The sequence below is a fragment of the Amycolatopsis sp. NPDC051373 genome, from assembly GCF_040689465.1.
In the GTDB taxonomy this organism is placed as follows: Bacteria; Actinomycetota; Actinomycetes; order Mycobacteriales; family Pseudonocardiaceae; genus Amycolatopsis.
Map to the genome: position 1 here is coordinate 1 of NZ_JBFBAE010000012.1, position 57345 is coordinate 57345.

The following is a 57345-nucleotide window of genomic DNA, read 5'->3' on the forward strand; positions in this document are numbered from 1 at the left end:
GGAACGAACGCTGCCACCCCTTCATCTGGACCAAAACCGCCGACGAGATCCTCAAGAAGTCCAACCGTCAGACCACTTCAAACACAGACCACTAGGTTGCTTCGACCCCCTGATCAAACGATTACGGATGGAACATCTTCGAGTGGTTGTGCGCCGCTTGTCCATGTGGACATTCACAACGGTCTCTTTGATCATAATTCTCGCGATTCTTATCCGGTAAATTCGGGGAGTCGCGAGTGCAACCGCCTTGCGGAGTCGTTGATCGCAGTAGTCGCCGCGCGCCGTGCGGGATCCAGCGGTCTGCGGGCGAGTCGTCGGCATTGCACTACAGGCACTCGGCAGACGGAATGCGGTGTTGTGACTCAATCGAGCATAGGTGAGGAAACTTCATGTCGAGCGGATTCGAGCTCGTGCCGGATGAGCTTCGAGCGCACTCAGCCCACCTCGACGGACTGGTCGATCGGTTAAACCAAGCCATGTCCGCGGCGCGGAGCGTGAGTGTCGACAACTCCGCCTACGGCATCCTCTGCGCGTTCCTCCCGCCCGTCGTCAACGCCACGACCCAACAGCACGCGAACGACACCCTCGGCGCGGCGGTCAAGGGAATGAGCTCAACGGCGGACAACATCCGGACCGCCGCGGCGAGCTATGACCAGCAAGAGCACAGCGCCGCGACACCGTTCCGCAACGGCATCGATCTCAACGACGTCGGGCCAGGCTTGGTCCGCCCGACACCCCCGGAAGCCTCGTAGAAGCCCGCTGTTTCGCATCCGGCGCACAGGCATCCGGAACCGCAACCTCGATGATGTGAAGGACGACAAGGGTGAGCAATCCACTGATGGCCCAGCCGGTGAGTTCGACGACACCATTCACCGGCGCATCGTTGCTGGAAGACGCCGCCGGCGTGAAGGACAGCATCGAAAGCGGTGACTGGGCTTCGGGTGTCCTGGGGATCGCGGACACTGCACTGGATGTTCTGGGGTTCGTCGAGGATCCGTTCGGCACGATCCTGGCTCAGGGACTGGGCTGGCTGATGGAGCACGTCGGCCCACTGAAGCAGGCGCTGGACGCGCTGGCCGGGAACCCCGACGTGATCACCGCGCATTCGCAGACCTGGCAGAACGTCTCCCAGGAGCTGACCTCGATCAGTGTCGACCTCGCCGATTACGTCACGGCGGACGTCGCCGGCTGGGAGGGGCAGGGGGCAGACGCCTACCGGCAGCAGGCCGGCGACATCGCCAAACTGCTGAGCGCGGCGAGCCAAGCGAGCGCCGGCACCGGCAGCGGAGTGGCCACCGCCGGCCAGGTGGTGGCCGCCGTGCGCGCGCTGGTGCGGGACACGATCAGCGAAGTCGTGGCACGCATGGTGTCCTGGGCGTTGCAGGTGGTCGCGACGCTCGGCATCGGATTGACATGGGTGGTGCCGCAATGCGTTCAACTGATCGCCAAAACCGCCGAGAAGATCGCTCGGCTGGTCAAGAACCTGATCAACGCGATCAAGACGCTGATCGGTTTGCTCGACAAAGCTGGGGGGCTGTTCGACCACGCCACGTCGGCGCTCCAGGCCATCGAACAGGGCACCGCAGCCACGAGCGCTGCGCCTAGCCTTATGCCCGGTTTCTCGAATTATTCGATCAAGGCACGTCGTCCGTCAAGTGGCGGATCGGGTAGCTTGCCCCCCGTCGGCCCGCCCACCACACCCAGCAGCACGCCAGCGGCCAGATCGCCAGTCGGGTCGGGTTCCACGAGCGCCACCGGGCCCGATTCGAGGTCGCCGATGGCGCCTGAGGAGATCGACGCGCAAGGATACTTTCCCCAGCGACCGCAGCAGGGCCCCATCGGGGTGCATGGGGGTCCCCCGTACTCGTCCGCCCCCGAAGGCCCGTGGGCGACCCCCGTCCCAGAGGACGCCCACAACCACGTCATCTTCGGTGATCTGAAACCCGGCAGGAAACCGCCGGGGTTCACCGGCGGCCACGTTCCGGCGGTGAGCATTCCGCCCGACACCACGTTCCCCGCGGGACACGGCACCGGTATACGCCCGAATGGGAACCCTAATATTCCGCCACGGCCGCAACCGCTCCCGACTCCGCCGAACAGCGGTCTCATCGGCGGCCACGACCCCGCTGATCCCGGGGTGCCCGGCGTCTACAACCTTCCCAGGCCGCAGACCGTCGATACCGATGGAAAGACCTATACCAAGCCAGGCATTAGCACTACCTACCCGGACGGAATGCATCCCGGACTGGTGCAGAACAGCGGTAACCAGGCGTGGAACTTCGGCAACCCCAATGGCGGTTTCCAGCCGAACGGCCCGAAGACCAACAGCTTGGACCCAGCAGGAGGACGATGGCAGGGACAGGCCCAGATTCCGTTCACCCCGGTCTGGAACCCGGCCAGCGACCCCGGGCTGCCTCCGCACGGAGCAGCTGATCCCGACAACAAGTGGGCCGGGCGGATCATGAACGTTGACGGCTTCTACGGCGGCGACGGCGGCCCGAGGACCTACTGGCCCGACACGGACAGTCAACGCCCGCCCCAAACGTCTGGCTCGAGCAGCCCACGACCACCAAGGCGCTAGGAAGGTGACGTCTGTGCAACGGAAGTTTGGCCAGCGGTGAACCGTCTCTTCGGAATCAGCTCCTCGATCGAGATGTCGTTCGACTCACTGCGCAGACTCCGCATTGTCGCCCCCGAAACGCACTTGCCGCTGGCGGCGTGGCTGCACACCGATGTCCAGCCCAACATCGCCGGCCTCGACGAGCTAGGAGACTTACTGGATCGCTGCCGCGCGGAAGAACGGACCTTGATCGGGAACAGTTGCAGCGTTGACTTCGTGAACGAACTCGTCCTGCTGGAGAACCGGTACGAGACCTGGCCACGACACGTGGTTCCCCAGCGCGCGTTCTGGTCGGTACTCCGGGGCTTCCGTGCGTTTCTCGCCACTACGGTTCACACGCCCGCCCTCGCTCGCCCGGCCGACTATCCGGTGGTGCTGCGCATGACCACGGAGCGGCAGCCGGGGAGCGGTGGCAAACCGGTGTTCATCAACCACACCTATTTTCCGGCCGATTGGACGGTCGACGAGGTGAGACAGGCCGGCGACGGCGCGTGGCGATCGGAGGAGGCGCTACGCGACGAAAAGACGGGGGCGTGGTCCGGCGTGTGGCGGGGCCTCGAGCTGGCCGGGTACTACAACGTCGGCACCGGAGAAGTCCTCACCTACTTCCCGGTGATCTCACCTTGACGGTGAGCGTCTCCGAGAAAGATCGCGACCGGCCCTCGACGTCTGAAACCTTGGCCGGCCCTTTGCCCGGTGGCGCAACACCTTCGACCAGGCCGCGTTGCAATAGCGGATTCAGGTCAGCCGGTTCCACGGCGGCGCCACAGGCGGTTCGATGCGGCGAGCGGCGCCGCCACTTGATGCCTGCGTGTGTCGTCGCGTGGTCGAAAGCCTCTACTCAAACCAGATCGGCGTTCGAGGAGACCTCGAGCCGGGTCCCGTCCGAGGCTGGAGTAGCCGCCGCCAGGTCGGGGAGTTGGTTGCGTTGTCGGCGGCATCGACTACGAGCCACGCTTGCGCGGGAGCAGGTTCGCGTCGTTCTCGTGCGGGGCGGGGAGTAGGTCGCGGCGTCCCGGAGGCGCCGCGACCGCGGGAAGCCGAGGCGCGCCGCCTCGCTGTCCCGGCCTCCGCTCAGAGCACGATGTCCGCGAGTCGCTCGATGTCGGTGACGTCGTCGGTCGTCGGCATGACCAGGAGTTCATCGGTACCGAGCTCGGCGTACTCCTTCACTACCGTGCGCACCTCGTCTGCAGTGGTGCGCACACCGCTGCAGACGAAGTCGGCCAGCTCGTCACCGCCGGTGCTGTAGTAGTCGCGGACGTTGGCACGGCCGCGATCCGGGTCGCCGAGGGAGAAGTAGGCGAGGCCGACGAGGCGAGGATCACCATCACGGCCGTGCTCTTGCCAGGCCGTGCGCGCCTTCGCGAACGCTTCGCCGGCCATTTCCGCCGGCACCGTGCCGGCAACGTAGCCCTCACCCCATCGAGCCATGCGGGCCAGTGCCGCCGGCGCCGATCCACCGAACAACAGGGGAACCCGCCGGCTACCGCTCGGCACCGCCGCGTTCTCCCCTCCCCCGACCGGATCACCGTTCCACACGCTGCGGTAGGTCTCGAGGTCGCCGTCGATCCTCCGGCCGAGGCCCTTCGGGCCACGACCCTCGACCACGAAGTCGTCCGGGCGTCCGCCGATGCCGACGCCGAGCGTCAGCCGGCCTCCAGATACCCCGTCAATGCTCGCCACTTCCTTGGCCAGCAGCGTCGCGGGCCAGACGGTGGCCAGCAGGACGTTGGTCAGCAGGCCGATCCGGCGCGTCGCGCCGGCGGCCGCCGCGAGGGCGACGGTGTCCATCACCCCGGGGAAGGCGATGCGGCCAACGGTTCCCAGCGTCGAGAACCCTGCTTCTTCCGCGCGAGTCGCGATCGAGGGGATCACAGTCGGGTCGAGGTTGCGCACCTGATTCGGAAGGCCGGTGCCGATCTTCATTCGCGATTTCCCATCTTGATGCTCTGATCGTTTCACCTGAGCTGGCTCGCCGAACGACGATGTCGTGGCCCGGCGGGACCGCTAAATCCAGGTAGTTGGTGGTGCTTCGAACAAAATGGGGCCACAGTGATCAGCCCTGCACCTGCCCGCCATCGAGAACCAGGTCGAATCCGGTGTAGAAGCTGCCGTCCTCACTGGACAGGAAAAGGACCGACTTGGCGATCTCGGAGGGTTGCGAAATCCGCTTGACAGGCAGGGCCTCGGCAAGCATGATCCGCGCCGCGCCTGCGGCCTCTTTGGACGGGTGCTGTGCGTCCAGCATCGGCGTGTCCACTGGTCCTGGACTGATGGAGTTGACTCGGATTCTCGGTCCCAGCTCCTTCGCCCAGGTCCGTGCGAACGAGCGGACCGCCGCCTTGCTGGCCGGATAGGCGGTGTAGCCAGGCATGCCCAGCACGTGCCCGGTGGAGGCCACAAGGGTCATGCAACCGCCATCGCGCATGAGCGGCAGCGCCTTCTGCGCGCTGAAGAATGTCCCACGCGCGTTGATGTCGAAGTCTTGTCGTACTGCTCAGGAGTCGAGTCGGCGAGCAGCACCTGCTCGCCGATCGCCGCGCTGGTCACCAAGATGTCGAGGAACCCCTTTTCCTCCCGCACCGTGGTGAACACCCGGTCGAGATCGTCCAGGTTCGCCGAGTCCGCTTGCACGATCGAGACGTCGTGTCCGATCTGCGCACGAGCCTTCTCGACCTCGGCCAGTCGCCTACCAGCAATGAAGACATACGCATCTTCGGCGACGAACAACTCTGCCGTAGCCAGTCCGATGCCGCTGTTGCCTCCGGTGACGACCGCGACTTTTCCGTCCAGTTTTCCCATTTTTTTAGCCCCCTCGTTCAGGCATACCAGGTACCGCGAGCATGAAGGACGATGACCGAAACACCGATCCGGCATTGCGCAAAGCGATGCCGAACTATCTTTTCGATAAGAAGTGTGACGTAGCGCGAGTGAGTGCGCTGCTGCGACCCAGCACGAACAGGGCACGTCGTCCTCGCGATCGTTCACACAGGTCATTCAATCATGGGAAGAGATCGTATCTCATCGTGACCTCATGGATCATGAACGAAAAGCTCACAGTCATTGACCTCGCGGTCAATCCAGGTTCCGGGCTTCTGCTCCGTGAGCTGAATTTCCCCAACGGACGCAACCAGGCCACCGCCCCGAGCATCTTTCGGTACACAAGCAGTGGATGAATTCAATGGGGAATGAGGTCACAATGTTTTCACAGCGGATCACTGTTTCGTCCTTGGTACTGGCGGCCTGCGCGATGACGGTCGCGTTGACTGCTGCCTGTCAGGCGGCTCCCGACGTCGGGGGATCAACCTCACCTGGCGACCAGGCGGTCACCTCGGCGAGCCCCACGCCCGCACCGACGGTGGCCAGCAGCGCTGCCGACGCGACACACGACCGGAAGCCCGCAGGAGCCGCCGAACCGCCCCGGCCTGTCACGCCGGAATGCAAGGCTGGGCAGCTGAAGCTCAGCTTCGGCGAAGGTGAAGGGGCGGCCGCGGGGAGCAACAACTACGCGCTCCAGTTCACCAACACCGGGGAAAACCCATGCGTCATCGTCGGCTTTCCTGGTGTGTCGTTTGTGGCGGGAGATCAAGGCCGACAGGTCGGGAAGGCTGCCTCCAGGGTCGGCGCCAAAGGGCCGCAAATCAACCTTGCACCGGGTCGGATGGCCTCGGCGCCCGTCTCCGAAGCGGATGCGCTCGCGTTCCCGCAGAACACCTGCCGGCCTGTGCCGGTCCGCGGCTTGCGAGTTTATGCGCCTGACGACACCGCTGCCGAGTTCATCCCGTTCAGCGGACAGGAAGTCGCCTGCAGCGAACTCCCTACGAGCCAGCTGTCCGTGAAGACGATCGTCGCCGGTGACGGCAGCATCAACTGATGCGGATGCCGAGTCCGGTCTGTTCCTGACGGCGAAGACCGAGATGCCCGGCCGCTGCGCGTAGCGGCCGGGCATCCATGCGGTGTCATTCAGGGCGGTGACCCCAGTCGGACTGAGATTCCCTCAGAACAGGGGAACCCCAGGGTCCATACCGAACCGCACTCGGCCGACAGCTTCGAAGTAGCCGGCGGCGTGGTTGACGTGCTGGAGTGCCACCATGCCGTCGCGGAACTGGCGCTCGACAGGGTTGCCATCGTAGATCGACGACGAACTGCCGAGTTCGTACATGGCGACCAGCACCTCACGGCTCACCTGCGCGGCATGGCTCATCGCGGCGCGCAGGGTTGCCCGCTGGCCGAGCGTGACCGGGGTGGCGGTTTCGCCGGCGGCATCGATGCTTTCCGCCGCGTCGAGTAGGTAGTTTCTCGCGGCCTGGAGCGCTGCTTCCGAGCGGCCCATGACCGCGTGAGTGGTAGGCAGGTCCGCAAGCACCGCTGAGGACAGCACGCTCTTTTTCGTCTTGGCCAGGCGGACGGTCTCGTCGATGGCCGATTGCGCCACGCCGAGCGCAACAGCGGTGCACCCGGGGAACACGAGGGTCGGTGTGAATCCCCGGTACAAAGGCCGATCGATCCTCGCCGGAACGTCGAACCGCGCTGCCAGCTCCGCGGGAACGACGACGTTTTCGGCGGTGACGTCGTTGCTGCCACTCCCGCGCATGCCATTGACCTGCCACGTGTCGTGCACGGTGTACTGGCCCGGGCGGAGAAGGAACAGCCGGACATCCGGTGCGCCCTTGTCGGTCATCACAGGCTTGCCGTCGCAGGTGACCACTGCGATGACCGAGAGCCAGGTCGCGTGGCGGATTCCGCTGACGATCTTCCATGTCCCGGAAACGCGGTACCCACCCTCGACCGGCACGGCCACGCCAGGGCTGCCGGAATTCGCGAAGATCGGCTCGTCGCCGTTGCGCCAGACCTGGTCTGCACCCGTCTCGTCCAGTAACGCTGCGAGGAAGCCGAAATTGGCGTTCCACACGATCCAGCCGACAGATGCGTCGATCCGGCCGAGGCCCTCGTATACCCTCAGCGCGGCAGCCAGCGACACCTCGTAACCGCCGAACTCCTTGGGGGTCAGCAGGCGAAAAGCCCCGACCTCCCGCAATTCGTCGATCAGTTGCGCGGGAAGATCACTGTTCTTGTCAATCTCTGGTTGTGCCGCCCGGATAGTGGCCTTGAGTGCGGCGGGTATCTCAGATGGGTTGGTCGAGTTGCCTAAATTCATAACCCCTTCAACGAGTACTCACCTGATTTCGTTTGCATCACGGCAAAAACCGCCTTGTGATCTGCCGCTCAGAGGACTCCGGCACGCAGGGCGAACGCGACGGCGTGCACACGGTTGCGGAGGTTGTGCCGTGTCGTGAGGGAGTGCAGGACGAGTTTGATCGTGCTTTCCGAGTACGTGAGTTCCCGGGCGATTTCCGAAGTTTCCGCCCCGTCGGCGAGCAAGCGGAGAACCTCGACTTCGCGCTCGGTGAGGCCGATGCTGTTCACGCCCATCCGGTCCCGTGCGTCACGCTGCATCTGCCGCACCAAGCGGATCAGCTTGCGGAGGGTCTCCCTGGGCATGACACTGTGCTGCCGCGCCGCGCCCAAGACGGCGTCGGCGAGAGCAGCACCATCGGCCGATTTGCTGTCCACGATGGCGACGACACCGTATTCGATCATGGCGAGCAACGATGCCTCAGGGACTTCGCCGGTGAGAAGGACGACCGGCACCCCACAAGTCCTCCGAGTCCTCAACTCGTCCATCGTGCCGGGATTCACCTGCGTTGTTGCCAACACGAGGACGTCGGGACGCGTCCCCTCCCGGGCCCGGGCAATGCCAGCGTGGCTTTCGAGGACCATCGTGAGACCGGTGGTGGTCAGGGCATCCGGTCCCGCCACGTGGACACGGGCTTCCTCCGGTTGGTACCACGGCCTGGCCGCGATCTGGTCCATCGGCGTTGTTCCTGTCTGTCGTATGCACGCGATGACCTCAGGGTGCCGCCGCGGCATTGGTGGGGTGTCGACAGACTCTTTATTGCGGACCGTGAGCACTCGAACACGAGAAGCATGCCTGTCGGCAGCCAGGCCAGAGTGACGTATCGTTCTTAGCCGTTCGGTGAAACACGCCCCGTGATGGAGGCACAGCGCTGTCCAGCGGGGCTTGAACTTCCCATACTGCGGCAGCGAGAAAGGGCGGTATTGCGATGGCCGACTTGGACCCCGAAGTCAGGTACACGGTCCACCATCAGTGGCTGCGTCTCCTGCCGGACAACCTCGCTCGGATCGGAATCTCCGACTTCGCCCAGGACTCGCTGGGTGACGTCATCTCGGTATCCTTGCCATCGGTCGGAGACGCAGTCGTCGCGGGCGAACCATTCGGCGAGGTCGAGTCGACCAAGAGCGAATCCGAAGTCTACGCACCGGTTTCCGGAACGGTCACATCGGTGAACGACCTCCTCTCCGACAGTCCGGAGGTCATCAACGACGACCCGTACGGTGACGGCTGGTTGCTCGAGGTGAGAGTGGACCCGGCCCGCCGAGAGCCCACTTCCGGCGAGCTCAAATTGCTGACTTCCGATGAGTACCAATCCCTCACGGAGGGTTGAGCAAACGGGGCCTTGGCCTGAGGTCATGCCGGAGTCATCTGATCACGGTGGTGGCGTCGGAGAGGCAGGCGTAGGTCGCCTCGACCAGGACCATCTTGCGGGGATCGTCCCGCAGCGAGGTACCCATCCGGTTCATCACGTAGCTGAAGCCGACACCGCGTTCTACGTCGGCGAAGGCCGTCGAACCCCCCCAACCATCGTGGCCGAAGCTTCGGGAGTTGGGGCCGAAGCTTCGCTGGTGGCTGCCCAGAGTGAAGCCCAGGCCGAACTCGTTGTCCAGCGCCATGACCACATCGCGGCAGCGGCCCTGTCCGGTTCGGCCGAACTCGATCGTCTCGCGCCGGAGCAGCCGTTCCGAGTCGTCGACCAAGGCACCGTAGATCGTCGCCAGGCCGTAGGCGGTTCCATGGCCGTTGGCTGCGGGGATCTCGGCGACGCGCCAACGAGCTGAATTCACGTTCTTGGTCAAGGAGTGCGGATTGCCCAGCGCGGCGAGGGCCGCCCTCGTGGGTTCGGCCGCGAGGGCATCGGCCACTTGCTCCGCACCGGCGGCCGGCTCGACGATCGTGGAGCACCGCTGGAGGTCGCTGCGGTCCAGGCCGATGTGGACGTCGGCGTTGAGCGGTTGCGCCACGTTGGCACGGAAGAACTCGCCCACCGTCTGCCCGGTAATTCTCCGGATGACTTCGCCGACGAGATAGCCGTAGGACAACGCCTGGTAACCACTGACAGAACCTGGCTCGAACAAGGGCTCCTGTGCCGCGAGCACGAGCGTCATCTTGGGCCAGTCGAGCAGGTCGTCGACGCCGAGGGGGTGCTCCGGGGGCACTCCGGTCACGCCGGAGCGGTGGGACAGCAGCCAGCGGACGGGGATGTCGCCCTTACCTGCACTCGCGAACTCGGGCCAGTAACGAGCCACGGGCGCGTCCACGTCGAGGTCTCCACTCTCGACCAGCTGTAGCGCGGCGATGGCCACCAAGCCGTTCGTGGTCGACCAGATGTTGGTCAGGGTCTGCCGGCGCCACTCGACAGCGCACTGCGGATCCACCCAGCCACCCCACAGGTCGACCACCGCGCGCCCGCGCACCACGACGGAGACCGCGGCGCCCAGTTCACCTCGTTCGGCGAAGTTGCGCTCGAAAGCAAACGCGACCTTTTCGAAACCATCCGCGACTTCTCCGTGGACGGGCGCGGGCGAGGAGACGGGCATCTGGCTTCCTTCGGTCGAGGCGCGTCGCTTTGTGCCGTGGTTCGGGCTCTCGATCCTGCGCCACCACAGAGGCCGCCTGGTACGGTTTTGGCCGGAGAGCCGACGAACTTCGCACCCGCAGGCAGCTCCGCACCGCTTACGCACCACGAGATGCCGATGCTTCACGGCGATTCTGCCTGCCCGCTCAGGCCCGCCAGCGCGGCTTGCGCCAATCGTGCTTCCCGCCCCCGTTGTTGTTGCTGGAAGAGCTCCAAGGCTTGCCCGAAGTTCTTCTCCGCCAAGTCGTCGCGGCCGAGGGTCCGGTAGGTGCAGCCGAGGGTGTACAGCGTGTCGGACACGGAGAACAGTTCGTCGCCGAAGAGCGCGACCGCCTCCTCCAGCCGGTCGACGGCTTGTTCGAGGTTTCCGGTTTCCGCGAGGATCGTGCCCAGGGTGTCCAGGATCGTCGGGCGGAGCTTGTGCGCCTCCGCTTCCTCGGCCAAGGTTAGAGATCGTTCGGCCATCTCCCGGGCCTCCGGGTACCGGTGTTCCAGCTTCATGCACCAGGCGAAGTGGTTTGCGATTGTTGCTCGCAGCGCCGCAGACTGGCCGGTCACCAGCCGCCAGGCCGAGGAGATCGTGTCGAGTGCCTCGCGGGTGTGTTGCTGTCGCATGTGGATCTCGGACAGCACCTGCAAGCTGAGGACTTGCTGGACCACATCGGATGAACGCTCGGCGATGGCCAAGGCCCGGCAGATGTGGTCGAGTGCTTGTTCGTGGTTCCCGGTGCGGGTGAGGGATTGTGCGATGCAGCGGTGGGGCAGGCACTCGAGGTTCTCGTCGCCGACAGCGTGGGCCGCGGCCAGCGCGTCTTGCCAGATGCTCAGCGATTCGCCAGGGTTGCCCTGCGTGGCGTACAAGGAACTGCTGCCCCAAGCGAGTTGCCATACGGCTTCGTGCCAGCCGAGCATCTTTGCCGTCACGCGGACAGCCGCGATGTTGTCCGCTTCGGCGGTCACCCATCGCAGCGCCTCGCACCGATCGCGCAGGGGCACCGGCGTGCAGCCGACGGGCAGCGGAATGGGGCTAATGGGTGGACGGCCGGGGTCGGCGAGCTGCACAGTGCGAACCAGGGTGTGCAGGTAGAACGAGACGAGCCGACGCAGGCCGGCTTCACGCCGGTCCAGGCCCAGGTTTCGTTCCGCTTGCTCACGCGCATACGCGCGGACGAGGTCGTGCATGCGAAACCGTCCCGGCTGGTACTGGCGGACCAACGACGCTCGCTCGAGGGCGCGAAGGGCGGTGCGGATGGCGGCGTAGGTCTTCCCGGCCAGAGAAGCCGCGGTATCGAGAGCGATATCGGCGCCCGGGGTCAGACCCAGCAGCATGAGCAGATCCGCAGCTTCGTCGTCCAGCGCCGCGAACGATGTCAGCAGCACCGCCCGGATACCGAGATCCGCGTCCACGTCCAGCGCGTTCAGCGTCGAGCTCGCGTCCACGAGCTCGTCGGCGAGCGAAGTGAGCGAGAAGTCCGGATGTTCCTGTGCGCGGCCGACGACGATGCTCAGCGCCAGGGGGAGACCGGCACAGGCGTCGACGAGACGCCTGACGGCCGCGGGCTCTGCGGACGCGCGCGCGGGGCCCAGCCGGGTCACGAGGAGATCGTGAGCGTCGCTGTCGTCGAGGACGTCCAAGGTGATCAGATCGGCGCCGTGGCGCGAGACGAGTCCCGTCAGCCGGGTGCGGCTGGTGACCACGACCGAGCATTGTGGGTTGCCGGGCAACAGTGGCGTGATCTGGTCGACGTCGCGTGCGTTGTCGATGATCACGAGCAGACGCTTGTCCGCCGCGAGGCTGCGGAAGAGCCCGCTCATCGCGGCGCCGTCCCGAGGGATCGCAGCGGGTTTCACCCCCAGGGCGATGAGGAACGTGCGCATCGCGGCGTCAGGGCACACGCGTTCCCCGGACGGGTCGAACCCACGCAGATCCACGAAGAGCTGCGCGTCGGGGTACTCGCCGACGTGCTCGTGCGCCCAGTGCAAGGCGAGCGCGGTTTTGCCGACACCGCCGGGGCCGACGATGACCGAGACGGGCGCCGGCGTCTCAGACAAGACCTCCAGTTCCTTTTCACGTCCGGTGAACGAGCGGGGCGGGGCCGGTAGCTGGCGAGGGATCAACGGCGGTAGGACATCCTCGTCATCCAAGTCATGTGGCTGAGGGCTGATGACGCCGGGTGCAGACTGCCTCCGCGGTTCGCTCATCTCGGCATCGCCGGTGAGAATTTCCTGGTGAACGGCCCTCAGCGCAGGCCCCGGGTTGACGCCGAGTTCGCTCGCGAGCAGCTTCCTGACCTGCTGGAAGTGCAGCAGCGCTTCGGCCTGCCGGCCGGTCCGATGTAGCGCAACCATCAATTGGCCTGCGAGGCGCTCGTCGAAGGGATACTGCTCGACGCGGACGGTAAGTCCCGGCAACACCTGCGCGTGGCGGCCGAGTTCGAGCGCCAAATCGGCCCTGTCCAGCAGTACCCCTGCTCGTTCGGCGTGCAGCGCGGCCCGGAACTCGCGCAACCACGGACTGTCGAGCCCGGCGAACGGCTCGCCGCGCCACAGGCCGAGTGCGTCGTCGAACAGCGCCAGCGCGGCCTCGGCCGCGGCGGCGCGTCGGGAGCGCCGTACGAGCTCCCGGAACCGGTGGACGTCGACGTTCTCCGGAGGAGCGTCGAGTACGTAGCCGTGGCCACGGCGCACGATCTGGTGCTCATCCGCCAGTGCCGTGCGCAGGCGCGAGAAGTAGCTGTGCAGTATGCCGCGGGCGCTGTTCGGCGCACGATTTCCCCACACCCGCATGACCAGGTCGTGCAGCGAAACGGGCTGCCCGGCATCGAGGAGGAGCACAGCCATGACCGTGCGGGGACCCGTGGCGCCCACCGGGTGCAGCACGCCGTCGCGGAGGACTTCTACGTTGCCCAGGAGCTGGAAGTCAAGTGACATCACGCACCAGCCCTAGCCCGTTCTCCCCCGCCTTCGCCGCCTAGTGAGCGCACTCCTGAAATGCTGTGCCGCCCTGAGGAAGGGCGAGGGTGAGGTTGGAGTGCCTCGATCCACTTGCCGCACCTTACCTACCGGCGTGGCCAGAACCGGCCAGGGAAACCTTACAGTTCCATTAGGCAGTGAGAAGTTGTGTCTGCCAAGGCATCGCCCAGACGAGGTGCCTTGGACTCGCCGCGTCAGTTCAGTGCGGCAAGACCTGGACGAGCTGGCTGCGTGATGTGACGCCGAGTTTGGTGAACACCTTGTGCAGGTGATACTGCACAGTGCGCGCGCTGATGAACAGGCGGGTCGCGATTTCCGGGTTCGATAAGCCGTCGCGGGCCATCGCGGCGATCTGCGCTTCCTGTGCCGTCAGTTCGTCGAAACGCACGGCGTCGACCCGCTTCCTGACGGTGCTGCCCGCGGCGCGCAGTTCACGTCCGGCCCTGTCTGCGAACGCACGTACTCCCATGGACTCGAGCTGCATGTGGGCCGTACGCAGGTGTTCGCGAGCGTCGAGGTGCCGGCGTTCCCGCCGCAGCCATTCGCCGTAGAGCAGGTTGGTGCGGGCGAGCTGGACGCGCATCCGCGTGCGGCCGAGGTGCTCGAGCGATTCGCGGTAGAGGCCCCCGGCTGCGTTCGCTTGGGCCAGCAAGGCTTCGCTGCGCAGCTGCATGCCCAGAGCCCAGTCGCTGCCGGCGGCGTTCGTCATCGCGGTGAGGCGGACATGAGCGTCGAGCGCGAGGTCGTGGTGGTCGCTGCGCACGGCGGCCTCGATCAGTTCGGGTAGGACCCAGACCAGCTGCCCGGGATCGTGGTCGTATTCGGTGGCGCGCAGCGCGGCGTCGAGCGCCTCGTCGTAGCGGCCGAGGCCGTTGCACAGCACCGCCATCGCCCACTCGGCGAACGTGATCCCTACCCCCTCACCGCGGCTGGTCACGTCGCCGATGGCGTCGTGGATCACGGTTCGCGCCACGGTCTCGTCGCCGCGGAACGCGGCCAGGCCCAGCGCGCCGTAGGGGGCGATGTTGCTGCCCGTCAGTTCCTCGATGGCGCGGACCTCGTCGCTCAGCGATGCCGCGCCGGCGAGGTCGCCGGAGAACAGCAACAGGTACGAGCGCGACGTCAGCGCCAGGGGGAGTTCGCTCAGCGCGCCGGTGTCCCGGGCGAGGCGGAGATGACGGGCCGACAGCGCGTCCCACGTGCCGTCGTCCCAGATCCGTAAAGCGATGATGCTCGCCAGATACAGCCAGTGCAGCTCCTCCTCGGCCGGCATGCCGGCGCCGAAGACACTTAGGCCTTTACGCAATGCCGGCAACCCGGCCGCGTAGGTGTCGTTGACGGAGATAGCCAGGCCGTCCAGGAGGAGGTCTGGCGCGTTGGGTTCGCGCTGCGGCGGAGGAGCGCTGGCTGCCGCCTGCGCGACCTCCAGCAGATCCCCGCCCGGGCCTGCGAGGCGCCCGGCGAAGATCGCGGCGTGCAGCGCGTCCAGGTAGGTCGCCCGCGACAGTTCGGGATCGACGGTCTCCAGCCGCCGGGCCGCGTGCACCAGCAGAAGGGGCGCGTCGCTACCGCGGTTCGTGACGAAGGCCAGCTGCGCCCGGATGAGGCCGGCCTCCGCGTGCTGGAGGTCGGTCGATGGCCCAGCCTCGGCGAGGACAAGCAGGTCGACGGTCGCGTCGAGTGCGCCGGCCGCCAGCGCGGCCTGGGCCGCGGACAATGCGCGCCCCACCCGGCGTGCGGGGTCGGGCGTCAAGGCAGCCGCGTGCTGCAGGAACGCGGCTGCCGCGGCAAGGCCGGCGCGCGCCATGGCGCGATCCGCCGACAATTCGAGTTCGGCGGCAACGTCTTCGTCGGGCCCGGGTGCAGCCTGTGCGCGATGCCAGGCGCGGCGGTCGGGATCGGCCCGCGAGTCGGTGGCTTCAGCGAGCGCGCGGTGCACGCGAAGCCGCTCGGCCGGCGTGGCCGAACGGTAGACGGCGGAGCGCGCAAGGGGGTGCCGGAACCGGATGTGCGCACCCAGGACAGCCAGCCCCGATTCCTGCGCCGCCGTCGCGGCGTCGGCTTCTATTCCGAGTCCGGCGATCGCGCGGTAGACAAGGGCGGGATCACCGGATGGGTCGCTCGCCGCGGTGAGCAGCACGAGCCGGGCAGGCTCGTCGAGCACGCAATAGCGTCGGCCGAAGGTGCCCTCGATACTCCCCGGCAACGGCGTTGCGCCGAGGAGCCCGAACCCGCCGGCAAGTTCGGCCGGAGTCAGGCCGAGGGGGAGTTCCAGGAGCGCGAGCGGATTGCCGTCGGTCTCGGCCACGAGCTGGTCACGTACGCGGGCGTCGATCGGGCCCGGGAGCACCGCGTCGAGCAACGCCCGGGCGTCGGTCGGGCGCAGGCCTTCTACGCGGAGCCCGGGCAGCGTGGCGAGGTCGCCACCGGCGTCGCGGGTCGCGAACACCACGCCGACGGCTTCGGCCCCGAGCCTTCGTGCCACGAAAGCGAGGATCTGCGCCGAGGTGCGGTCGAGCCACTGCTGGTCGTCGATCAGGCAGAGCAGCGGCTCGCGCTCGGCGGCCGCGGAGAACAGGCTCAGTACGGCGAGACTCACCAGCAGCCGATCGGGCGCCGGCCCGGCGCTGAGCCCGAACACCGTGCCGAGCGCCGCGCGTTGCGGTTCCGGCAGCTCAGCGAGGTGGCCGAGCAACGGCGCGCACACCTGATGCAGCCCGGCGTACGCGACCTCTATTTCCGACTGGACGCCGCCACCCAGCACCACTCGGCATCCCGGCGCGCCGCTGATGTGCTCCAGCAAGGCGGTCTTGCCGACGCCGGGTTCCCCGTGCACCACCAATGTCCGGCTCTGGCCCGCGCAAACGTCTCTCACCAGTGCGTCGAGCACTGTGCATTCGGCGCGCCGGCCCACCAGGTCCGCTGCGCGCCGCGCACCGGACGAGTCCGACGGCATCCGCACCGGCTCACCGTACCTCGCCGGGTCGCTGGCCACTGGCGGATGCATCCCGTCCGGCGGGTGGAACACAGTGGGGCGTCCACCGACGTGGAAGGGAAGGAACAATGGGCCTGTCCTGGCAGCAAGGTCCGCTCGCGCCGGGCGCGGTCGGCCGGTTCCTCGTGCCGGATCCTCTGCCTGAGCGGATGCCGTTCGCCGAACCGCTGCGCCGGCGGATGCGCGTGCGGTTCGGTGAGACGTGGATCGCCGACAGCGAAGACGTGGTGCTCCTGCACGAACCCGGCCGGTACCCGGTCGCCTACTTCCCGGTCGGTGACGTCGTCGACGGCGTTCTGGAGCCGACCGACCACACCACTCGCCACCGCGACTTCGGGCCGACGGCGTGGTACACAGTCGCCGCCGGGGACGCCGTCAAGCAGCGCGCGGCGTACGAGCACGTCGAACTGCGCGGCCACGCGGCCGAACTCCGCGGACGCGTCGCCTTCGCGTGGCGCGCGATGGACGCGTTCTACGAGGAGGATGAGCGCGTGGTCGGGCACGCCGCTGACCCCTACCACCGCATCGACATCCGCAAGACGAGTCGGCACCTGACCGTGCACCACGAAAGCCGGGTCGTCGCCGACAGCACCCGACCGCTGGCGCTGTACGAATCCGGTTTCGCACCACGGTGGTACTTGCCCCGCGACGACGTTGACTTCTCGGTACTCGCGCCCGCCAAGGGCCAGACGTTCTGCCCGTACAAAGGAATCTGCAGCTACTTCGACATCGCCGGCCAGCGCCGAGCCGCATGGTCCTATGAGAGCGCGTGGTCGGGAGTGCAGCAGGTGTCCGGATTCGTCTCATTCGAGCCGGACAAGGTGCAGGTGCACCTCGATGGCGTCCACCTGCGACTCGAACCCGGTCAGACGGTGGTCGCGCACGGCCTCGACCGCGACCTGACCCTCGACGAGGTGAAGTGATGACCGCGACGCTCCTGTCGGTCAACCTCGGCATGCCGAAGGACGTGTCCTGGCAGGGCAAGACCGTCCACACGGGAGTGTGGAAGAGGCCGGTCGAGGGGCCGGCGAGGGTGCGCCGGCTCAACATCGACGGTGACGGGCAGGGCGACACGGCCGGTCACGGTGGGGAGCAGCGCGCGGTGTTCGTGTACCAGCTCGACTCGTACCGGCATTGGGAGAAGTATTTCGGCCGTGAGGAGCTGGAGTACGGGTCGTTCGGAGAGAACTTCACCGTCGAGGGTCTGGCCGATGCCGAGGTGTGCATCGGGGACCGTTACCGCATCGGTGAGGCTGAGTTCGAGGTGACCCAGCCCCGGGTGACGTGTTATCGCGTCGGCCTGCGGATGGGAGAACCTGAGTTGCCGGCGTTGCTGGTGGCCCACCACCGGCCCGGGTTCTACTTCCGGGTGCTGCGCGAAGGCCACGTCACAGCCGGCGACGAGATCGTCAAGACCCACACCGGGCCCGGCGCGCTGAGCGTCGTCGACGTCGACGCGTTGCTGTACCTACCCGACAAGGACACCGACAAGCTGAAGCTCGCCGCCGAAATCCCCGCGCTGAGCCCAGGCTGGCGGCAGTCGTTCGAAGACCTGCTGGCCGCCCAGGACACCCCGGCCGGGCCCGCGTGGGACGGCTTCCGGCCACTACTGGTCACTGCGGTCGAACCCGAAAGCACCTCGGTGTCGTCGGTGTACCTCGAAGCCGAAGACGGCGGTGCGCTCCCCGCCACGCGCGCGGGCCAGTACCTGACGATCCGGGTCGCTGGGGCCGCCACGCCGGCGCCAGTGCGCAGCTACTCCCTCTCGTCCGCCCCGGGGGCGGACGGCTACCGGATCAGCATCAAACGGGAAGGCGTCACGAGTACCTATCTGACCACGCAGGTGGCGGTCGGCACGACGCTGGACGTCGCGGCCCCGCGCGGGGACTTCGTGCTCGGTGACGACGCAGGTCCGGTGGTGCTGGTCTCGGCCGGCATCGGTGTCACGCCGGTGCTGGCGATGCTGTACGACCTGGTGGCGCGCGGCAGCTCGCGCGAGGTGTGGTGGATCCACGGTGCGCGCAGACCGGCGGAGCACCCGCTGGCGATCGAAGCGCGCGAGCTGGTGGCGTCCCTGCGACAGGGTTGCTCACACGTGTTCTACAGCCGGGCGACGGAGGCCGAACGTAGGTTGGCCGGCGCCCGGGCGGGCAGGCTGACCAAGGACGCGCTGACTGAGCTGGGTGTGCCCGCCGACGCCACCGCCTACGTCTGCGGGCCGGCCGCGTTCATGACCGACATGACCGCCGCGCTGACCGCGGCCGGACTCGACCCGGCACGGATTCACACCGAACTGTTCACCGCCCGCGACGCCATCAACCCCGGGCTCGTCGGACAGACCAGCCGCCCACCGCACCCGCCGACAGGCCCGCCCGGCACCGGACCCTTGGTGACCTTCGCCCGCAGCGGCGTCGCCGCCCCGTTCCCCGGCGGCAGCCTGCTGGAATTCGCCGAAGCCTGCGACGTGCCCGCCCGCTGGAGCTGCCGCACCGGCGTCTGCCAGACCTGCCTCACCCCCGTGCTGTCGGGCGCCGTCGACTACGCGCCGGCACCGCTGGAGCCACCGGCCGCCGGCCAGGCGCTGCTGTGCTGCTCCACCCCACACGCCGACCTCGTCCTGGACATGTGAAAGGAAATCCCCCGATGAACTGGGCTCTCGAAGTCCTCACCCTCTCGGTCAGCGACGTCGACAAGGCGCTCGAGTTCTACACGGACCGCGTCGGTTTCACCCTCGACGTCGACTACCACCCCCGCGACGGCTTCCGCGTCGTCCAGCTCACCCCGCCCGGCTCGGCCTGCTCGATCCAGCTCGGCACCGGTCTCACCGACGCCGGCCCCGGCTCGGCGCGCGCCACCTACCTCGCCGTCACCGACGCCGAGACCGCCCACCGCGAACTGACCTCCCGCGGCGTCGCCCCCGGCCCGCTCCGCCACAAGAAGAACGCCGACACCTGGCAGGGCGACTGGGAACCGGGTCTCGCGCAGGATCGCCGTGACTACGCGAGCGCGTTCGACTTCGCCGACCCGGACGGCAATACGTGGGTCGTGCAGGAGATCGGGTACCAACCGTAGCGGAGATGCCTCTGAGTCCCCTGTCACTGACTGGCTCCCTGGCCGAGCGATCAACTGGCGCCAGACGGTTCGCTGCCGTCGTCAGCTCTGAGCACCTTGCCGCCCGGGATCGACGCGCCAGCGTTGCTGCCACTGGATCAGCGGCATGAGTCCGACCAGTAGCTCCCGGCCGGATTCGGTGAGAGTGTAACGAATCTCGACCGGCGTGGTCGGGATCACGGTCCGCTCGACGAGGTTCTCGCTCTCCAGTTCCTTGAGACGCACGGCCAGCAGCCGGGTGGAGATGCCGTCGACGGCGTGGTGCACCTCGCCGAACCTCTGCGCCCCGCGGGCGAGGGCCAAAAGGATCGCGGCGCTCCACTTGCGACCGACGAGCTCGATGCTGCCCTGGAACTCTCGGCACGACTCGTCGTCGATCGTACCCACGTCTCGGAACGTGGCCGGTTTGCTGATCACTTACTAATAGTAACTCACTTACCTTGTGTTTGCGGAGCGTGGTGCCCGGGCGGATTGTGGGCTTCGGCTCACGAAGGAGAAGCACCATGATCGAAACGAACACCGGGCGGACCGTGACGTTCGGAGTGAACGTCGATCCCGTTGTCGTGCCCGCGGGCGAGCTCGTCGCCCTCGCGCGGGCGGCCGAGGACAGCGGGTTCGACCTGATCGGCATCCAGGACCACCCGTACCAGGCGCAGTTCTACGACACCTGGACGCTCATCGCTTATCTCGCCGCGAACACCCGATCGATCACGTACACACCGAATGTCGCCAACCTCGGGCTCCGCCCGCCGACGATGCTCGCGAAATCCGCTGCCACGCTGTCGCGGCTGCTCGGTGGTCGCGTCGTCCTCGGGGTCGGTGCCGGCGCGTCGGGCGGGCCGATCCCGGCGATGGGTGGTGTCGACCGGTCCGGGCGGGCGATGATCGAGTACGCGGAGCAGTCGATCGAGCTGATGCGCACGGCGTTGCGCGGCGACATCGTGAAGCTGCACACCGGCCAACTCGATGTGCGCGGGTACCGCGGCGGCCCCGCCGAGCCCGTTCCACTGTGGGTGGGCGGCCGGATGCCGAAGATGCTCGGGGTCATCGGCCGCGCCGCCGACGGGTGGCTGGCGCCGGGCAGTTCCTACCTCAAGCCGGCGATGGTGCCGCGCCTGAGCGCTGCGATCGACGACGCCGCCGCGGCGGTCGGCCGGGAGCCGGCGAGCATCCGCCGGATCTACAACGTGCAGGGTGTCGTCGGCGCGCCGGGAGCGGCGGACCTGGCCGGGCCGGTCGACGCCTGGGTCGAGTGGATCGTCGACTGGGTTGACCGCCTCGGTTTCGACGGGTTCGTGTTCTGGCCGATGACCGATCCGGCCGGTCAGACTGCGGTGTTCGGCAATGAAGTCATCCCGCGGGTCCGCGAGGCACTCGCAGCACGGACCACGGTGGCGCCCCGATGAAGATCACGGTGCCGCCGGCGCTGGCCGACCGGGTGGTCCGACCGGGTAGCCCCGAGTACCGGCTGCTGCGCTCGACCTACACCAGGGTCCACTCGCCCGCCGCGGTCATCCTGCCGCGCTCGCCCGAAGAAGTCCGCGCCGCGCTCGAGATGGTGCACGACACGGGCCTGCCGCTCGCGGTCCGCAGCGGTGGCCACTCGATGTCCGGGCGTTCGTCCAACGACGGCGGCATCGTGATCGACCTCTCCGGACTGCACCGCGTGGACGTCGTCGACCGGGGACGCCGTCTGGTGCGGATCGAAGCCGGTGCCCGGTGGGGCCGCGTCGCCAGAACGCTCGCCGAGCACGGGCTCGCGCTCAGCTCGGGTGACCACGGCAACGTCGGGGTCGGCGGACTGGCCACCGCGGGCGGGATCGGCTGGCTGGTGCGCAAGTACGGGCTGACCATCGACCGGCTGCGGGCCGCCGAGGTCGTGCTGGCCGACGGGACGATCACCACGGTCGACGCAGACCGCGACCCCGAGCTGTTCTGGGGCCTTCGCGGCGGCGGCGGCACGCTCGCGATCGTCACCGCGTTCGTGTTCGAGGCGGTGAAGATCACCCGGGTCGCCGTGGCCCAGCTGCAGGTCGAGGTCAGCAACGCCCGCAGCTCGCTGGTCGCGTGGGACGAGTACTTGCGCACCGCTCCCCGCGAGCTCACCGCAACGATGACCCTCTTCGGCGGCCGCAAGGGAACGGCCACCGCCCAGCTCACCGCCGTGTACGCGGGCGACGATCCCTCGACAGCGTCACGGGTCTTCCGGCCACTCGGCGACCTCGGCCCCGTGCGCGACAGCGCTGCCCAGCTGATGCCCTACCGCGCGCTGGTGCCGGTCGCACACGAACACCCCAACGTGGGGCAGCAGGATTCGTTCGTCCGCAACGGATTCGTCGACAAACTGGACGACGAGGTCCAGCGCCGGGTCTTCGGCCTGACGGGTGCACCCGAGGTGCTGGTCCAGATCCGCGCCCTCGGTGGCGCGATCGGCGACGTCGACGAGGACGCCACCGCCTTCGCCCACCGCCACCAGTCCGCGATGATCGTCGGCACCGTCTGGGGCGCCGGCAACATCGTGACGCTTGACGAGTCGATCACACCACTGGCCCGCCACTTCACCGGCGCCTACGTCAACTTCGACGCCGACGGCGACCGCGCGATCGCCGACCTCGCGTTTCCACTCCCGACGCGTCAACGCCTCGCACGCCTTAAACACCGCGTCGACCCGAACGGTCTGTTCCCGGCTTACTCGGTGTAAAAAGCTGTTACTCGACGCAACACGCGCCATCCCCGTTTGGCGTGCCGGGCTTCTCGTTTGAGGTGCTGGTAAAAGGGGATCACTCGCCGCGGCTCTCGAGCCCGGCGACGCGGTCTGCGTGCTGGGCCTCGGCGGCGTCAGCCTGGCCGCGGTGCTCGGAGCGGTCGTCGACCGTGCGGGCGTGATCGTCGCGATCGACCCGGTGCCGGAGAAGCGCCAACTCGCACTGGAGCTCGGCGCGACCCACGCCTGCGCGAACTGTTTCCGCAGCAGAGATCTGTAACGCATGCCGTGTCCGCGCCAATGTCACGTTCTCAGGGGTGCGCAACGGTCTGGACCAGGCGGATCGACTACGGGCGGATCCGCGGCCACCCGACCGCCCACCGGCAGGCCAAAGGCCGTGCCGGTGGGCGGCCACCCATGGTGGACCCGGAGATCCACAAGCAGCGTCATGCCGTGGAACGCGGAATCAACCAGCTCAAGCGCGACCGCGCCGTGGCCACGAGGTACGACAAGCTCGCGGTTCGCTACGAGGCCAATACCCGGATCGCACAGCTAACGCCCGCCCGCACCGGCACCCGTGCCGCCGCGCAACCGCCGAGTCCACCCGTCCAGGGGTGGGTCAAAATCGACTGTCCGACTGGCCGTCCTGGACTCCGCGCTGGCGCTGCCCGCAGGCCTCACCTGGGCCAACTCGGACCGTCCGGACTGGGCCAGGAACCGCTGCCCAAACACTCGTCCTGTGGATGTCGATGATGACCGTCTTCAGGTCGCGCGAGTCATTGCACAGGCGTTGCCGGCGTACCGTGGCGGGATCCGCTCAGAGGCCGTCGATGGCGGTGCGGACCAGGACGGCCAGCTTGTCCTGTGCCGCCTTAGGACCGGTGTACATCACAGCGACGGTGGCTTCGCTGGTGTGCTTGGCGGCCCCGAGGATGGAGCCCTGCCCCTGGCCGGTGTACACAGCGGCGTCTCCGACACCGCTGACAGGCTTGGCACCTGGCAGGTTCTGCCACGCGGCAATGACCTGTTCCGGAGTCACGGAAGGGTCAGTGGGACTGATCGCCAGGGCACCGAGCGACGAGTCGGTTGCCGCGTTGTGGTATTCGCACATGTAGGTCGTCAGGCCGTTGCTCGCCTTCTGCGGTGCCTTTGCGTTGCTGGTCACCTTGTCGATCGAGTACGCCTGGGCGACTGCGTCAGCACTGAGCAACGTGCAGGGGTCGCTCGGTGATCCGGCGGCCGCGTCGGCCTGCGCCGCCTGGCTCGCTGGAGAGGTCGCGGCCGTTGTGGCCGTTGAGTCGGCGGAAGAGGCCGCGCTCGATGTGTCCGACGATGAGCAGCCGGCGAGAAGTAATGCGCCGGCTGTGAAGGCCACAATGGAGGATGCGGCTACGAAGCTCTTTCTGTCAGAGCGGTTCAGTTTCACGAGCGGGCACAGTACATTCACTGCCAGTGCCGCGTTCCTGGCTCGTCGCCGGTGGCCGCAGGGAACCCCTGCGGCCAGCTCAGCCCATCCGGGTCTGCCCGCCCGCGACGAAGCAGAACCGACGTTGCTTGATGACCTGCAGAAACGTTCCGAGGACTGCACCACGGCCGGCAAGCTCGCCATCGACGTCACCCATCTGCAGGCCCCGACCGACGTGAACCTGGCACTCACCGCCAAGCGCGCAGGGCGACCTGGCCGACTCCCCGGTGATCGACTACGCCGTGAAGCAGGCCGGCGGGCAGGGAAGCCGCCGACCACGCCGCCCGACGGCGAACGGAAACCTGCGTGAGGCCCATCCGCGTCCCGTCGAGGCCAACGTTGCGGGCGCGGCATGGCCTGGTACTGCGGCATAAGTTGGTCATTTACTTACATATTAGAACAGCGCATCCGGCAGCTACGACATGGGCTTCCGCGACTCAACCCCAGCATCAACCGCTTCACCACCCGCGACTCCTACAACGGCGCCCTCGCCGACCTCAACCTCGGCACCGACCCCTGGACCGCCAACCGCTACGCCTTCACCGGCGGCAACCCCATCAGCCGCATCGAACTCGACGGCCACGAACCCATGCTCCCCACCTGCGCGAAAAGACCCGAACCTCGACACCACCAAGGTGCTCGATGAAAACGGCTACTGGAAGCGCTCGGAAGACATCAACGCCATGGGCGCGGCCGCGCTCAAGGACAACCATGGGAGCCGCCCAACTTACGGAGATCTGCTCGACTTCGGCAAATGGCTCGGCGGAATTGCTTACAAACTCTCTCCGGCTTCCGACGTTGAAAACTGTGCCGACAACGGCAGCGCCCTGCCTTGCACATCCGCTGCAATGGGCATTTTCGGCGGCATCTTCGGTAAGCTCGGCGGAAAGATCCTCGGCAAGCTTGGCAAATTGGAGTCACTGGGCGCAAAGGTTGCAAAAGCTGGGCCCCTAGCGTTCAAAGACTCGTTTGCGGGCGACAACCTTATCCGTGATGTCTATGTCAGCGGTGTGCAGATTCGTGTTGAGAGTGGTCATGGGTACCGCTCGGATCATGCGGCGACATCGGCGGACATAACCTCCGTTCTGGATAGAGATGTCGTGGACTCTGCAGTGGCCAGAGACCTCGCTGCGCGGGTCGGCGCCGGAACCCAGGTCGCAACCGGAGGTAAGGCAGGGGCCTCTACCTTCCAGATTGCGCTCAACGGCTACAATGTCGGGTATCGCGCCGTATACATTCCACAGTTGCAACGCTATGATATTCCCACCTACTGGATTCCTTAAAGGATCTGACCCGATGTGGAACGACACCATCGAACTTGCCCGAGAGTATTCACGGCAGGCTGAACACGTAGACCCCTCTGAGGCCTGGACGCCGCAGGAGTGGGGCCGCGCTGCCGATGCGCTTCTATGCTTGTGCAGGCTGAAACCTCCGCATACCGCCTAGGCGAGGTATTGCGATACGACGTCGGGCTCAGCCTCCCAGTGGCTGTGGTCAAGGCGACATATGAAAGACTCTTCGCGATCGGGGTCAACGATGTGCGCTCCCGGCTTTGCTATGCCCGGTACCTCTTTATGCATGGTCCCGATTGGGACCAAGAGGCCGGGGAAATCCTCCGCCAGGTCGAGGAGCCGGCGCGACTAGCTGGTATCTGGGATGCCGACTTTGTGGGGCATCATCCAGTCTTCTATGAAGGCCCGCCCAGGTAGGGGGTTGTTCTGGAAGCCTGCCTGCGCGGAGCGATGGCCATGGCGGTGCGAACGTCGGCGTCGTGCCGGGCCGCCATCCACTGTTCCGCGCGGTGCGCCCTGGTGGGAGCTGGTCGTAGCAGAGCGTGGTCGTGGCCCAGTCGCGTCGGGACTTGTGCAGTCACGGTCCGCTATCTCCCAGCGCCGTCCCGAGGCGGCACGGGCGCGGGCAGCGTCACGGCGGCCCGGGCAGACCCTGCCTAGTCCGGTCGAACGGCGGGTATGCGTCGGTGGGTTCGCGCCTTCATGAACGCCTGCCTCACTGATTGGCACGACCAGGACCGGCGGCCGTGACGACGGCTACAGAGGCACGTGTTCGCGGATCTTGCCGCTACGTGGGGGCGGTGGTCGCCGAGCGCGATGCCCAGTGTCGGGAGCCGTTTGGCGATCTGCAGCTCGGTGAGCGGCTTGGCGACCGGGACGTCGGCGTAGCCGCGGTCATCGGTATCCCACTTCGCCAGGTCCGCCTCGACGCCGCGGATGCGGGCGACGACGCCGTCGACGACGTAGACGATCGCCTTCAGCCGCGGCCAGCGGGCCGCGGCGATCGGGACCACTTGCGGTCCGCCTCCAGCTGCACCTTCTCGCCGGCGCCGGTCTCGCCGTAGCGGCGGCTGGTGTCGGCGTCGATCTTGTGGGTGCGGGTGTTGCGGTAGACGATCAGCGCGCAGTCGCCGCCGTCCTTGTAGGCGTGCAGTTGCCGGTAGAGGGTGGTGCGCCCGACGCGGAAGGTCTCGGCGATCTCGGCGACGGTGTGCTCGCCCGTGTCATACATCCGCTGCGCCTGATCCAGCTGCCGCTGCGTCAGCGCCGGGGGCCGGCCACCGACGCGGCCACGGGCCCGGGCGGCGGCCAGGCCGTCCATCGTGCCCTCGACGATCATCTCCCGCCCGAAGATCCGGTGGAGCGCGACCTGTTCGGCCGCCCCCATCGTTTCGTCAGGACCGCGCCGGCGGCCATTCGTCCACAAAGGAGGGTGGGACGCCGGGCTTCCGGTGCCCCACCCTCAACCGCCCGATCAGAGTCCGGCAAGCACCGCGAACGGATCGGCCACCCCACCGTTGTCGACGGCGGCGATGCGGCGGCCCAGCGTGAAGGTGGCGCCCGGGGCGAGGGTGATCTGCCGCTGGGTCATGGCCCAGATGCCGCACGCGTAGACGGTGAAGCCGAGCTCGTCGTAGAGCAGGCCGTAGGTCTGGCGGTCGGAACCGGTCATGCCGAGCCAGGGGGACGTGGGAGTGAAGTCGGCAGGCGCGGAGGCGGTGATGGTGCCGTGACCGGCGATGCCGCTGCGCTGGCCGGTGCCGTCATGGTCGAGGACGTCGCCGAGCCAGACGGTGCGGGCCACGTCGCCGGTGTTGGTGAACACCGTCTCCGCGCGCACCCACGGCTCGCCCGTGCGCACGCCGAACGTGGTCACCACGCCGATGCCGGCCACCGCGGTGCTGACGCCGGTGACCCGGATCTCGGTCGGCGAGATCAGGTCGACGGCGGTGGCCCGCACGGTCAGCTGCTGCCACGCATTGCCGCCGCGAGGCTGCGACGCCGAGGCGTAGGGCAGGTTCATCCAGTCCAGCTGATCGAGGTGGCCGACGGCGGCGAGGTCGAGCGGTTTGCCGAGCGTCACACCGGGCAGTTGCGGGTCGGTGGTGCCGGCGGAGATCGCCAGGGCGAGCAGGTCGTTGGCCAGCACGAAGTCCGACGCGGTGGCCTGCGACTGCGGACCCGGCACCGTGCGGCCCTTCGCCGCTGTGGCCACCGACCTGGTGAGGTGGAAGTCCACTGTGGCCCCACCCATCGCGCCGATCGCCGCCGGTGCTGAGGCCAGGTCGTAGCCGACGCCGTTGACGCGCAAAGTGTAGGTGCCCGGCGGGGCGAAGGCGACGTACTGGCCGGCGGGGTCGGTCGTGACGGCGACGAGCCGCGAGCCGTCCTCCCGGTGCACGGCGACCTCGACGTTGCCCAGCGGCTTGCCGTTGGCGCGGTCGGTGACCACACCGGCCAGGCCGTCGCCGTCATCGACCCGGTACGCACCCGGCACGCCGTCGCGCACTTCGTAGGCCGCGATGGTGTATGCGGGCGATGCCGCGTCGCTCGCGTTGAGCACGATCCGCAGGTCGCTGCGCCACGTCTCACGCGTGACCTCGCAGCGCACGTAGCCGCGGTAGGTGCCGTTGTAGAACTTGACGTGCGGGTTCGCCGGCAAGCCGAGGCGGACGTCGGCGTCCCAGCCCGCGCCCGACGAGATGGACGAGCCCACGAACTCCGTGGCGATGGTGCGCGACTGCGGGTCGTCGAAGTCGGTCTTGAGGTCGTTGACCCAGTGCGTGTGCCAGTCGCCGCTCAGCACGACCGGGTTGGCGGGGCGCTCGCGGGCGATGAAGTCGAGGATGCGCGCACGGGCCGGCGGGTAGCCGTCCCACTGGTCCAGGTTGACGATCTTGCCCGGGCCGAGGTCGTAGTCGAACTGCGCCATGATGGTCTGCTGCGCGATCACGTTCCACGTGGCCTTCGACGCGGCGAGCCCCTCGAGCAGCCAGCGCTCCTGCTCGGGCCCGGTGAGCGTGCGCGCCGGGTCGAAGACCTCGCCGGTCGGTTCCTTGCGGCCGTCACCCAGCGCCTGGTCGGAGCGGTACTGGCGGGTGTCGAGGATCCTGAACTCGGCGAGTCGGCCGAAGCTCATCCTCCGGTACATCAGGGCGTCCGGACCGTGGGCGTGCTGTTCGGGACGCATCGGCAGGTGCTCGTAGTACGCCTGGTAACCGTTGGCGCGGCGCTCCAGGAACGGCCGCCCGTCGCCGACGCCGCCCGCGACGTCGCCGGCGTAGTTGTTCTGCACCTCGTGGTCGTCCCAGGTGAGGAAGAACGGGAACCGGGCGTGTGCCGCACGCAGGTCCGGCGAGGTCTTGTACAGCGCGTGCAGCCGGCGGAACTCGTCGAGGCCGCCCTTGGTGGTCTCGTAGATATAGTCGCCGAGGTGCACGACGAAGTCGAGGTCCTGCGCGGCCAGGTCCCGGTAGGCCGGGTACGGCCCGCCCACCCACGATTGGCACGAAACGAAAGCGAATCGCATCATGTCCGGCTTCGCACCGGGCGCCGGCAGCGTGCGCGTGCGGCCGGTGCGGCTGCGGACGCCGTCGGCGGTGAAGCGGTACCAGTACCACTGCTCCGGCGCGAGGTCCGTGGCCAGCACGTGCACGGTGTGCGCCGACTCGGGCACCGCGGTGACCTCCCCGCGCCCGATCACGTGACGGAAACCTTCGTCGCGCGCCAGCTCCCACGTCACCCGCACCGGCTCGGCCGGCATCCCGCCGGTCGCCGCGTCGAGCGGATCCGGCGCGAGCCGCGTCCACAGCACCACGCTGGTGTGGTCGGGCTCACCGGAGGCCACGCCCAGGGTGAAGGGCGCGGGGTCGAGCTCAGCCGCTTCCGCGAGCTGCCCCACCCCCAGCGCCACGGCGCCGACCGTGCCACCGGCCAGTGTCAGGAACCGCCGCCGATCCAGGGAAAACGTCGCCATCTGTCCGTCCCGTCCGTTCTCTCGTCGAACCTGGGCGAGCGTGCAGGACACGGGTGCCGGGCTCGTGGCAATGGGGTGAACGGATTCGGTACACCGGACGTCCGGTACCGGCTACGCCATGGGTCGCTGGCCCTCGAGGGGATCAGTTGGCCCGGCCGATCGAGCTTCACCCCCACAGGCCTCCGGGGGCCGGTGCGCGGTGCGGGCCAGGATGTCCAGCAGGCCGCGTTCCGGGAGGCGCTGATGGATCGCGTCTTCCAGGGCGAGCGCGGATGGGCGCCCGTCGGCGCCTTTGCGGCGGCGCAGGATCGGGCGGCCGTCCTCGAAGGGACAGGTCGGTGTTGTGCGGGAACCCGGCGTCGACCACCGCGGCGACGTCGGTCAGCGCCGCCCGGTAATGCGCGGTGAGCTGCTTCGGGTCTGAGGGGATCCCGGCCTGGCCGCAGAACTTCTCGGCCAGAGGAACGCATTCGTCCGAGGACATCAGCTGCGCGTGCAGGTTGGCGTAGGAGTCAGCGCCGACCACGGCGATGTCGCCCGAGCGCAGCTCGGAGGCGAGGTAGGAGAACACGCACACCTCCAGGTGGCGGCGCACCTTGCCGGGCCGGTCCTTCACCACCAGGACTTTGCGCCACGCCTCGGTGACGAAGTCGATGTCGATCGCCACCGTTACCGCGTCGGCCAGCAGGGCCGCAATCCCGGCGCAGGCCAACTGCGCCTGTTCTGACGGCCGGACGAGGCTGTCGCCCGCAACGCCCTGGGCACCGCACGCCACGCGGTGTGCTCCACCAGCCCCTTTTGTATTTCCCGGGGATTCTCAAGATCCGGGACGCCATCACCGCCGGCGAGCTGCAGCCAGGGGATCGCCTCCCCTCCGGCGCCGAACTGCAGGCGCGGTACGGCCTCGCGCCGATGACCGTGCAGAGCGCCATCCGGGAACTGCGCGGAGAAGGTCTGCTGGGCCGCTACACCGTGCCGAACGTCCCCGAGGGCACCTACCAGGTGTCCGCGTCCGCGCCCGGCATCTCGGCCACCGAGCCTCGGCAAGTCGGTGTCACGGGCAAGAAGTCCCACGCCGGCACGGACTTCGCGTTGCCTCGCCCGGCCGCGACCCAGCAGGTCTCGTTGACCGGGACCGGACAGGAGGTCCACGCGGACGCAGCAAGCAGGTTCACCAGCTCATCGTGCAGATCCGCGGAATGGCCACGTCGGGTGCGGTTCCCGTCTCCGCGGTGATGTGGTGGTTCGCGGCCGCGCCCGGCACGATCGGCTCACCTTCGGGGTTGGCTAGTGTCTCCCGCGACACCGACCTCCCGGGGGAGACGACGGCGATCTCCAACACCCGGCCGTGAAGATCGGTGGACTCGGTGTCGGACAGCGCTGCGCGAGACGCCCGCCAACCCCGAACTGTCCCAGCGCAGAAGAAGCTCCTCGGTAGCAGGCCCCGGAAAACGCCGTGATCTGCTGTCAGTTTCCCTGTCCGGATTTGAGTGGTTCCCGGCCGGACAGAGGCGGCACTGAACCCGCGTGGTCGGCAGTATAGAGGTGAACAGATCATCGTTTCGTCATCGTTAACGGAAATCTCAGAAAGCTGACATGGCTCTTCCTTCGCTCCTCCTCGTCCCGGGTTCCTGGCACAAATCAGGCCATATGAAACGTCTGGTGGACGAACTATCCGACGTGGACGTGCACACAGTGGATCTGACCAGCTCGGGTGATGACCCGGCCACGCTGGGAGACATGTACGAAGACGCGGCGCAGATCGCCGCCGCGGTCGCTGCCATCGACGGCCCCGTCGTGGTCTGCGCGCACTCCTACGGCGGAATTCCCGTGACTCAGGCCCTAGCGGGTGCGAGCAACGTTAAGCGCATCGTCTACCTGGCCGCGTTCCTGCTCGACGTCGGTGAGTCCATGCTGTCCAGTGTGGGGGGCACGCCCGCCCCCTGGTGGAAGATCAACAGCACGGACGGCGAGAAATACGTCGAAGCCCTCGATCCCGTGGAGATCTTCTACGGGGATGTCGACCCGGACCTCGCCCAGGAGGCGGTTTCGCAGCTCGGCTACACGTCGTATTCGGCGAATGTGCAAAAGCAGACCGAAGTGGCCTGGAAGACCATCCCCAGCACTTACGTCATCTGCGAGGCCGACAACGCGTTCCCGCCCTTTGCCCAGGACCTGTTCGCCCAGCGCGCAGGAAGGATCCACCGCATGAACACCTCCCATTCGCCATTCCTCTCACAGCCAGCTGCTCTGGCGCAGATCCTCAGAGACGAGCTCGCCTCCGCCGATGTCCGCTGATCCGGCCCTGGTACTTGTGCACGGCGCTTGGCACGGCTCGTGGTGCTGGGAGGCCCTGCTGCCCGAGCTGGCCGGCGTCGACGTCCAGACCGTGGAATTGCCCAGCGTGGCGGCTCCGCCGGCAGGGTTGTACGCCGACGCCGAGGTCCTGCGAGCGGCGGTGGCGGCTAAACCCGGACCGGTTGTGGTGTGCGCGCATTCCTACGGCGGGGCGGTGGCTTCGCAAGCGTTGGCCGGGCTGCCGAACGTCACGCATGTCGTGTACCTGTGCGCGTTCGCCCTCGGCCGGGGCGAGTCGGTGCTCGGCGCGGGCAAACCTCCGTGGTCTCGCATGCGGGACGACGGCTTCATCGAAGTCCGCACCCCGGAGAACGTGTTCTTCAACGACCTGCCCGAGGAAGCCGCGCGCTCGGCAGCCTCCCACCTGCGACTGCAGCACTCCTCCGCCTTCACTGAGCAACAGACCGAGGCGGCGTGGGAAAATCTACCCACGACGTACGTGGTGTGCACCCAGGACCAGGCCATCCCACCCCAGGCGCAGCGCCAGATGGCCGCCCACATCGGCGGCAAGGTCCTCGAGATCGACACGTCGCACTCGCCGTTCCTGTCCCAGCCACACGTGGTCGCCACCATCCTCCGCGAAACACCGGCCACCAACTTTGAGACAGCACCAGCGCCCTAAAGGCCCCGCTTCTTGCTTATTCCCAGCGCCGTGCCGATCTCCCCGCCGGATCAGCCTGATCTACACGCACGGGGCTGATACCCCTCTGACGCTGCGTACGTAACTCTTCCGTAGTTCTTCCGAAGCGAACCCCGAAGTCGCCAGCCACTCTGAATGGGTACGAAACACCCGCGCACGAGGAAGGAAAAACGACGAACACCTTGAGTGAACTCGGCGCGCTGCACCTGACCCGCCCAGGTACCGCCGCCGGACCGGACAGCTCGGCCGCCTGGCACGAGCGCCGCGCGCTCGTGCTGGACGCCCTGGCCGCCGAAGGCAGCACGCTGGCAGCTGCCTCCGCCGCGGCGGCACACCGCAAGGCAACCGAACTTGGGAAGTAGCCGGCTGAAACCGGACGTAGCCATGGGCGGCGGCCCGAGGACCGTGCGTCGCGCGGGCGGCGCGCGAGGGCGCTGCCGGTCAAGCAGCGGCCGGCAGCGCCACCTTTATAGTTCTCAGCGACGGTTGCCACGGTCGCAGCCGGGCTGGTCATCGCGGTGTTGCGCACGATGGACGGCTCCCAGATCGACATCGGCCCGATCCATATCGTCGGCGGCGCCGACATCCCCGCCCGCCGCGTAGTCCCCGAGCACGGAAGATGGCTCGGACGCGGCATCCAGCCGCGCCGGGCCACCGGTGCTCCGGGGGCGCCGATCGGCTGGCCCACTGCTCACCCACGCGTCCCAAAGGGGTTTGTCCTCCCCTCAAGACGTCCGGCGAGGGGCGCAACGGTCTTTGCTCCGCCGGCGGGGGAACGCCGACGGGGGAACGCCGACGGGCGTGTCAGCGGGGATGTTGCGGGGGTCGCGGCTGCGCGGATAGGTGTGGCGCTCGCCGATCGTGCCGTCCATGTTGCGGATGAAGTGCTCCACGCCGCGTTCGACCGCCATCTCCCGGCCCTTGGCCACGGCCTCTTCTTTCTGATCGTGCGTGTGTGAGGCCTGCTGGTTGCCCTCGACCTTGGTCTTCCACTGGCCGGCCTCGTAGTAGCTCTCGACGTCGCCCTTCACGTGCCTTCTTCCCTGCCGGAGCGTGCACTCGCGCACACCCTCGGCGTTCGAATACCCGGGCCCCCGCCACAGGGAACGTCGGTTTTGAGCAACCACCCGGCGGGGTAAATTCGGATGCCCCGAGGAACGCGTGGCGGCGGAGTGAGGGGAGGAGACGAAGTAGATCTCGCCGACCTCGAAAAGGAGCACTACCTCGACGTCGACAACCCCGAAGACTACTTTCCGGTTGACGAGGATTTCGCTTACGAGAGCTGGCGCGACGACCGACTAGCCGAATTGTAAACAGACAAATCGCTAGTCCGGAGAAGCACCCCTCCGGTGCCGGCGAGCCCGGTGACCCGGGGTCTGGGAACCCCCGGACTCGCAGGGCGCGACGCTACGCGAGCGCGGCGCCCCCGGGGCGAGCACCCAAAAGGCTCTTCCCCGGTCCTCGCACGCACGCGACGTCGCCTCGTTCACCGCCGCCGAGGCCGACCAGCTCCGCCGCGCCAAGGGCTCGAAACGCTCCAGCGCGAAGATGGCGCGGCTGGCGGGCCGGTTCTTCGAGGGCACCGACGCCAACCGGATCCCCCGCGACCTGGCGGTGCGGATCTTCGAGCAGATCCACGCCTTCTCCGGTTATGGTTTCCCCGGTCTGCCATGGGTTCAGGAATTCCGAAGGGTCTGCTTGGGGAACACGAGTGCCGACCGCCGGGTTCGTGAAGTCTGGCAGCCGGGTTCGCGGGCGAGCCGAGTGCCTGCGGCTGCAGGTGTCGCGCTGCCGCGATTCCTCGCCGGTGCGCAGCTGCGGGAGCTGCCCACGCGTCGCCACTTGCCCGGAATCGCCCGGCGACTACTGCGGTTCAGCCACGCCTGCCTCGAGCACCGCGAGGTCGCGCACCGCGTAACGGTGGTGCTCGGCTTCTTCCTTCAGCACTACCTTGAGGCAGCGGCGCACGACGTACTCCTGCTCGGGATACGGGTCTGCCGGTTTGCGGCCGCACACCCGGTCGAGCTCGGCCGTAGTGAGCCCGTCGACGACCCGCCGCATCGCGGCCATGCGGGCGAGACGCGGCGCGAGCACCTCGTCGAGCGTCGGGGTGGCTTCGAGGGTGAGGCCGAGCTTCGCCGCCTCATCGGGCGGCGTCCCTCCGGCGGGGAAGCCCTGCGGGTGGTAGGGCGCTTCCTCCTCGAGCACGGCGTTGCCGAGCCAGGCATCGCAGGCGAACAGCAGATGCCGTTGTGTTTCGACAAACGACCACTCGCCGTCGACCTGCTCGTGCAGTTTGGCCGCGGGCAACAGCCTCGCCCGGTTGAGCGTCGCGCTCCACAGGGTCTCGATGGCGTCCCAAGCAGCCCGGTAGTCCTCGGGAGAAGCCGCATTCCGCGCCAGCGCCCGCGCGGGGTGCCGGCGGTCGAGCTCGGCCTCGACGTAGGCGGTCACGTCGACGTCGTTGACGACGAGGCGCTCGAAGTAGCCACCAAGGTAGACGTCGCTGCCGTAGCAGTCGACGATCTTCAGACCGTTCACCTCGCAATCGCGGATCTCGAGGCCGGCGAGGTCGCACAGGTGGATACGGGCACCGCGGAATTGGTCGCTCTCGGCGTATTCGGAAGCCATCGAAGCAGTCTCGCTGACTCGTCCGCACGCGCCACGTTCGGAAGCGGCCTGGCCGTCGACTCGATACGCGGCGCCGGACGGCACAGCACGACGAGGTCTTGGGCCAGAAGTGACAGTTCGGGATCCCCTGGTTGACCGGCCCGCCGACGGTCTTCGGGTGACGGAGCTCAGCGACAAAGACCGCTTGTCCGTCCTGAACGCCTTCTACGCGTTAGTAGTCACCCGTTCCGGTTCGTCACATCCTATTGGGCAATCCAACCGCACTCGTCGACCGCGTCTCCCACTTCTTGTACTGCCGCTCGGTCCTCCGTCGCCGTGCCCCTTACTGGGGCGCCGAAAATGGGGTGAGGTGCCCCGGTCGCGGGCGTAGCGTCGGCGACCATGATCGGTGAGGTGAACACCGGAGATGACCCGGCGGACGGCTGGTTCCCCGAGAGCGTGGCCGCGGGCTACGACGGCCCGGGCGGCGCAAACTTACCCGAGCTGGTGACGCCTGTGGTGGACGTCCTTGGGGATCTGGCCGACGGTCCGGTACTCGAGTTCGCCGTTGGGACCGGTCGGATCGCCGTGCCGTTGACCGCTCGCGGCGTGCCGGTGAGCGGCATCGAATTGAGCCGGGCGATGGCGGCGCGGCTCGGGAGTAAGCCGGGTGGCGCCGCGGTCGAGGTCACGATTGGTGATATGACGACGACGCGGGTCGCCGGCCGGTTCTCGATGGTCTATCTGGTGTACAACACGATCAGCAACGTGACCACGCAGGATGGGCAGGTCGACGTCTTCCGCAATGCGGCCGCGCACCTGCGGCCCGGAGGGTTGTTCCTTGTCGAAGTAGGCCTGCCGGACCTGCGCCGCCTGCCACCCGGACAGGGCATCGTCCCGTTCGCGGTGGCCCGTGATCGCCGTCGTAGGCGGTTGGACCGTGCTCGGACACCCGGAAAAGGCAGTACTGGCCGTCAGCGGGTCGCGGCTCGTCCGTCGCTTCGGTGTACGTGCCCGATGCTCGGGATTGCGCGGCGCCGGTGCGAGACGAGGCAGGCTTGCTGCGCCGACGGGCTGGAACGATGTTCGTCAGGAACAGCTGGGGCTGGCGCAACTCGCCGATTCGATGCATCTCAGTGATGCGGTGCTCACCGGTCGCGTGTGCCAGGAACCGGGCATTTTCCCAGCACAGACGGCAATGCCCTCGGCGTAGGGACGCTGTCCGCGCACACGTCCGGCACGTGCCGGGCGGCCAGGCGCGGTCGTGGGCGTAGCAGCCGGTGCACCGCTGCCGCGCGAACATCAGGCCCCAGCCCAGACAACCTTCGCAGGTATCGGCAGCCCGTGCGGTCGACCAGGACTTCATGCCGGCGGCAGCGATCGCCCGTCACGCCGCCGCGGCGTCACCTTCGGCCGCGTCACGTCGGTGTCGCCTGTCGCCGCCAAGCGCCCGGTGTCGCGCGTGGGCATCGGGAAGACTTCCGGCTCCGGGGTCATGATCTCTTCAAGGCCACAGTCGAGCACAGCGCACAGGGCGTCGAGGTCGGAACCCTTGAAGCTGGCGGGGTTTCCCGACCAGAGCCCAGACATCTTGCCCACCGAGAACACGACACCGCGTTCGGCCAGCATCCGCTGCAGCTCGCTGGCTTTCCAGATGCCGCGCTGAGCGGCAGCCAAGCGCAGGTTCCACTTCATGGCAGGAGTCCTTCCAGACGACCCGCGGCCCGCTGCTGGCCTGCGAGCAGCGCTTCCTCGATCCGGGTGCGGTGAATGTGCACGTACTTCATCGTCGTGGCCACCCACGCGTGCCCGAGAATCTCCTGGATCGACAGCAGATCGGCCCCGGCCAAGTAGAGCTCGCTGGCGCAGAAGTGCCGCAGTACGTGCGGTGACAACCGCCCGACCCAATTGGGCAGGTGCATGGCCGTCACCGCCGCAAGACCAGTCCGCAGCGCATTACACCCAACGCGGCAGGACGACCCGTCGCGGTTGCGCCGCTCGGACAGGAACAGAGGTACTCCAGGCCGGGTGTGGTCGTCGCCGAAGTGGCCCCACACGTCCTCGACGAACCACCGCAGCAACCGATCAGCGCCGTTGATCAACGGCACCATGCGCTCCTGAGGCCCGCTGCCGCGGCTTCCTTTGCCGACGCGGACGTGTAGCTTCCCGAATCGTCCGAAGTCCCACTTCACGTCGTCCAGATCCAGGCACCTGGCCTCGTTGATCCGCAGCCCCACCAGCGACGACAGCTTCGCCACCGTGTAGTTGCGGGCCGTCGGCGCGAACTTGCGGCACGTGACCAGCTCGTCGCGCCACCCGGCGAACAACACGTCGAGCTCCGCCGCGGTCGGAGGAATCCGCAGCCCCGCGGTCTTGTCGCCGCGCGGCCGGTTCATCTCATCGATCGGGCACTCGACCACACGGCCGGTCAACTCGTGGAGCTCGACCTTGTGTCGCAGCTCCAGGAACGCGAAGTACGTCGTCAGTGACTGCGCGCGAGCATGCCGAGTCCCGCGAGCGGCCTGCCGCATCGCCACCCCGAAGTAGCGGTCCGCATCCGCTGGCTGCATCTCCCACAACGGCCGCTCGAACCAGCCTCGCACGTGCTCCAGATTCGACACGTCGTGTCGGATCGTGCTGTCGGCCAACCCGGCCGACGCGCGCGCCAGCACGAACCCCGTCATGACATCGGTCTCGAAACCTGCGAGCTGCTCCGCATCGACCACCGGGCGCCGATCGCGCAAGTCCTGCACTACCGCGAGCGCCAACCCCACCACCCCTACTTCACGAGCGCTGTTGATCTATCGGAATCTACGTAAGAGTTTCAGAAATACTGAAATCTTGTCATCGTGAGGTGGATCACCCACAAGCCCAGCGAACGCGCTGGGCCTGCATACCGTCGCCCCGCGCTTCCGCCCTGACGAACCCATGAACCCGGGCGGTGTCGCACAAGGCCCACTCCATGAGCTTCGCGCTGCTGGTCTACGCCTCGGCGTGGTTCAAGCGCTACTACCCCGCCGCGTCCCCGCAGTCGCTCGTCGCCGGCGCCGATGCCCGCCGACATGGCGTCGTCACGCACAACCCCGACATGAACCTCTCGCTGCCGCACGCCACCGTCGAACGGGACCCCGACTCCGCTGGCGGGGTGGCGATCCGCCTCGGCCTGGCCAGCATCCGCCAGGTCGGGCAGGACGTCGCGGAACGGATCGTCGACGAGCGCGACGCCGGCGGTCCGTACGCCTCGATCGGGCAGCTGACCCGAACGCCTCAGCTCGACCGGCCTGTCGTCGAAGCCCTCGCCACCGCCGGCGTGTTCAGCGACCTCGGCCCGGACCGCCGCGCCGCGCTGTGGGCCGCCGGGGCCGCCGCCGCGACCCGCCGAGCACCTGCCCGGCCTCGCGCTCGGCCACGACGCACCCGCCCTGCCCGGGATGAGCGCCTTCGAACTCGCCACGGCCGACCTGTGGGTTACCGGCATCACCCCCGACCGCCACCCCATCGAATTCCCGCGCGCCCACCTCAACCAGCTCGGCGCCATCCCCGCCGGCCGGCTCCTCGACGTCTCGGACGGAACCCGGGTCAAGGTCGGCGGCGCCGTCACCCACCAGTAGCCCCCGGCCACGGCGGGCGGGATCACCTTCCTCAACCTCGAGGACGAGACCGGCATGGCCAACATGATCGTGTCGATCGGGCTCTTTCACCGGAGTAAGCGGCTGCTGCAGAACTACAGCGCGTTCGTGGTCCGTGGGATCGCGCAAGTCGGGCAGGGCACGGTCTCGCTCGTCGCCGACCAGTTCACACCCCTGGACCTCAAAGCCCTGGCGTCGAAATCGCGGGATTTCCGGTAGAGGCCCCGTCGGCCTGGTTCAGGCCCCCGCGCTGGCGCGGTGGTCTCGTGCACCCCACCCTGGTGCCTGGACGGTGCCGCCGGCCCTGTCTCCGGCGGCCCGGTGCGGGGTTCGGCTCGGGTTGGGGCCGCGTGTACGCCGCGCTCGCACGACGGCTAACCCGTTTCCGGTATCCGGAAATCCCCGGGTCGTTCCGGCTAGTTGATCAGATCACTCGGATGAGCTGTCTTTTCCGGTCGCTCGGCGCTCGTCTTCGTGCCGCTGGTTCCAGGCTGCGACCTTCCGTTCCCGACGGCTGTCGAAGTGCGCGTCGCGCCGGGTCTGCCAGGGAGACATGGCCAGCCGGCGGGTGACGAGGAGCCGGTGCGGCGTGAAGTCCGGGTCTGTTTCCTTGGCCACTTCGAAGCCGGCCGCCGTCAGGATCGTGTACATCGAGTCCTGCATCGTCTCGAAGATGGCGTTGTTCAGCCGATTGAACGCGGCCGCCTCCGGCCCCTCCCAGAACGGGTCGTCGCCCCAGGCGTCCTGCGTAGCGTCGGTCAGGATGGTGTGCGTGTTCCAGTCAACCGTGACGCGGTTGTCCGATTCTTCGATCAAGACCTCCGCGCCCGCGGTGAACTCCACCAGTTGCCCCGGGGTGACCGGAAGTCCGGCGGCCACCAGCTCAGACTTGACCATCTCGGCGAGGCTCCTCAGCGAAAGGCGACTCAGGTAGTCGTCGTCATCGGGACCTTGGGGCAGGTTCACGGCTATCAGGTTCACGGCTGCTACATCGCCGCAGCTCGCTGTGGTGCAACACCAAGGGCGCCGGTGATCAGCTGTCGCTCGGGTCGGTTGGGGCCAGGGCGCCGCACTCGACCATGCCCTGCAGCGTTTCGGGCGGTAGCAGTGACCGGCGTGGCCGACCGTGTTCCGGGGCGAACGGCGGGCTCGCCCCTTAGAAACGTCGACCGGAGTCCGCATCCCGGGCTCGGTCTGGCTCGTGACCGCCACCCGCCCGCAGGATGACCAGAGCCAATCCACTCCGAGGTCTCGACCATCACGACGCTCCCAACCCGACCGTGAGCATCGTGACACCAGCACTCACCCCTTGTCCGGTCAACGGTGTGGCGCCGGCACCGACAGCTATGGCTGAACAGCCCGGCGCTGCTGGTGCGCGGCAACGCCCAAGTCGGCCAGAGCACCATGTCGCTGGTCGCCGACCAGGTCACCCCACTCGACCGCAAGTCACCTGCCGAGGCGTCGCGGGCCTTCCGCTGACCTGGCCGCGCCGACCTAGCCCGAGCCGACCGTCGGCTCCGGGATACGGGAAATCGGCTGGGGCAGCCAACGGGCCGCTCACAGAGCGGGATCAGCTCGCTTGCCGGTAGCGGTCCAGGATCGCCGTGTGCAACGCAGGTCCTGAGACGTCGAAGGTCAGCATGATCTCGGCTACCAACCCCTTGTTCATCCTGGTCAGGCTGAGGGCGAGGTGTTCGACAACGATGTGCCGATCGTGCCCGGCCTGCGCCTCGCGGACGCTGTACTCCAGACTCTTCTTGGCACGCGCGGTGAACGGCAGGTACCCGGGAGAAGCCGCCCCCACGGCGCGGTAACGACCGGTCACCGCCGAGGCGGGAACCGAGACGGCAGCGACACGACGTCCGCGGCGAAGCAAGCGCGGCGGGATCGCACGACGGAGACTCAGCCGCGACGGGCGCGGCCCACGGTGCACAGCATTGGCGGCTTCGGCACGAGCCTCGGCACCGAAGGACGCCACGATCCGCGCGCGCACAGCGTCGAGATCGATCCCGACGGCCGCCAGCGCGTCCCCGTCAAGGTCTCCGAACAGTCTGGCACCGCCACCAAGGCCGACCCGGCGGACGATTTCCTCCTCGGCGCGGTCCGGCGTGATGCCCCGCTCGCGCAGGACGCCGGCAGCGGGCCGGTCGGTGGAGGAAACGGCGAGCAGGAGATGTTCGCAGCCGACATAGCGGTGCCCGAGCCGACGAGCGTGTTCGGGGGCATGGACAACCACGGCGGTTTCGGGTTCGTAGGAACCGGTCCACCACGAATGGAGGTGTCCACGGGCGGTGAGTCGTCGAAAGCAGCGAACAACGTCTCCACGAGGGCGTACCTGTGGCCGGGAGATGAGCGGAGCCGCAGTCGCCAGCACGGGTGTTTGTGGATGAACCACCACCCGCTGGTCGTGCCGTCGTCGTCAGCGAGGTGAGCAGCGGGGCCGGGTGATGGGCGGCGGTGCGTTCGGCGTGGTCCCAGTTGCAGAAACGAATGCGAAAGCGCGGCGACTCCGGTTGTCCGTCCTCCAATTCGCCTTCGGCGGCGGCGAGTAGCGAGCCGAGGGCAACGCGTCGCGAGACAGAGCGGCGCAACGCCGGCGTATCAGTCCTGAAACCCGATTATCTTCTTGACCGCCGTTTTGATTCCCCGTTCGACCCGGGTGACCGGCAGCCGTTCGAAACGGAACTCCGGAGACACGATCCGTCGCGCGCCGAAACGTTCCTTGAACTGGCCAAGTGTCCCGGTGCCGGATTCGCCGAGGTAGTAGTAGCGGCACCTGGCCTCGCACGCGTCCTGGATCGCTCGCGCCTGTATCAGATCGGTGGCGCGGTAGTGCTTCAGTCGTTCGTCCATGGCCCCGCGGAAGTCGTGCGCGTTGACACCTCGTGCTACGAGGCAGGCCGCGGCGGGCCGGCCGTCGACGCGGGCCACCCACACCTGGAAGCGATCGCCCAGGCGGCGCCCGATCGCCTCGAACTTCTCACGTGGGTCGCGCCGGTGCAGTCGGCGCCTCGCGAGCCACGCCGGCTCGTGCTGCTGGCGCGCCCATCGCAGGACCGCTCGTTCCATCAGTGCGTAGAACTCCGGAACGAGTTCGCCCCCGGTGCCGCGTTCCACCGTGACGCCCTTGCGCTCCGCAGTCCGGACACCACGCCGGGAGTTCTTGGTGAACCGCTGCGTCCACACCTCGTCCCACCCACCCTGCAAGTCGAGCAAGTGCACGTGGTGCGGATGGACCAGAGCTCGCGGGTGGTGCGCGTCGCGCCACGCGTCCACCTCAAGTGGGCCCGGCGACACGGACTGGACCACAACGCGCCGCTTCGCCAGGTCCTCGAGCACGGCGTTGACCTCACCGGCCTGCACCCCACCCGCCGCGAGGAGCCCACCGAGCCCACACGCCGGCGGATTGGACTGCTCCGCCGTGAAAAACCCGACCGCCAGCGGACGCCGGAGCATCGGCAGGACGAGCGTCCGCCCTCCGGCCGTTACATACAGCCTGCTCGCATCTCGCAGCGGATGGGCGTCGCACATCGCGTCGGCCCATTCCGGAGATTGGCTTTCCAGAGCGTACGGATCACTGCGCATGATCGCCACCCACTCCGCACGAGGAGCCGGACTGATCATTTTCACCAATCCGTCAGCGGCCGGTACGTCCACCCGCCCATCCGACAGATTTTGCACACCTTTCCTGTCCATGACGCGGCCCCGTTCGCTCTTCACCCGCGGCCGTTGCCCCAGGTGGCATACCTCGTGATTCGTCTGATTCGCCGCAAGAGTTACACAAGATCGTTGAAATTTCTGCCCGGACAAGTCACCCCGATCGGTAGTTCCGCTGTAACAGCCGCAACCGGATCAGCGAATTCCCGATGATGAGGTGATGTCGCGAATACACGCGGCGAATCTGTGCACACGAGCGGCGAACCATGCTGGAGGGCTCTTCGATGAGGCATTCGCACGGCGAGAAACCGATCTTCGACGGTGATCTGCTCGTCGTGGCCGACCTGCTCTCCGACTTGACCGAAATCGTCCACCGGCTGATCGATCGCGTGGCCGCACAGGACGTCCTTGACGCCTACCTGCTCGCCGCCGCCGCGGTCCAGATCGTGGAAGACCACCTCCAGCGGGACACTTTCGCCTTGCACCGCGCCGTCTCGTACCTCCGTGACCGGGGCACAGCCGCGGTCGTCCCCGAGTTGCTGGGCAAGGTCGCCACTGCCATTGAAATAGCGACATCGTCACGGGCCGCCGAGCGGCGAGCAATCCGCTGGCGGGACACCGCGGCGACGTTGCGCGACGTGGCCGCCCTGCACGTGGTCACCGACCCATCGGAGGCCAAGTTCGAGTCGTGGGCGACCGCTGCCGTCCGCCTGCGCGGCTCCCTCCCCTCGCTCGACCGCGACCTCGCCGGTGCGGTCCTTCGGATTCCGTCGTGTTTCCGGAGTTTCGATCAGGAACCGGCCGACATGGTCGCGCTCGCGACGCGGCTCCGGCTGCGGTATCCGGACCGCGGACGGCCTGTTGTCGTCCTGGGGGTGCGCACTTCGGGCAGCTACCTCGCCCCGCTGGTCGCGGCGGCGTTGCGCGACGCCGGCTTCCGAGAGGTGCACGCCGAGACGGTACGGCCGAACCACCGGCTGCGGCCGCCCTTGCGCGCGCTGGTGCGGTCGGCCGCATGGCGCGGAGGCAGGATCGCCGTGGTCGACGACCCACCCGAGACCGGGCAGTCGGTCGCCGACGTCGCGTCCGCCGTCTGCCGGGCCGGAGTGCAGGAAAGCGCTGTCACGTTGCTGCTGCCTCTGTTCGCCGACACCCCGCCGGCTACTTTGGCCCGCTACGACTCGGTCACGTTGCCCTATCGCGAGTGGGCGATCCACGACCGGCTCGAGACCGAGGTCGTGGTGCGGTCGCTGTCCGCGCTGCTGGGCCGTCCGGTTCGTTCGGTCAGCCGGGTGCCGCACATCGGGGTGTCCCGCGGGCGGGAGCACGCCCGCGCCGTGTTCGACGTCGGGTTGCCCGATGGCGAACCCCGGCGCATCGTGGCCGCCGGGGCCGGGCTGGGGTTCTTCGGGAGGCATGCGCTCGCCGTCGCGCACGCGGTGTCCCACCACCTGCCCCGCACCTACGGTTTCCTCGACGGGATCGTGTTCCGTGACTGGTTGCCGACCGAGCAGCGGCTCCGGGCCGCCGGTCCGGCCGACGCGGAACGGTTGGCCGGCTACGTCCGCGACCGGGCGGCCGCTCTGCCGGCCGGAGCCGACCACGCCGCCGGGCTGGCCGGCCGGCAACCGGTGTGGGAGGCGGCGAGCCGGGTGCTGCAGCGCAACTACGGCCGCGCCGGCGTGGTGCTGCGGCCCGTTCTTCTCGATCCTCTGATCCGCCGTCTGTGCGAGGTGGCCGAGCCCTCCGTGGTCGACGGCGCGACCGGCCTCGACCACTGGTTCCGCGGTGTCACCAGGCTGTACAAAGTGGACGCTGATGTCCGCGACTTCGCCAACACCGATCTGGCCTGCTACGACCCGGCGTACGACCTGGCCGGAATCGATCCGGGTAGCGCGGACCCCGAGTTCGCGGCGTCCCTGCGCCGGGAAATGCCGTGCGATCCCGAACGGTTCCTCCTCTACGAACTCGTGCACCTGTGGGACCGGGAACGCGAGGGCCGGGCCGTGCACCGCGCCGGCGCGCGAGCCGTCCAGCACTACCTGCGTGAAGTGCTGTTCGCCGGAGTGCACGCCGCTGCGGATGGCGTGGTGTGTGCACTCGATGTGGACGGGGTGCTCGAATCGGACGCGCTCGGGTTCCCCATGGCCACACCGACCGCCGCACTCACCTTGCGCGCGCTGCTGGCCCACGGCTTCCGGCCGGTCCTGGTCACCGGCCGTTGCTTGGACGAGGTCCGCGAGCGGTGCACGTCCTACGGCTTGGCGGGTGGTGTCGCTGAGTACGGATCGGTCGTCTTCCACGACGGAGCGGCGCACGATCTCGTCCCCGGGCAGGGCGCGGACGCGCTCGCCCGAGTCCGCGACGTCCTGGCGACCCGGACCGACGTGGTCGTGGACGAGGACTACCGGCGCATCGTCCGCGCCTACCGGCGCGGTTCCGGTGGCGTTCACCGGGCCCTGCCCGCTGAGGTGGTCGAGCGCGTGCTGGAGCAGGTGGGAGGCGCCGTCTCGCATCTGCGCGTGATCGCGGGCGACGGCCAGACCGATTTCGTCGCCGCGGCGGTGGACAAGGGCACGGGGCTGGCCGTCCTCGCGGCCCGGCTCGGGGTCGACACGGTGTCGTGGGCGGTCGGGGACACCGCGGCGGACCTGCCGATGCTGGAGGCCGCGACCGCCGCCTACGCACCCGGTAACGCGGACGAGCGGGTGCGCGCGTCCGGGGTGCCGGTGCTTCGCCGGCGATACGCCGCGGGGACCGCGCGGGCCGCGGCGCTGTTGCTCGGCCATCGTCCGGGCGCCTGCGAGAGGTGCCGCCCGCCTGCACACACCGCGCGCACCCGCACCTTGCTGACCCTGCTCGACGCGTCCAACGCGGGCGCGCGAGGACTGCCCGCGGCCGTCGCCCGGTGCTTGTCGAGGGCCGCGGTGAGCACCCGATGACGACCGCGATGCACGGGCAACCGGAGCGAGCGGTCGCTGCCCGCGGGGCACCTCCCCGCCGCTCCCTGTACGGCCACGGCTACGCCCTGGTCCTGAGTTCGGCGCTGACCTCCGGGATCGGTTTGGTGTTCTGGATCGTCGCCGCGCGCAGCTACGACCAGGCCGTACTCGGCCGCAATTCGGCACTGGTCTTCGCGATCATGTTCCTGGCCGGGGTGGCACAGCTGAACCTGATGAACCTGCTCATCCGGTTCGTCCCGGTGGCCGGGCCGCGGACACGCCGTCTGGTGGCCCTGGCCTACCTCGTCGGCGGCGGGCTGGCGGGTCTGGCCGGTCTGGTTTTCGCGCTCGGCATCCGCTGGTGGTCGCCGGGCCTGGCAGAGCTCCTGCACGGTCCCGTCGCGGTCGCAGGCTGTGCCGGCGCCTGCGCGGTCTGGGCCATCTTCGTGATGCAGGACGGGGTGCTGACCGCCGTCGGCCGGGCGCGGATGGTCCCCGTCGAGAACCTGGTGTTCTCCGTGGTGAAGCTCGGATTGCTCGCGGCCCTCGCGGCGGCGTTGCCCCACGGCGGGATCACCGTGTCGTGGATGGCCGCCACCGCGGTGGCGGTACTCGCGACCACCGCTTACCTGTTCCTGCACGCGCTGCCCGTGTACGAGGGCACAGCGACCGTCGGCGAGCGGATTTCGCTGAGGTCGCTTGCCGGCTACCTGGGCGGTGACTTCGTCGGTGCGGCGTGCTGGCTCGCGTGCACCCAGCTGCTGCCGGTGCTGGTACTCGGTGTGCTCGGCGCCCGGCCGACCGCGACCTTCGCGGCGGCGTGGACGATCGCCTACGCGCTCTACCTGGTCCCGGCGGCGATGGGACAGTCACTGGTGGCGCACACGGCGCTCAACCCCGAGAGCGTGGCAGCGGCCCGGGCGGGGGTCGAGCGGCGGTCGCTGTTCCTGCTGTTGCCGGTGGTCGCCGTGCTGGTCCTGGCCGCGCCCTGGGTGCTGCGGCTGCTGGGCCCCGCCTATGCCGATGCCGGCCGCTGGGTGCTGCCGCTGATGGCGACCTCGGCGTTGCCGAACATCGTCGTCGCGGCCGCGGTGAGCCAGGCCCGAGCGCTCAGGCGGACCGGGGTGGTGGCCACGGTCCTCGGGACGCTCTCGGTGCTCGTGCTGGGCCTCGCTTTGGTCCTGATGCCGGCCTTCGGCATCGTGGGGGTCGGGCTGGCAGTGCTGGCCGGGCAATCCGGGCTGGCGGGCATGATCTTTTTGCTGCGGGCCGAGTGGGTGCCGCGGCCCATCGTCGGCCCGCTCGCCGGCGTGCGAAGCCGGGGCTTGCTGCGCCGGATCGCCCCGACCGCACTCAGGTCCCGGTCGTGGTGCCTCCAGCACCGGTTGCGCGGGCTGTCGGATTCCGCGATCGCGTCGATCGGCCCCGGCGACCGCCGGGCAGCGCTGCTCAAGGTCGCCGACACCGAGCAGGGACGAAAAGCGCTCCTTCGGGAGGTAAGCGCACTCCGCCGGCTGAATGAAGATCGCCGGCTGGACGGCTGGCGGCACCTGGTGCCGGCCGTGTACGACGTCGGGGACGCACTGGGCGCCTCCTACAGCATCCAGCAACTGCTGCCCGGCGCGGACGCGCGCGCCCGCGTAGCCGATCCGGCAGGACGCAACCGGTTCGCCGCCGCGGCGCTCACCACCCTCGCAGGACTGCACCAGTGCACCGCGGAACTGACCCGGGTCGACGAGCGCCTGGTCCGACAGCACGTCACTGCGCCGGCGGAACTGGTCCGTGCGGCGGTCGCGAAACGCGCCGGATCCGCAGTCGACCAGCTTGTGGCCGAGCTCTCCGCGGGACTGCGGGACCGACGTCTGCCCGTGGGATGGGTCCACGGCGATTTCAGTGCCGACAACGTACTCATCGACGCCGACGGCCACGTCACCGGCGTCGTCGACTGGGGGCAGGCGACCAGCGCCGGGCTCGTCGCCGTCGACGTGGCCGGCCTCGTCCTGGCCACGGCGACAGCGGCGACCGGGCGGGAGCTCGGCGCAGTGGTCTCCACATGGCTCGCTCCGGGTGCGGCGCCCGCACTCGCCGAGGTGCTGCACCAGCGAAGCACGCTGGGTGGTGACCCGGTACCCGTTCGCACGCTCGTGCTGCTGGGATGGCTGCACATGGTCTCGGCCAATCTCGCGAAGTCCTCGCGCTACGCCGCCAACCCGATCTGGTTGCGCCGCAACGTCGTCGCGGTGCTACGCACGATCCGCCTGGAGCTATCGTGAGCGCCGATCCGGCGTCCCGCGCCTGGGCGAGCCGTCGAGCCGGCCGCAACTCCGAGCAGACCATGGTCCGCGACGGCGCGTCACTGGTCGTAGGCGCCGTGGTGACCTCACTCGTCGGCGTCGCCGCGTGGGTCGTGGCCGCTCGCCTGCTGCCCCAGGACGAGGTCGGGCACGCTTCCGCATTCGTGTCCGGATTTCTCCTGGTGGCCGGCCTCGGCGACCTGGGGCTGGGCGCCGCCCTGATGCGCTGGGTTCCCCGCGCCGGTGTCCGCCGCACCGGGCTCATCGCCCGCTGCTACGGCCTCGTACTCGCCGGTTCCGTAGTGGCGGCGGTTGCTGTGCTCCTGCTACCCACCGGCGACGAGATCACCGAGAGCCTTCCCCGCTTCAGCACCGCCGCGTTCCTGTTCGCCGCAGTGGCCTGGGCGCTGTTCCAGTTCCAGGACGCCGTGCTGGTCGCGCTGGGCCGGGCCCGCTGGGTGCCCTACGAGAACGCCACGATCGGCCTGGCGCGCGTCGGCATCCTGGCACTCGCCGGACCCGCGCTCGGCGCCACCGGCATCCTGCTGTCGTGGATCCTCCCGGCCGTCGCGGGTGTGGCGGTGATCTCCGTCGTGCTCTACCGGGTGCTCACCCGCGAACCGGAACCCTCCCTGGCGCAGCGCACCCCGGTGCTCCCGGACCGGCGCGAGGTATTGCGACTGCTCGCGCCGACGTATCCGGCGAAGGTGACCGGCGGCGTGCTGACCGACCTTGTGCCGTTGCTGGTGATCGGGCGGTTCGGCCCGGCGACGGGCGCGGTCTTCTTCCTGGTGTGGATGGCCGGGAACACCGTGGACTACGCCGCGATCAGCTTTTCCCAGTCGGTCATAGTGCGGATCGCGCACGAACCCCACCGCACCCGGGAACTATTCGGAATCGGATGCCGCAAACTCGCAATGGTCTTCATCCCGTCGCTGCTCCTCGCGGTCGCGCTCGCGCACCCGCTGCTGTCGGTGTTCGGCCAGGCCTATGCCGACCAGGGCGCGTGGTTGCTGCGCCTGGTCATGCTCGGTTGTCTGCCGAGACTGCTCATCACCCTGGTGGTCGCGGCGGGTATCGCCCACGGACGCGGACGACTCGTCGCCGCGCTGGAAGCCAGCAGCGCACTCGGGGTGATCGGCGTGGTCGCCGTGGTTCCCATAACGCACCTGAATCTGGTCGGCGTGGGCTTTCTGATCGTGCAATGCCTGGTGGCCATCGGCGCCGTCGGCGTTCTGTGGCGGTGGCGGAACCAGGCGACTCGGCCGAAAGAGGCCCTCGGATGAGCGCCCGCGGCCGGGTTGCAACGTGCGTATTCCTCGCGGCGACGTTCGCGACCGCCGCGTGCGCGCCCTCCACATCGGACGGTCCGCCCACGGCCACGCCGACCACCGCACCCGACACCGGCACCCGGGCGAACTCGGCCTTGCCGCGGCCCAGCCACGTCGTCGTGGTGGTCTTGGAGAACCACGGGACCGAGATCTCAGGCAACAGCCAGGCGCCGTACCTCAACGAGCTCGCCGCCGCGGGCGCCCGCTTCACCGACGCCACCGCCATCACCCACCCGAGTCAGCCGAACTACCTCGCGCTGTTCTCCGGCGATCCGCACGGCGTCACCGACGACTCCTGCCCACACACGTTCAGCGGTCCGAACCTGGCCCGCCAGCTGATCGACGCAGGCTACGACTTCGGGGCGTTCGCCGAAGACCTTCCCGGTCCCGGCTACCCCGGCTGCCGGTCCGGCGACTACGTGCGCTGGCACTCGCCCTGGGTGGACTTCACCACGGTCCCCGCGGCGGTGAACCGGCCGTTCACCGCGTTCGGACCGGACTTCACGAGACTGCCCACCGTGTCGTTCGTGATCCCCAACATGTGCCACAACATGCACGACTGCGACACTCGCACCGCAGATTCTTGGCTGCGGACCCACCTGAGCGGGTACGCAAGCTGGGCAGCCACGCACAACAGCCTGCTCGCGGTGACATTCGACGAAGCCGAAGACACCTCGACGACGAACGGAATACCGCTGAGCCTGACCGGTCCGATGATCCGGCCGGGCACCTACCCGGAGCCGGTGAACCATTACCGGTTGCTGCGGACCCTGGAAGCCATATACGGCCTGCCCGCACTGGGACACGCCGCCGATACCAAACCGATCATCGATGTCTGGCGTGCCTGACCCGGGCAGCGGGCGCGGCGCCCCCCGCGACCGTCCGCAGTGGAACCGGAAACCGGCGGTCCCCGAAGCCGGTGGCGCTCTCGCCGCGGCACGCCGGCGCGCACTTGCTCTCGCCGGGCCACTGACCCGTCCCATCGGGTCGCTCATCGCCGTCCGTACGCAGGCACCGGAGGTCGTCCTGACCTTCGACGACGGGCCCGAGCCGGAGGGCACCGACCGCGTGCTCTCGGCATTGTCGGACCACGCCGCCACGGCGACGTTCTTCGTGCTCGTCGACCGCGCCCGGCGGCATCGCTCACTAGTGCAGGAAGTGCTTGCGGGCGGGCACGAGATCGGCTTGCACGGAATGGACCACCGAAGGCTCTCGCGGATACCGTCCGCCGCCGTACGCACGCTGCTCGCCTCCGCCACGGCACAGCTGGAGGACCTCCTGGGCGCGCCGGTCCGCTGGTTCCGACCTCCCTACGGTGCGCAGACCCCGGCGGTGTGGCGCGCAGCGCGCCGTCAGGGACTCACGTCCGTCCTGTGGGGGCCCTGCGCTTGGGACTGGCTCGACCGGCCGCCCGAACTGCTTGCCGCGCAGGCCTTGCGCGGACTCGGACGCGGGGCGGTGTTGCTGGCCCACGACGGCCATGCGGGACCGGAAGACGGCGCGGACGACGGACCGCGACCGGCGTTCGATCGTGGCGATCTGGTCAGACGTGTGCTGGCCGGCCTCGACGAACGAGGGCTTCGAGGCCGCTCACTGGGCGATGCCCTGGCTACGGGCGAAGCGCGGACCGTACCGTGGTTCCTCCGATGAACCGCGGTCGGATGGCCGGTGTGGTCGCGGTTCTGCTCGCCGCGGCCCTGCCGGCCTGCTCCCCCTCGGCGAGCACGGCGGTCCCGCCGGAGCCCGTCGTGGGCGTGACACACACGCAGGACAGCGCGGACGACTACCCCGCCGCGCAGGTGGTGGCCGCGACCACGACCCTCGCCAGCCACCCGATGATCCAGAATCAGTACTTGATGGGGTGGGGTGTGGACAACCCGGAACCCGCGCCAGGCGTGTTCGACTGGTCGTCCTTGGACCAGCGGATGAACCTGATCGGGCAAACCCGCGGCGTACCTGTACTCACCCTCGCCGGCGCCCCGGATTGGATGAAGGGCGGTTCGGCCGGCACCACAGATTGGAGCCGGCTGAACACCGCACCCACCCGTGCGCACTACCGGGACTTCGCAGCACTCGCCGCCGCCGCGGCGGCGCGCTACCCGCAGGTGCGGTATTTCCAGGTGTGGAGCGAGCTGAAAGGCCTGTACAACGAAGCCGCGAACCGATGGGACTACGAGGCGTACACCGAGCTGTACAACGCGGTCTACGACGCCGTGAAAAAGGTGCGCCCTGATGCTCTGATCGGTGGCCCGTACGTGGTCCTCGACACTTGGTCAGCGGCGGGAACTCCGGCGCCGTCAGCTCTGTCCGGCCCGTGGGGCGTGGTCGACCAACGTGCGCTCGACGTGATCGACTACTGGAACACGCACAAGCACGGCGCAGATTTCCTCGTCATCGACGGGTCGAGCGGCACCCGGGATGCCGGCCTGACCACCGACGCGTTCCGCGCGACGGCCATGTTCGGCGCGGTCAGCAGCTGGCTTCGAGCCCGGATCGGACTTCCGGTGTGGTGGGCGGAGTTCTACCCCACGCAACCCGGCGGACCACGCTGGTCACAGGAAAGCCCAGCTCCGGCCGCATTGACCGTGGCCGCGGTCGCCCAGGCACTGCGCGGTGGGGCCGCCCGGATGCTGCTGTGGCAGCCACAAGCCTCTGCCGACGTGCCCAGCGCGGCATTGTGGACGACGCCCACCGCGAGCACCGCCGCCGAGCCGCTGCCCCTCGCTGTGGCCTGGACCTGGCTCGCGGCCAATGTCGACACCCGGACCACGATCGACTATTCGACGGCCGGCACGATTCTGAAGATCATCGCGGAACGGGAGGTGCTCACCGTCAACCTCACCGCTGGCGAATTGATCCCGGCTGGACAAAACAGACCCGTGCCGGCTTATGGACTGCTGATCACTCCTCGCCGCTGATCGCCCACAGCCAGCGCACGAGGTTGAAAAATTGCCCAGCTGGAGATTACGGCCGCATAACGTTCAAGCTTCCGTGATTCAGACATACCAGTACCGTCCGCGTGCACGGCGTGTGGCCACGAGCGCACCGTCTGGGGTTGCCGCCAGCACAAACTCCCGCGCAGGCCCCCGAAATATGCGACCTGACCTGCGAAATTCTCGTGCCCGCCAGGACACCGCGATCGTCGCATGAGCCACTCGCACTTCTCGTGAATCGTCACCGCCCCAGCCGCCATTTCTTTTTCACCGTAACGGTCACCAATCGGTGTACGACACCCATATGTCAGCTTAAATCTGGGGTAACTTAACGCAATGGATCAGCGCCGAATGAATCGAGAAGAGGAGCGTTCGATGGAACGGTGCGCGAATCCGAAGATCAGCATTGTGATTCCCGCGCGCAACGAGGCACGCAATCTGGAAGTGATCCTTCCGGAACTGCCCGAAGTTGACGAGGTTGTGCTGGTGGACGGGCATTCGGTGGACCAGACCGTCGAGGTCGCGCGCAGGGTACTGCCCTCGATCGTGACGCTGACGCAGACCCGGCGCGGAAAAGGAAACGCACTGGCGTGTGGTTTCGAGGCCGCCGGCGGGGACATCGTCGTGATGTTCGACGCCGACGGGTCAGCCGACCCGGCGGAGATCCCCGCCTTCGTGGAAGCTTTGGTTCGGGGCGCCGACTTCGCGAAGGGGACCCGGTTCCTCCGGCACGGTGGCAGCGACGACATCACCGCGTTGCGCCGAGCCGGTAACGCCGCGCTGAACGGGTTGACCAATGCCCTGTACCACACGAGCTTCACCGATCTCTGTTACGGCTACAACGCGTTCTGGCGAGACATCGTGCCTCAGCTCAAGTTGCCGCCGACCACCGTGCCCGCCCTCGCCTCGGGAGGCTTCTGGGGTGACGGGTTCGAGATCGAGACCGTGCTGAACTGCCGAGTGGTCGCAGCGGGGCTGAAGGTCGCCGAGGTACCCAGCTTCGAACGGACCCGGATCTTCGGCGAGACCAACTTGCGTACGTTTGCCGACGGCATCCGGATCCTTCGCACCATCTTCGCGGAACACCGGCGATACCGAGCTCGGAAGAAATCGGGCCTGTCCGGTACCGGCGACATCACGGCGCAGGAGATCGCGTGATGGCCGTTTCGGGGGAAACCCGCGAGCGCGCACTGGCGACTTCGGTCGTTGTCTGTGCTTACACGACTGCGCGGTGGCACACGATCCGCGCCGCGCTTGCCTCAGCCGCCGGGCAAACCCCGGCTCCGCTGGAAGTGCTGCTGGTGGTCGACCACAACCCGGACCTCGCGCACCGCGCCCGCGCCGAACTGTCGGGAATCAGAGTTCTCGACAACGAAGGCGCGCGCGGCCTGTCCGGTGCCCGGAACACCGGGATCGACCACAGCGTCGGAGACGTCATCGCCTTCCTCGACGACGACGCCGCAGCGCTGCCCGGCTGGCTGGCACACCTGCTGGCGCCCTACGCGGATCCCGACGTTGTCGCTGTGGGTGGCGCGGCTCGTCCACAGTGGGCGGCCGGGTCCGGCCGTCCCGCCTGGCTTCCGGCCACTGGAGTGCTGGACTGGGTGGTGGGCTGCACCTACACCGGCTTGCCCACCACGCTCGCCGAGGTGCGCAACGTCATGGGCTGCACCATGTCCTTTCGCCGCACCGTGCTCGACACGATCGGCGGCTTCTCCACCCGGGTGGGCCGGGTGGGCGCGCTTCCCCTCGGATGCGAGGAAACAGAGTTGTGCATCCGCGCCCGCCGGCGGTTGCCCCGGGCGCGCATCCTCTTCGAACCGCGCGCGACCGTGACCCACCAAGTCAGCGTGGACCGGCTGACCTGGTCCTATTTGCGCCGCCGCAGCTGGTCCGAAGGGGTATCCAAAGCCGCGGTGAGCCGGCTGGCCGGTACCGGACCCGCGCTCGCCGACGAGCGCCGATATGTCGCGCGCGTGCTGCCGGCCGCCGTGGGACACGAGCTGGTCCAGGCCGCACGGGGACGACCGGCGAACGCGGGCAAGGCGATCATCGCGATCGCCACCGCACTCCTGGCCACGGCCGGCGGTTACTTGCGCGAGTCGGCGCGGCGACGAACCGGTCCGGCGCCTGCCGCCGCCGAAGCCGCCGGCACCGCGCCCGCGACGGCGGTCACCGAACTCGACATACGCCGCGGGCCGGCGGCACTGCCGGTTCCCGCAAACCCTGGGATCGTCTATCGCGACGCGCAGGTGCTCGTGCGTGACGGGCGCTGGACGGTGGACCTGCTCCGGTTGCCCGTCACCGGTAGGCGCGTGAACCCCGGGGACCTTCGCCTCGCCGCTCCACCGGCGCGGCCCGAACCGAGCTCGTGGACCCCGAAAGTGAGCGTCGTGGTACCGACGGCCGACCGCGCCGACACGGTTCGCCGGTGCGTGAAATCGTTGCTGGCGACCGACTACCCGGACCTGGAAGTCCTGCTGGTCGACAATAGGCCGCACGCGGCCGAAGCCGCCGCGCTGGTCGAACTCGCCTCGGGCGACCCGCGGACCCGCTACCTCGCCGAAGCCGAGCCCGGTGTCAGCCGAGCCCGCAACACCGGTCTGGCCGAGGCGAGCGGGCCGCTGGTCGCCTTCGTCGACGACGACATCGAGGTCGACCGGTGGTGGCTCGTCAACCTGGTGGCCGAACTCGCCGACGAGGCCGTCGACTGCGCGACCAGCCTGGTTCTGCCGACCTCACTGGACACTCCGGCCCAGCGGAAGTTCGAGCAGCTGAAGGGTTTCGGCCGAGGCGTGCGCCGCCAGGTGTTCGGTCCGGACCTCTCCGGCGGCGGCTCGCAGAACCCGTTCACCCCCGGGCAGTTCGGTCCCGGCGGTTGCGCGCTCTGGCGCCGCTCCACCCTGGCCGGCCTCGGCGGGTTCGACCCACTGCTCGGCCCGGGTACTCCCACCCGCGCCGGCGAAGACCTCGAACTGTTCCTGCGGCTCGCGCGCGCCGGTGGCTCCATCGTCTACACGCCGCACGCGGTGGCGTGGCACGAGCACGCCGCGGAATGGGCGGAGCTGCGCGATCGCTTGCACGCCTACAGCATCGGGTTGTCGGCGATGTTCGTCCGCCACCTGCTGCAGCGGCCTGGGGACGCCGGGGCGGTCGCTGCGGTGGTGCCGAGCCGTGCCCGCCGGATCCTGCTCGCGCGATCCTCGCCACGGGAGGGCGGCTCGGCCCGACCGGGTGCGCGGCTGCTGCTGGAGCAGCTTACCGGCCTGGCGTGGGGGCCGGCAGCGCTCGCGCGCAGCGCCTGGCGCGCGCCGTCCAGGTGGTCACGATGCCCCTGAACGAGCGGCGAGCGGTGGCCGCGGTCCTGCTCGGCCTGACCACGACCGTGCTGCTGCTGGCTGCCTTTCGCGTGACCAGCGAACTGCGGCTCTACTTGGACGTCGCGTTCGTGCTCCTGGCACCGGGGTGGGCGGTGGCCGTCCACGTGCGCCTCGCCACCCACGCCCTGGAGTGGATCACCGCGATCGCGATCGGCGTGTCGGGGACGTTGCTCCTCGCGCAGGTCATGGTCTCGACCCACTGGTGGCACCCGACGGTGGGGTTCGTCGTGATCGCGGCGGCCACGTTTTTGGCGCTGCTGTGGCAGCTCATCGCGCCCCGCGCCGCGGGGGCGGCGCGGTGACGAGACTTGCCCTGGCATTTCCTGGGTTCCGGCGGTCCAGAGCCGACCTCGAAACGCCGATGCAGGTTTCCGTCCCAGGCAGCCCCGGCTGGCAGTGGCGCGACGCACTGAGTCCCCTGCTGGCCCTCCTCGCCGCACTGCTGTGGCTGCTGGGGCTGCGTCCGGTGCTGCCGACACAGCTCGGCAGCACTGGTTTGATCACCGTGCTGTCGCCGGTGCTGCTGGCGTCCTACCCCGTACTCGTCGCCGCGGTGGTGCTCGAACTGGTCCGGCGGCGTCCGCGGCCGCGGGTGCTGGCGTGCGTCACCACGCTGGGCGTGGTGCTCGTCTACGGCCTGCAGCCGGCGACCGAACAGACGGCCCGGCTGACGGTTTCCTGGCTGCACACAGGTTTCGCGCGCTACATCGCCGAGAACGGGCACGCGCTGGACGGCTACGACGCGCGGTTCTCGTGGCCAGGGTTCTTCTCCTTGACCGCGTTCCTGACCGAGGCGAGCGGCCAACCGGACGCGTCCCCGCTCCTGCAGTGGGCGCCGACGTTCTTCGCCGGTGCCGCCGTGCTGGGGATGCGAGCACTCGCCGCCGCAGTCTTCGGCAACGGGCGCGCCGGGTGGCTTGCGACCTGGATCTTCCTGCTGGCCGAGTGGACCGAGCAGGACTACCTGTCGCCCCAGGCCGCCGGCTACCTGATCATGCTCGCCGCGCTGGCGCTGACCGTCCGGTACCTGGTGCGCCCCGGCCTTGCCCATCCGGTGCGGTCGCGGCCGGGCCGCCGCCTGCCGCCGACGAACCTGCCACGCGAACGCTTGGCCGCACACGGGCTGATCCTGATCTTCGCCCTGGCGCTCGCACCCACTCACCAGCTGACTCCTTTCGTGCTGGCGGGGCTACTCCTCGTCATGGCACTGACCCGGCGGCTCTGGCCAGCCTGGCTACCGTGGCTGGTCCTGGTACCCGCGCTGGTGTGGTTCTCCCTGGGCGCCAAGGATTTCTGGCAGGGCCAGCTGCACATGGTGATCGGCGACATCGGGCAAGTGACTTCCTCGGTCGACCAGGGCATCACCGGCCGGTTCACCGGCGACGCGGGACGGACGGCCATCCTGATTGTGCGCGTGGCGCTGACCGGGGCCGTCAGCGCGTTGGCGCTCGGCGGGTGGTGGGTGCGGCACCGCCGGGGTCTGCACTCTCTGCCCCTGGTGGTGCTCGCGGCCGCTCCACTGGCGATGGCAGTGCTCCAGTCCTACGGCGGCGAGGTCTTCGTCCGCTGCTACCTGTTCGCACTACCGTTCGCCGCCCTGCTCGCCGCGGGGGGACTCAACGCGGCGCTCGGCGCGCGAGCTGCCCCGGGAGCGCTGGCCACGACGACGCGGGTGGCCCACCGGTTCCCCCAGGCCGGGCCCGTTGTCGTCGGGCTCGTGCTGACGTCGCTGGGCCTGGCGACGATCACCGCCCGAGGTGGCGGCGACGCCTACCTCAGCTACACCCGCAGCGACGTCGCCGCGGTGGCGGACGCCTACCGACTGGCCAAGCCCGGACAGACGATCAGTGGCCTCAGCGCCGACGCCACACCGCTGGGCTTCGACAAGATCGGGGTGGTGTCGCAGACCTCGATCGAAGACACCTGCCCGCGCTACGTCCAGGTGACCGACTGCGTACAGGAAACGGCGCCGGACTACCTCGTGGTCATTCCCTCGCAGGACAACTACGGGCAGATCTACTACGGGCTCCGCGCCGGCTGGACCGACAGACTCGTCGCGGATCTCGTCCGCTCCGGGAAGTACCGCGTGGTATTCGACGAAGGTGGGAGCCGGCTGCTGGCCCACACGGGAGTCGAAAGGCGATGAACGACGCGTTGCTGGCCCTGCTCACCGTTGCGCTGGCAGCCGCACTTGGTGCGATCGTGTTCGCGCGCACGGTGCTGACGGAACGGGCCGTAGGAAGGCACGGCAGGCCACACGCCCGAACACCGCTCGTGCGCCGGCTCGACCGGGCCGGCGTGGTCGTCACCGCGCTCGTCATCGCCGCGGTCGTGTTCCGCGTCGTCAACACGGTGCTGTGAACGAGTGGGCTATACTTGCGGTCAACCCAGGCTCTCTGGAGGGTCGCCATTAGTATCCCCGCAGAGCGCGACCAGTGCCGTTGCGGTCACCATCGCGATGCGCACACTCATCTGCGCGGCGGAACCGAATGTGCACTCTGTCCGCCTGGCGGGTGCCGCCGCTTCCGCACGCCGGGCCTCCTGGCGAAAATTCTTCACCGCCTCCGCCCCCGCGGCTGACGTCTCCGGACGCCTGAGCCGCAACTAGATCGACCCACGGCCACTCACGAGCGCCCGTGATGGACGCAATCGAGCCG

51 protein-coding genes and 2 pseudogenes are annotated in these 57345 nt (G+C 68.5%); 33 read left to right on the plus strand and 20 right to left on the minus strand.

Annotated elements, in window-relative coordinates; translation table 11 throughout:
• The first annotated feature begins 389 nt into the window (after positions 1–389).
• From AB0383_RS22750 to AB0383_RS22760, 3 genes are all read left to right on the plus strand, one after another.
• A complete protein-coding gene (locus AB0383_RS22750) occupies positions 390–752 on the plus strand; it encodes a type VII secretion target (RefSeq protein WP_364190771.1) in 363 nt (120 codons plus the stop codon).
• 71 nt (positions 753–823) lie between these two features.
• The gene (locus tag AB0383_RS22755) at positions 824–2581 is read left to right on the plus strand and encodes a hypothetical protein (protein WP_366188453.1); all 1758 of its coding nucleotides are present in this window, start codon (positions 824–826) and stop codon (positions 2579–2581) included.
• A 36-nt stretch (positions 2582–2617) separates the two neighbouring features.
• A complete protein-coding gene (locus AB0383_RS22760) occupies positions 2618–3247 on the plus strand; it encodes an EndoU domain-containing protein (RefSeq protein ID WP_366188454.1) in 630 nt (209 codons plus the stop codon).
• Between the two features lie 447 nt (positions 3248–3694).
• Here AB0383_RS22760 and AB0383_RS22765 read toward each other — a convergent pair whose 3' ends face one another.
• The gene (locus AB0383_RS22765) at positions 3695–4549 is read right to left on the minus strand and encodes an LLM class flavin-dependent oxidoreductase (RefSeq protein WP_364189983.1); all 855 of its coding nucleotides are present in this window, start codon (positions 4547–4549) and stop codon (positions 3695–3697) included.
• Between the two features lie 130 nt (positions 4550–4679).
• Positions 4680–5620, minus strand: a pseudogene (locus tag AB0383_RS22770) (SDR family oxidoreductase).
• A gap of 202 nt (positions 5621–5822) precedes the next feature.
• Between AB0383_RS22770 and AB0383_RS22775 the strand changes: the two are divergent.
• Positions 5823–6497: a DUF4232 domain-containing protein gene (locus tag AB0383_RS22775; protein WP_364189986.1), complete on the plus strand. Its 675-nt coding sequence runs from the start codon at positions 5823–5825 to the stop codon at positions 6495–6497.
• A gap of 123 nt (positions 6498–6620) precedes the next feature.
• On the opposite strand, the gene AB0383_RS22780 is transcribed toward AB0383_RS22775, so the two are convergent.
• Positions 6621–7781: an acyl-CoA dehydrogenase family protein gene (locus AB0383_RS22780; RefSeq protein ID WP_366188455.1), complete on the minus strand. Its 1161-nt coding sequence runs from the start codon at positions 7779–7781 to the stop codon at positions 6621–6623.
• Between the two features lie 68 nt (positions 7782–7849).
• Positions 7850–8497 carry a response regulator transcription factor gene (locus AB0383_RS22785; protein ID WP_364189992.1) on the minus strand — a complete coding sequence of 216 codons (648 nt, stop codon included), beginning with the start codon at positions 8495–8497 and terminating at the stop codon, positions 7850–7852.
• Positions 8498–8748: 251 nt separating this feature from the next.
• On the opposite strand from AB0383_RS22785, the gene gcvH reads away from it, so the two are divergent.
• Complete coding sequence (gene gcvH / locus AB0383_RS22790; protein ID WP_364189995.1) at positions 8749–9150, plus strand: glycine cleavage system protein GcvH; 402 nt, start codon at positions 8749–8751, stop codon at positions 9148–9150.
• Between the two features lie 34 nt (positions 9151–9184).
• Here gcvH and AB0383_RS22795 read toward each other — a convergent pair whose 3' ends face one another.
• From AB0383_RS22795 to AB0383_RS22805, 3 genes are all read right to left on the minus strand, one after another.
• Positions 9185–10360: a serine hydrolase domain-containing protein gene (locus AB0383_RS22795; protein ID WP_366188456.1), complete on the minus strand. Its 1176-nt coding sequence runs from the start codon at positions 10358–10360 to the stop codon at positions 9185–9187.
• 161 nt (positions 10361–10521) lie between these two features.
• On the minus strand, positions 10522–13233 hold the full coding sequence (locus AB0383_RS22800) for a BTAD domain-containing putative transcriptional regulator (RefSeq protein ID WP_366188457.1): 2712 nt from the start codon (positions 13231–13233) through the stop codon (positions 10522–10524).
• Positions 13234–13570: 337 nt separating this feature from the next.
• Positions 13571–16327, minus strand: a complete 2757-nt coding sequence (locus AB0383_RS22805; RefSeq protein ID WP_364190037.1) for an AAA family ATPase — start codon at positions 16325–16327, stop codon at positions 13571–13573.
• 107 nt (positions 16328–16434) lie between these two features.
• Between AB0383_RS22805 and AB0383_RS22810 the strand changes: the two genes are divergently transcribed.
• The 3 genes from AB0383_RS22810 to AB0383_RS22820 are packed head-to-tail and all read left to right on the plus strand — an operon-like array spanning position 16435 to position 19438.
• Positions 16435–17289 (plus strand): DUF427 domain-containing protein, encoded by an 855-nt coding sequence (locus AB0383_RS22810; protein WP_364190004.1) that lies wholly within the window; start codon positions 16435–16437, stop codon positions 17287–17289.
• Positions 17289–18995 carry an MOSC domain-containing protein gene (locus AB0383_RS22815; RefSeq protein ID WP_366188458.1) on the plus strand — a complete coding sequence of 569 codons (1707 nt, stop codon included), beginning with the start codon at positions 17289–17291 and terminating at the stop codon, positions 18993–18995. Before AB0383_RS22810 ends, AB0383_RS22815 begins: the two co-directional genes overlap by 1 nt.
• Positions 18996–19009: 14 nt before the next feature.
• The gene (locus tag AB0383_RS22820) at positions 19010–19438 is read left to right on the plus strand and encodes a VOC family protein (protein WP_366188459.1); all 429 of its coding nucleotides are present in this window, start codon (positions 19010–19012) and stop codon (positions 19436–19438) included.
• A gap of 81 nt (positions 19439–19519) precedes the next feature.
• Here the strand turns inward: AB0383_RS22820 and AB0383_RS22825 are convergent, their stop codons facing one another.
• A complete protein-coding gene (locus AB0383_RS22825) occupies positions 19520–19864 on the minus strand; it encodes a helix-turn-helix domain-containing protein (RefSeq protein ID WP_364190013.1) in 345 nt (114 codons plus the stop codon).
• Positions 19865–19980: 116 nt separating this feature from the next.
• Between AB0383_RS22825 and AB0383_RS22830 the strand changes: the two genes are divergently transcribed.
• From AB0383_RS22830 to AB0383_RS22840, 3 genes are all read left to right on the plus strand, one after another.
• Positions 19981–20883, plus strand: a complete 903-nt coding sequence (locus AB0383_RS22830) for an LLM class flavin-dependent oxidoreductase (RefSeq protein WP_366188460.1) — start codon at positions 19981–19983, stop codon at positions 20881–20883.
• Positions 20880–22178 carry an FAD-dependent oxidoreductase gene (locus tag AB0383_RS22835; RefSeq protein ID WP_366188461.1) on the plus strand — a complete coding sequence of 433 codons (1299 nt, stop codon included), beginning with the start codon at positions 20880–20882 and terminating at the stop codon, positions 22176–22178. The genes AB0383_RS22830 and AB0383_RS22835 overlap by 4 nt, the downstream gene beginning before the upstream one ends.
• Positions 22179–22296: 118 nt before the next feature.
• On the plus strand, positions 22297–22461 hold the full coding sequence (locus tag AB0383_RS22840) for a hypothetical protein (protein WP_364190022.1): 165 nt from the start codon (positions 22297–22299) through the stop codon (positions 22459–22461).
• A gap of 537 nt (positions 22462–22998) precedes the next feature.
• Here the strand turns inward: AB0383_RS22840 and AB0383_RS22845 are convergent.
• A complete protein-coding gene (locus AB0383_RS22845; RefSeq protein WP_366188462.1) occupies positions 22999–24018 on the minus strand; it encodes a DUF3558 family protein in 1020 nt (339 codons plus the stop codon).
• Between AB0383_RS22845 and AB0383_RS22850 the strand changes: the two genes are divergently transcribed.
• On the plus strand, positions 23999–24292 hold the full coding sequence (locus tag AB0383_RS22850; protein ID WP_366188463.1) for a hypothetical protein: 294 nt from the start codon (positions 23999–24001) through the stop codon (positions 24290–24292). The two genes, AB0383_RS22845 and AB0383_RS22850, sit on opposite strands and share 20 nt — an antisense overlap.
• On the plus strand, positions 24282–24929 hold the full coding sequence (locus AB0383_RS22855; RefSeq protein ID WP_366188464.1) for a hypothetical protein: 648 nt from the start codon (positions 24282–24284) through the stop codon (positions 24927–24929). Before AB0383_RS22850 ends, AB0383_RS22855 begins: the two co-directional genes overlap by 11 nt.
• Positions 24930–25594: 665 nt before the next feature.
• On the opposite strand, the gene AB0383_RS22860 is transcribed toward AB0383_RS22855, so the two are convergent.
• From AB0383_RS22860 to AB0383_RS22875, 4 genes are all read right to left on the minus strand, one after another.
• Positions 25595–25951, minus strand: a complete 357-nt coding sequence (locus AB0383_RS22860) for a hypothetical protein (protein ID WP_366188465.1) — start codon at positions 25949–25951, stop codon at positions 25595–25597.
• Positions 25915–26325, minus strand: coding sequence for a helix-turn-helix domain-containing protein (locus AB0383_RS22865; RefSeq protein WP_366188466.1), 411 nt, complete (start codon positions 26323–26325; stop codon positions 25915–25917). The genes AB0383_RS22860 and AB0383_RS22865 overlap by 37 nt, the downstream gene beginning before the upstream one ends.
• A gap of 87 nt (positions 26326–26412) precedes the next feature.
• The gene (locus AB0383_RS22870; protein ID WP_366188467.1) at positions 26413–28914 is read right to left on the minus strand and encodes an alkaline phosphatase D family protein; all 2502 of its coding nucleotides are present in this window, start codon (positions 28912–28914) and stop codon (positions 26413–26415) included.
• A gap of 166 nt (positions 28915–29080) precedes the next feature.
• A complete protein-coding gene (locus AB0383_RS22875; protein ID WP_366188468.1) occupies positions 29081–29689 on the minus strand; it encodes a hypothetical protein in 609 nt (202 codons plus the stop codon).
• 5 nt (positions 29690–29694) lie between these two features.
• On the opposite strand from AB0383_RS22875, the gene AB0383_RS22880 reads away from it, so the two are divergent.
• The 4 genes from AB0383_RS22880 to AB0383_RS22895 all read left to right on the plus strand — a co-directional run bounded on the left by AB0383_RS22880 (position 29695) and on the right by AB0383_RS22895 (position 32274).
• Positions 29695–30150 carry a GntR family transcriptional regulator gene (locus AB0383_RS22880; protein ID WP_366188469.1) on the plus strand — a complete coding sequence of 152 codons (456 nt, stop codon included), beginning with the start codon at positions 29695–29697 and terminating at the stop codon, positions 30148–30150.
• A 360-nt stretch (positions 30151–30510) separates the two neighbouring features.
• Positions 30511–31212 carry an alpha/beta hydrolase gene (locus AB0383_RS22885; protein WP_364185094.1) on the plus strand — a complete coding sequence of 234 codons (702 nt, stop codon included), beginning with the start codon at positions 30511–30513 and terminating at the stop codon, positions 31210–31212.
• Entirely contained in the window at positions 31202–31894 is a 693-nt protein-coding gene (locus AB0383_RS22890; protein ID WP_366188470.1) for an alpha/beta hydrolase, read from the plus strand. Before AB0383_RS22885 ends, AB0383_RS22890 begins: the two co-directional genes overlap by 11 nt.
• 200 nt (positions 31895–32094) lie before the next feature.
• Entirely contained in the window at positions 32095–32274 is a 180-nt protein-coding gene (locus AB0383_RS22895) for a hypothetical protein (protein WP_366188471.1), read from the plus strand.
• A 363-nt stretch (positions 32275–32637) separates the two neighbouring features.
• Here the strand turns inward: AB0383_RS22895 and AB0383_RS22900 are convergent, their stop codons facing one another.
• Entirely contained in the window at positions 32638–32943 is a 306-nt protein-coding gene (locus tag AB0383_RS22900; protein ID WP_366188472.1) for a DUF2188 domain-containing protein, read from the minus strand.
• Positions 32944–33084: 141 nt separating this feature from the next.
• Here AB0383_RS22900 and AB0383_RS22905 point away from each other — a divergent pair, with 141 nt between their 5' ends.
• On the plus strand, positions 33085–33225 hold the full coding sequence (locus AB0383_RS22905; RefSeq protein ID WP_364185086.1) for a hypothetical protein: 141 nt from the start codon (positions 33085–33087) through the stop codon (positions 33223–33225).
• A 550-nt stretch (positions 33226–33775) separates the two neighbouring features.
• On the opposite strand, the gene AB0383_RS22910 is transcribed toward AB0383_RS22905, so the two are convergent.
• The gene (locus AB0383_RS22910; RefSeq protein WP_366188473.1) at positions 33776–34543 is read right to left on the minus strand and encodes a DinB family protein; all 768 of its coding nucleotides are present in this window, start codon (positions 34541–34543) and stop codon (positions 33776–33778) included.
• 381 nt (positions 34544–34924) lie between these two features.
• Between AB0383_RS22910 and AB0383_RS22915 the strand changes: the two genes are divergently transcribed.
• Positions 34925–35662, plus strand: a complete 738-nt coding sequence (locus tag AB0383_RS22915) for a class I SAM-dependent methyltransferase (RefSeq protein ID WP_364185082.1) — start codon at positions 34925–34927, stop codon at positions 35660–35662.
• Positions 35663–35884: 222 nt separating this feature from the next.
• Here the strand turns inward: AB0383_RS22915 and AB0383_RS22920 are convergent, their stop codons facing one another.
• Positions 35885–36217: a helix-turn-helix transcriptional regulator gene (locus AB0383_RS22920; protein ID WP_364185080.1), complete on the minus strand. Its 333-nt coding sequence runs from the start codon at positions 36215–36217 to the stop codon at positions 35885–35887.
• Positions 36214–37290: a site-specific integrase gene (locus AB0383_RS22925; protein ID WP_366188474.1), complete on the minus strand. Its 1077-nt coding sequence runs from the start codon at positions 37288–37290 to the stop codon at positions 36214–36216. The genes AB0383_RS22920 and AB0383_RS22925 overlap by 4 nt, the downstream gene beginning before the upstream one ends.
• A gap of 320 nt (positions 37291–37610) precedes the next feature.
• Between AB0383_RS22925 and AB0383_RS22930 the strand changes: the two are divergent.
• The 3 genes and pseudogenes from AB0383_RS22930 to AB0383_RS22940 all read left to right on the plus strand — a co-directional run.
• Positions 37611–37805, plus strand: a pseudogene (locus AB0383_RS22930) (hypothetical protein); the annotation flags it as partial.
• A 148-nt stretch (positions 37806–37953) separates the two neighbouring features.
• Positions 37954–38133 (plus strand): hypothetical protein, encoded by a 180-nt coding sequence (locus tag AB0383_RS22935; RefSeq protein WP_364185118.1) that lies wholly within the window; start codon positions 37954–37956, stop codon positions 38131–38133.
• 54 nt (positions 38134–38187) lie between these two features.
• Positions 38188–38370 (plus strand): hypothetical protein, encoded by a 183-nt coding sequence (locus AB0383_RS22940; RefSeq protein WP_364185076.1) that lies wholly within the window; start codon positions 38188–38190, stop codon positions 38368–38370.
• Between the two features lie 210 nt (positions 38371–38580).
• On the opposite strand, the gene AB0383_RS22945 is transcribed toward AB0383_RS22940, so the two are convergent.
• From AB0383_RS22945 to AB0383_RS22955, 3 genes are all read right to left on the minus strand, one after another.
• Positions 38581–39117, minus strand: a complete 537-nt coding sequence (locus AB0383_RS22945) for a hypothetical protein (protein WP_364185074.1) — start codon at positions 39115–39117, stop codon at positions 38581–38583.
• Positions 39118–39721: 604 nt separating this feature from the next.
• On the minus strand, positions 39722–40525 hold the full coding sequence (locus AB0383_RS22950; RefSeq protein WP_366188475.1) for a Clp protease N-terminal domain-containing protein: 804 nt from the start codon (positions 40523–40525) through the stop codon (positions 39722–39724).
• Positions 40526–40752: 227 nt separating this feature from the next.
• Positions 40753–41961 (minus strand): GNAT family N-acetyltransferase, encoded by a 1209-nt coding sequence (locus AB0383_RS22955; RefSeq protein WP_366188476.1) that lies wholly within the window; start codon positions 41959–41961, stop codon positions 40753–40755.
• A 131-nt stretch (positions 41962–42092) separates the two neighbouring features.
• Between AB0383_RS22955 and AB0383_RS22960 the strand changes: the two genes are divergently transcribed.
• The 11 genes from AB0383_RS22960 (at position 42093) to AB0383_RS23010 (ending at position 57049) form a co-directional block, all read left to right on the plus strand.
• Positions 42093–44750: an HAD hydrolase family protein gene (locus AB0383_RS22960; RefSeq protein WP_366188477.1), complete on the plus strand. Its 2658-nt coding sequence runs from the start codon at positions 42093–42095 to the stop codon at positions 44748–44750.
• Positions 44747–47023: an aminoglycoside phosphotransferase family protein gene (locus AB0383_RS22965; protein WP_366188478.1), complete on the plus strand. Its 2277-nt coding sequence runs from the start codon at positions 44747–44749 to the stop codon at positions 47021–47023. Before AB0383_RS22960 ends, AB0383_RS22965 begins: the two co-directional genes overlap by 4 nt.
• Positions 47020–48330, plus strand: a complete 1311-nt coding sequence (locus AB0383_RS22970; RefSeq protein ID WP_366188479.1) for a hypothetical protein — start codon at positions 47020–47022, stop codon at positions 48328–48330. The genes AB0383_RS22965 and AB0383_RS22970 overlap by 4 nt, the downstream gene beginning before the upstream one ends.
• Positions 48327–49223, plus strand: coding sequence for an alkaline phosphatase family protein (locus AB0383_RS22975; RefSeq protein WP_366188480.1), 897 nt, complete (start codon positions 48327–48329; stop codon positions 49221–49223). Before AB0383_RS22970 ends, AB0383_RS22975 begins: the two co-directional genes overlap by 4 nt.
• Positions 49207–50025: a polysaccharide deacetylase family protein gene (locus AB0383_RS22980; protein ID WP_366188481.1), complete on the plus strand. Its 819-nt coding sequence runs from the start codon at positions 49207–49209 to the stop codon at positions 50023–50025. Before AB0383_RS22975 ends, AB0383_RS22980 begins: the two co-directional genes overlap by 17 nt.
• On the plus strand, positions 50022–51293 hold the full coding sequence (locus AB0383_RS22985; RefSeq protein WP_364185058.1) for a hypothetical protein: 1272 nt from the start codon (positions 50022–50024) through the stop codon (positions 51291–51293). The genes AB0383_RS22980 and AB0383_RS22985 overlap by 4 nt, the downstream gene beginning before the upstream one ends.
• Positions 51294–51644: 351 nt before the next feature.
• A complete protein-coding gene (locus tag AB0383_RS22990) occupies positions 51645–52466 on the plus strand; it encodes a glycosyltransferase family 2 protein (RefSeq protein ID WP_366188482.1) in 822 nt (273 codons plus the stop codon).
• On the plus strand, positions 52466–54646 hold the full coding sequence (locus AB0383_RS22995; protein WP_366188483.1) for a glycosyltransferase family 2 protein: 2181 nt from the start codon (positions 52466–52468) through the stop codon (positions 54644–54646). Before AB0383_RS22990 ends, AB0383_RS22995 begins: the two co-directional genes overlap by 1 nt.
• A complete protein-coding gene (locus AB0383_RS23000) occupies positions 54637–54990 on the plus strand; it encodes a hypothetical protein (RefSeq protein ID WP_366188484.1) in 354 nt (117 codons plus the stop codon). Before AB0383_RS22995 ends, AB0383_RS23000 begins: the two co-directional genes overlap by 10 nt.
• 59 nt (positions 54991–55049) lie before the next feature.
• A complete protein-coding gene (locus AB0383_RS23005) occupies positions 55050–56834 on the plus strand; it encodes a hypothetical protein (protein WP_366188485.1) in 1785 nt (594 codons plus the stop codon).
• On the plus strand, positions 56831–57049 hold the full coding sequence (locus tag AB0383_RS23010) for a hypothetical protein (RefSeq protein WP_366188486.1): 219 nt from the start codon (positions 56831–56833) through the stop codon (positions 57047–57049). Before AB0383_RS23005 ends, AB0383_RS23010 begins: the two co-directional genes overlap by 4 nt.
• Positions 57050–57345: the final 296 nt, after the last annotated feature.

Excerpts from the sequence above, each read along its gene's own strand:
- AB0383_RS22975 (WP_366188480.1), top strand. The coding sequence starts at position 48,327 with ATGAGCGCCCGCGGCCGGGTTGCAACGTGCGTATTCCTCGCGGCGACG.
- AB0383_RS22835 (WP_366188461.1), top strand. The coding sequence starts at position 20,880 with ATGAAGATCACGGTGCCGCCGGCGCTGGCCGACCGGGTGGTCCGACCG.
- AB0383_RS22935 (WP_364185118.1), top strand. The coding sequence starts at position 37,954 with ATGAGCGCCTTCGAACTCGCCACGGCCGACCTGTGGGTTACCGGCATC.
- AB0383_RS22965 (WP_366188478.1), top strand. The coding sequence starts at position 44,747 with ATGACGACCGCGATGCACGGGCAACCGGAGCGAGCGGTCGCTGCCCGC.
- AB0383_RS22830 (WP_366188460.1), top strand. The coding sequence starts at position 19,981 with ATGATCGAAACGAACACCGGGCGGACCGTGACGTTCGGAGTGAACGTC.
- AB0383_RS22940 (WP_364185076.1), top strand. The coding sequence starts at position 38,188 with ATGGCCAACATGATCGTGTCGATCGGGCTCTTTCACCGGAGTAAGCGG.
- AB0383_RS23010 (WP_366188486.1), top strand. The coding sequence starts at position 56,831 with ATGAACGACGCGTTGCTGGCCCTGCTCACCGTTGCGCTGGCAGCCGCA.
- AB0383_RS22885 (WP_364185094.1), top strand. The coding sequence starts at position 30,511 with ATGGCTCTTCCTTCGCTCCTCCTCGTCCCGGGTTCCTGGCACAAATCA.
- AB0383_RS22845 (WP_366188462.1), bottom strand. The coding sequence starts at position 24,018 with ATGCCGCAGTACCAGGCCATGCCGCGCCCGCAACGTTGGCCTCGACGG.
- AB0383_RS22795 (WP_366188456.1), bottom strand. The coding sequence starts at position 10,360 with ATGCCCGTCTCCTCGCCCGCGCCCGTCCACGGAGAAGTCGCGGATGGT.
- AB0383_RS22910 (WP_366188473.1), bottom strand. The coding sequence starts at position 34,543 with ATGGCTTCCGAATACGCCGAGAGCGACCAATTCCGCGGTGCCCGTATC.
- AB0383_RS22815 (WP_366188458.1), top strand. The coding sequence starts at position 17,289 with ATGACCGCGACGCTCCTGTCGGTCAACCTCGGCATGCCGAAGGACGTG.
- AB0383_RS22985 (WP_364185058.1), top strand. The coding sequence starts at position 50,022 with ATGAACCGCGGTCGGATGGCCGGTGTGGTCGCGGTTCTGCTCGCCGCG.
- AB0383_RS22870 (WP_366188467.1), bottom strand. The coding sequence starts at position 28,914 with ATGGCGACGTTTTCCCTGGATCGGCGGCGGTTCCTGACACTGGCCGGT.
- AB0383_RS22865 (WP_366188466.1), bottom strand. The coding sequence starts at position 26,325 with ATGGGGGCGGCCGAACAGGTCGCGCTCCACCGGATCTTCGGGCGGGAG.
- AB0383_RS22995 (WP_366188483.1), top strand. The coding sequence starts at position 52,466 with ATGGCCGTTTCGGGGGAAACCCGCGAGCGCGCACTGGCGACTTCGGTC.
- AB0383_RS22785 (WP_364189992.1), bottom strand. The coding sequence starts at position 8,497 with ATGGACCAGATCGCGGCCAGGCCGTGGTACCAACCGGAGGAAGCCCGT.
- gcvH (WP_364189995.1), top strand. The coding sequence starts at position 8,749 with ATGGCCGACTTGGACCCCGAAGTCAGGTACACGGTCCACCATCAGTGG.
- AB0383_RS22820 (WP_366188459.1), top strand. The coding sequence starts at position 19,010 with ATGAACTGGGCTCTCGAAGTCCTCACCCTCTCGGTCAGCGACGTCGAC.
- AB0383_RS22980 (WP_366188481.1), top strand. The coding sequence starts at position 49,207 with ATGTCTGGCGTGCCTGACCCGGGCAGCGGGCGCGGCGCCCCCCGCGAC.
- AB0383_RS22915 (WP_364185082.1), top strand. The coding sequence starts at position 34,925 with ATGATCGGTGAGGTGAACACCGGAGATGACCCGGCGGACGGCTGGTTC.
- AB0383_RS22810 (WP_364190004.1), top strand. The coding sequence starts at position 16,435 with ATGGGCCTGTCCTGGCAGCAAGGTCCGCTCGCGCCGGGCGCGGTCGGC.
- AB0383_RS23005 (WP_366188485.1), top strand. The coding sequence starts at position 55,050 with ATGCAGGTTTCCGTCCCAGGCAGCCCCGGCTGGCAGTGGCGCGACGCA.
- AB0383_RS22990 (WP_366188482.1), top strand. The coding sequence starts at position 51,645 with ATGGATCAGCGCCGAATGAATCGAGAAGAGGAGCGTTCGATGGAACGG.
- AB0383_RS22805 (WP_364190037.1), bottom strand. The coding sequence starts at position 16,327 with ATGCCGTCGGACTCGTCCGGTGCGCGGCGCGCAGCGGACCTGGTGGGC.
- AB0383_RS22850 (WP_366188463.1), top strand. The coding sequence starts at position 23,999 with ATGGCCTGGTACTGCGGCATAAGTTGGTCATTTACTTACATATTAGAA.
- AB0383_RS22750 (WP_364190771.1), top strand. The coding sequence starts at position 390 with ATGTCGAGCGGATTCGAGCTCGTGCCGGATGAGCTTCGAGCGCACTCA.
- AB0383_RS22780 (WP_366188455.1), bottom strand. The coding sequence starts at position 7,781 with ATGAATTTAGGCAACTCGACCAACCCATCTGAGATACCCGCCGCACTC.
- AB0383_RS22765 (WP_364189983.1), bottom strand. The coding sequence starts at position 4,549 with ATGAAGATCGGCACCGGCCTTCCGAATCAGGTGCGCAACCTCGACCCG.
- AB0383_RS23000 (WP_366188484.1), top strand. The coding sequence starts at position 54,637 with ATGCCCCTGAACGAGCGGCGAGCGGTGGCCGCGGTCCTGCTCGGCCTG.
- AB0383_RS22775 (WP_364189986.1), top strand. The coding sequence starts at position 5,823 with ATGTTTTCACAGCGGATCACTGTTTCGTCCTTGGTACTGGCGGCCTGC.
- AB0383_RS22920 (WP_364185080.1), bottom strand. The coding sequence starts at position 36,217 with ATGAAGTGGAACCTGCGCTTGGCTGCCGCTCAGCGCGGCATCTGGAAA.
- AB0383_RS22960 (WP_366188477.1), top strand. The coding sequence starts at position 42,093 with ATGAGGCATTCGCACGGCGAGAAACCGATCTTCGACGGTGATCTGCTC.
- AB0383_RS22890 (WP_366188470.1), top strand. The coding sequence starts at position 31,202 with ATGTCCGCTGATCCGGCCCTGGTACTTGTGCACGGCGCTTGGCACGGC.